Raw genomic sequence first — 56678 nt, forward strand, 5'->3', positions numbered from 1 at the left:
GGACACCGGCCACGGCCGTGCCGGGCATGCGCTGCGGGCGGCTCAAGCGCGGCTCGGCCACCACCTGGCGAACGTCGAGGACGCGAGCGGCCCGCCGGCCGGAGCAGGCGCGGCCTGGAGCGAGGACGCCGCCGATTCCCCGAGCCTCGAAATCGGGTTGCGGCTGGTCGAGCAGGTGGCGTGCCGGCCGTGGTCGCGGGCACGTGAACTCGCCCTCGCCGTGGGATGCAGCCCGGAGCGGGTGGCGCGGTTGCTCGCCTCGGCGGGCGCGGCCGGCCTGATCGAGGGCACACCGTCCGCGGGCTACCGCGCGTCCCTGCGTCTGGGCGGCTGGTACCCGGCGCGCCTGCCGGCCAGGCTGGCCGGCGCCGCCGGTGAGGTCCTGAGCCGCCTGGCCGACGAGCACGGAATCTGCGCGTACCTGACCACGCTGGTGGGAGCCAAGAGCATCACGGTGGCCGAGGCGATCGCGCCCGGCGAGCTGCGCACGGCCTCCTGGCTGAATCGTCCCTTCCCTCTCACCGGTTCGGACGGTGCCCCGGCTCTGGTCTCGGCGATGTCGGATCCCGACATCGTCGAGCTGTTCACGACGACGGCACGGCCGACCGGCCGCAGGTTTCCCCGGACCGCCGGCGACTTCCTCACGGTGGTGCACGACGTCCGCCGGGACGGGTCGGTGATGATCAGTGAGTACGGCGAGAACGGTCTGGCCTCGGTGACCTCACCGGTGCACGGGCTCGCCGGCGAGGTCGCCGCCGCGGTCTGCCTGGTCGGCCCTCCGCGGGAGGTCGAAGCCCACCGCGTGCGACTCCACCGCGAGGCGATCGGCGCCGCGGAGACGATCGGGCGCCGGCTTGCCGGTGACGCACTCGGCTGAGTTCGGTGTCCGCCCGGACCTCCCCGGTCATCGACGTCTGACTTCGTTCGAGCAGGCGCGCTGCATCGGCGTGTTCGAGTAGGCCGTCACCGGCCCACGTCGGCGACGAGCAATTCGGCGAGGTGGCGGGACGGGCGGCATGGCCGACAGTGGACAGGCCTGATCGCCCATAGTCACGTACTCCTGCGCAGAGTGACGGGTAGGGTGGCGCGGGCTCACCAGGAAGGTCGACGTGCCGAACCCATTCCCCTCTCTCAAGCCGCAGGAGTTGCTGCGTATCCTGCTCGCTCTCGGATACGAGGAGGTCGCCTGCAAAGGATCACATCGGAAGCTCGTCTGCGAGGGCAGGCAGAGGGTGACGTTCTCTTTTCATGGCGGGAGTATCGCCCCCGGGGTCGTCAGAGACATACTGGTCAAGCAGGTAGGGCTGGACATGGACGAGGCGTTGAGGGTGGTGCGAGGTGACCGGTGAGATCATTCACCTGATCGTCAGGGAAGATCGGGGTGGCCGCGATTTCTACGCCACGTCGCCTCAGGCGCCGGGTTTCCTGTACGGACGTCCCTCTTTGGGGGAATTGCGCGCCGAGCTTCAGGAGGCGCTCGAATTCCACTTCGAGGAGCCGGGGCCCTACGCGGTCCAGGAACATCACGAACGGCACTACGACATCGGAGACGGAGAGGTCGTCATCCGTACGGCCGTCGACGGCCACGCGGACGCGCGTCAGGCCACCCGTGAGGCTCTCGGCCGGGCGATCATTTCGGATCCCGCCCAAGCGGCGGGGCTCGTCTCCGCCCCCGCCACCGAACTGGGAGAGGTCGTCTACATCTGCGGTGTGATGTCCGACACCATCGGATGGGTCATGCAACAACTCGACCCGAGGGGCGACATCGCCAACGTCGCCGTCTCCGTGGCCGACGTCATGATCGTCACAGTGCCGTTCGCCCATGGCCGGATGGCGGTCGACGACGAGACGGCGACCATCGCCTCCAAGGCCTACACCCTGGAGACGAAGCTGTCCGAGGTGGTCCGAGACCTCAAGATCGTCACACCGACCGCCACGCTGCGTACCGGAATATGCGCGTAGGTCAGTGGGGCGCGGGTTCGCGGGTGGTGCGGGTTTGCATGGCGTGTTGGACGAGGGTGACCAGCACATTCTTGCTCGACTCCTTCTGCCGCGCGTCGCAGAGTACGACGGGGAAGTCCGGGCCGAGGTCCAGGGCCATGCGGATCTCCTCGATGTCGTACTGGCGGGCCCCCTCGAAGCAGTTGACCGCGACGATGAACGGCGTGCCGCGCCGCTCGAAGTAGTCGACGGACGGGAAGCAGTCGGCCAGGCGGCGCGTGTCGGCGATCACGACCGCGCCCATGGCGCCGAGGGCCAGTTCGTCCCACACGAACCAGAACCGCTCCTGGCCGGGCGTGCCGAACAGGTACAGGACGTGGTCCTCGCCGATCGAGATGCGGCCGAAGTCCATGGCGACCGTCGTGGTCTTCTTGGCCTCGATGCCCGACAGGTCGTCGACGCCGACGCCGCGGTCGGTGAGAATCTCCTCGGTGCGCAGGGGCCGGGTCTCCGACACCGATCCCACCATCGTGGTCTTCCCGACCCCGAAACCGCCCGCGATCAGGATCTTGATCGCGGTGGGCAGCTTCGCCCGGCCGACGTCGCGCCTAGAGACTCCGTAGTCCATTGAGCACCGCCTTGTAGGTTTCCAGGTCGAGAACGTCGGTCTCACGCACGGGTTCCTGGATGGCCACGAATCCTCTGTCGACGAGGTCGCCGAGGAGGACGCGCACGGTTCCGGCCGGGAGGTCGAGGTGAGCGGCGATCTCGGCGACGGACAACGGCCGGTCGCAGAGTTTGACGATCTTGTGATGCTCGGGGCCGAGACCGGGTTCCGCAGTGATCACGGGGTTGATGGTCACGACGAGGGTGATCAGGTCGATCTTGCCCCGGCTCGGCTGGGTGCGTCCGCGCGTCATGACGTACGGGCGGACGATGCGTCCGGCCTCGTCGTCGAGCCACTGCTCGTCCGCGCTGCCGTCGGAGAGGCTCGTCATGTGGCGCCCTCATTCCTTGGGGAAGGGTTCTCCGATCGTGCGGGGGAGGTGAGGTACTGCCCGACGCGGGCCACGAGCATGGCCATCTCGTAGGCGACGAGGCCGACGTCGGCGTCCTGCGCGCACAGGACCGCGAGGCAGGCGCCCTGGCCTGCCACGGTGACCACCAGATAGGCCGACTTCATGGCGACGATGGTCTGGCGTACTGCCCCGCCCTCGAAACGCTCGCCGACCCCCTGGGCGAGGCTCTGGATCCCTGCCGCCACGGCGGACAGGTGCTCGGCGTCGGCCTGGCCGAGCCCCCGCGACGACGCGAGGAGCAGCCCGTCCGTGGACAGGACGATCCCGTGCTCGGCCTCCCTCACCCGCTGGACCAGGTCGTCCAGCAGCCAGGTCAGATCGGCGGGGGAACTGGTCCTCTGCATCACTCGCTGTCCTCTTCTGCCTGTTCACGCTTGGCGCGGCGGCGCGGCAGCCCGGCCGCCTCCGAGCGCCCGCGTTCGGTGCCGCTCTGGAAGGAGCCCATCAGCCGCCGCAGCTCCTCGGGGGAGAAGCCGTCCTCCTCGTCCTCCCGGGCCTCGGCGGCGGGGGTGGCCGGCTCGTTGCGCAGTTCGGGCGCGAGGTGCGCCTGGGCGACGCGGCGGGGCAGGCCGGATGGGGTGAAGGTGGGGTCTTCCGCGGGTGTCGCCGCGGTGGGGCCGGGGTCGAAGGACGACGCCCGCGTGGGACCGCCGTCGCGTGTCCCGTTCACCGGGTGGCCGTTGCCGTTCGCGTGGCGGCCGTTCGTGGGGTGGAGGCCCGCGCCCTCCGGCGCCGGGGGAAGCCCGCCCGCGGGAGGGGAGGGGAGGGCGGCCGGGCGGGGGTCACCGGTGGTGATCGCGGGGAACTCGCCGGTGCGGTGCCGTCCCTGCGCGGGGACGACGGCACCGGGGCGCGGTGCGTCGTGTTCGTCGGTCATGGGCTCCGTGCCGGGTTCGAAGTCGGCGTCGCCGTCGATCAGCTCGCGGGGGATCAGGACCACCACCGTCGTGCCGCCGTACGGAGAGGCCTTCAGCGTGACCTTGATGTTGTGCCGGGACGCCAGGCGGCTGACCACGTACAGGCCGAGGCGCGGGGTGCCGGAGAGCTTGAACTCCGGCGGGTCGGTGATGCGCTCGTTGGCGTCGGCGAGGTCCTCCGGGGTCATGCCGAGGCCGCGGTCCTCGATCTCGACGACATACCCCTTGGCGACCTCCTGGCCGCTGACCTGGACCGACGCGTACGGCGGCGAGAACGAGACCGCGTTCTCGATCAGCTCGGCCAGCAGGTGGATGACGTCGCCGATCGCGCGGCCGGCCAGCTCGGCCTCGCCCATGGGCATCAGCGTGACCTGGGTGTAGTCCTCGACCTCGGCGAGTGCGCCGCGCACGACGTCGACCATCGGGACCGAGCGGCGCCAGGCGCGGCCGGGGGAGGCGCCGGACAGGACGATGAGGTTCTCGGCGTTGCGCCGCATGCGGGTGGCCAGGTGGTCGACGCGGAACAGGTCGGCCAGCTCGGCCGGCTCGGTCTCGCGCCGTTCCATGGCGTCCAGGATGGTGAGCTGCCGGTGGACCAGCGACTGCGTGCGCCGGGCCAGGCTGAGCAGGATGCCGCGGTAGCTGCGCCGCAGCTCGGCCTGCTCGACCGCGACGCGGATCGCCGTCTCCTGCACGGTGTTGAACGCCTGGCCCACCTGGCCGATCGCGTCGTTGCCCGTGGCGAGCGGCGGCGCCTCCTCGGCGACGTTGACGTCCTCTCCGTGGCCGAGCCGTTCGACCACGTTGGGCAGCTTGCGGCCCGCCAGCTCCAGGGCGGCGGCGCGCAGCTCCTCCAGGCGCTGTACGAGGGCGCGGGCCGTGGTGATGGCCAGGATGATCGAGGCGATGACGGCGATGAGCCCGAGCCCGCCGGCCAGCGCCAGCCGGACGACGACGCCGGTGGCGATCGGCCGGGCGCGTTCGACGAGCTTCGCGCCTCCGGTGGTGAGCACTTTCTCGACCTGCCCCTGGACCGCGCCGGTGGCCGACTTCCAGCGCGCGCCGTCCACGGGGGCGAGCTGGGGCCGGGGCGTGAGCATCAGCTGGTTCTCGAGGCGGCGCAGGCGGTTGTACGGCTCGCTCTTGGTCATCTGCTCGAAGGCCGCGCGGTCGGACGTGGGCAGCTCGGCGGCGACCTTGGAGAACAGGAACCGCTGGGTGCCGACGAGCTGGGCGAACTGTGCCCGCTCGCTCTCGCCGGGGCCGCCCGCGGCCAGGGATCCGGCGATCAGGGCGTCCTCCTGCGCGAGGAGTTCGCCGGCGCGGCTGAGCTCGATGAACGTGCGCGTGTCCTTGGCGAAGTCGGCGTCGTCCAGCGTGGCCATCGAGTCGTAGACGCGGAAGAGCGCGTCTACGACGCCGGTGATCGCGACGGAGGCGCGCCCGCGGTCGATCAGGCCCTCGTCCACCTGCTCGCGCATCGGGCCGAGGACCCGCAGCTCCTGGGTCGCCTCGTCGATGCGCCGCCTGAGGGTCTCACTGGCCGCGTCCTGGACGGACGTGCTCGTGACCTGCCTGCGGAAGTCGGCGCTCGCGTCGTCGGTCCTGGTCCGCTGCGCGTTCAGGGCGATGCGCTGCTGGCTGGAGCCGGGGGCGCCCAGCAGGACGAGCGTGAGCCTGCGCTCCTGCTGCAGTTCGACCCTCAGCCGTTCGCCGGGGTCGGCGATGCCGGAGTTCAGGGTGGCGACCCACAGGACGTTGAAGCCCTCACGCAGGGTGACCCAGGCTGCGAACCCCCACAGGGCGACCAGCGACAGCAGGAGCGCCGTGACCTTGGTCCGAATACGCGAATTACGGAAGCGCATAAGTCCATCCCTGGCGAGCGTCAGGAAGCTCATATCACGGTTCGCGGCGCATAAAGCTCAGGTCACGCTATCGTGCTCTATTGCGCCGCATCGCATGGCAATGAGGTATTCCACCGCATCGCACTGGGGAACCCTAGCACGATGGCAAATGGTTCTCCGACTGTTCTGTGTCACTTTTGTAAACATGTCGGGTTGGCTGTCGGGTTATGCGATTCGGTATCACGTTTGTCGGCTGATGTGCCCTCTAGTGCTCCGACGTCGTGACGCTCCGTGCCAGGTGGAGCGCCCCCGTGACCACGGCCCGGACGATCGCCACCGGCAGGTACAGGTCCTTGTCCACCCACATCGGCGGGTCCTCGACCCGCCCGGCGGACCGCAGAAGGTACTCCTGCCCCCGCTCGATCGCGGCCGACAGACGCCGGCTCCTGGCGCTCCCCGCGGTGCCGCCCCCGGCCAGCAGGAGCTGGTACAACGCGTACGCCGTCTCCTCGGGCGTGCCGTCCCACAGCCCCCAGGAACCGTCCGGGCGCTGGGACGAGAGCACCCAGTCCGCCGCCAGCCGCACCGGCCGGCGCGACGCCGTCCCGCCGAACTCGCCGAGCGCCAGTGCGCAGCACGCCGTGGCGTAGTACGGCGAGACGTGCCAGCGGTCCGTCCAGCTCCCGTCCGCCCGCTGCCGCGCGCACAGCCAGGCCGCCAGCCGCCGGACGGCCTCCGCGTAGCGCGGGCGCGCGTCGGGGCGGGCCGCCGTGAACTGGCCGAACGCGTCCAGCACGTGGGCGTTCACCGTCGTCGAGTGCCCGTCCTCGCCGAGCCACGTGCTGAAGTGCGTGCCGGTGTGGTACGCCCAGAGGCTGCCGGGCTCGCGCGGGGCGCCGAGCAGCGCCAGCGCGTACAGCGCCACCGACGTCGTGTCGGCGTCGGCGGGCAGCCCCGGCCCCGCCGCCACCCCGTCTGGGTCGATCCGCTCGCCGAGGCTCGCCACAAGCTCGTCCGGCACGTCCACAGGGATGCCGGCGCGCAGCAGCCAGCTCACCACCCACCCGCGCTCGAACACCGTGATCGGGACCGCGCACGGCACCGGGCCGCCCGACAGCCGCACGACGGCCTCCAGGTGCTCGTGCGCCAGCGGCGCCGACCGTCCGGGGCCGCCGGGCTCGCCCAGCCAGGCGGCCGTGGCGGCCGGGGACGCGCCCACCGTCCCCTCGGGGGTCACCACGACGGCGGGGGCCCGCACGGCGGCCTCGCCCGCGACCTCCAGGGCGTGCATCAGCTTCACCGGCAGGGGAGCGCCCTGCCGCAGACGCTCGCGGACGAGCCGCACCCGCGCGTCGTCCATGTCCTCGGGGAAGGGCAAGAGCGGGCAGGACTCCCACGCCCCGGGCACGGAGGAGCCGGCGAGGGCGCGGACGAGCCGGTTGACCGAGGTGACCAGCGCGGGGACGACGAGCTCGATCGCGGGCATGTCCGGCAGCGGCGCGCCGAAGCCCCGCCGCGCCCGGAGCCCGAGCGCGCGCAGGGCGCGTCCGGCGGCCTCCGCCACGGCAGGGGAGCAGGCGGGGGAGGTCCGGACGAGCTCGCCGAGCAGCGCGTCCGCCGCGCTCAACGTGGGGACGAGCGCGTAGTCCTCGTGCGGACCCCACAGGCCGTCCGGGCGCTGGGTGTCCACGAGGAACGCGATCCGCTCGGCGTGCCCGGTCAGCCACGGGGCCAGGGCCGCCAGCCGCCCCGTCTCGTACACCGAGGGCGAGGCGTCACCCCACGGGCGCGTCATGAGCCCGGACACCAGGGTTCGGGCCTCGGCGGCGACGTCGGCGGTCAGCGCGTCACCGTGAATGCTCATAAGTCGCCCCAGTAGTCGGCGAGCCGGTAGAAGCCCGCGCAGAAGTCCATCTGACGTTCGAGGTAGCCGGCGATCAGGGGGTCGCCGTCCCGCAGAGGCTCGATCAGCTCCCTGGCCCGGGCCGCCAGCGCGGCGAGGCGCCGGTCCACCTCCTCGCGGGGCGCGCCGAGCAGCAGGGCGTTCAGGTCGCCCCACTCCACGTCCCGCCGGTAGGTCCCGAGGTCGTTCAGCAGGCGGATCACCCGTTGCACGGCCGCAGCCGCCTCCCGCACCGCCGCGATGGCGCCGGACGGCGCGCCGGTGTGGATCAGATGGGAGACGAAGACGAAAGTGAAGCCCAGGTTGTCGGCGTTGCCGAGGTACTGCTCCAGTGAGGGGACCGTGCCCGCGTCGCGCCACTCCCGCTCCAGGCGCATCGCCGCCAGCATGACCCGCAGTTCCTCGCGCCAGACGTGCCCGAGCGCGGGGAAGGCGGGGGCGGCGGACAGGTCCCGCCGGAGGTCGGCCAGGAACCGCGCCAGGTCGTCGCCGGGGGCCGGGTCCGCGCCGTCGGCGGCGGCCAGGCACCGGCGGGCGATGTCGTCCACCTCGGGCGCCGAGGCCGCGACGTAGTCCACCTGCCAGTCGAGCCCGAACGCCCACAGGGTGGCCTTGTTGGCCACCGAGAGCCGTTCGGCGGTGAACCACGGGCCGCTGAACGCCATGGCCAGGGACAACGTGCTGGTCAGCGCGTCGTCGAACGGCTTGGCCGAGAACAGGCCCGGGTAGGCCTCGAGCCATTCGCGCATCTGCCGCTGGGAGCTTCCGGCGACCGCGCAGATCAGCCCGGACTCCGTGGCGCCCGGCCACTCGCGGGCGGGAGCCGTCATCGCGGGCCCTGCCCGGCGCAGTTCACGGGAAGCAGCCGGAGTCCCACCGTGCCGCGCGGGCGCAGCAGCGCCGTCGCCGCGGGCGCGGGGGTACGGCCGCCGAGCGCCGCCGGGCGGAACCGGCTCAGGATGGCGGCCATGATCAGCGGGGCGTCCATGTAGAACAGGTGCTTGCCGACGCACTGGTGCGCGCCGCCGCCGAAGGGGAAGTACGCGTACCGGTGCCGCCGCTCGCCGCGGTCGGGGGAGAACCGCTCGGGGTCGAACTCCAGCGGCCGGTCCCACACCTCGTCGAGCCGGTGGGTGACGTACGGGCTGATCAGCACCATCGAGCCGGCCTTCAGGCGCGTCCCGCCGAGGGTCTCGCTCCGCACGACCGTGCGGGGCAGCAGCCAGCCGGAGGGGTAGAGGCGCATGACCTCCTGCAGCACCATCTTGGTGTAGCGCAGCTCGGGCACGTGCGCGGGCAGGGCGGGGCCGGTGCCGACCACGCGGTCGATCTCGGCGTACACCTTCGCGGCCACCTCGGGGTGGGCCTCCAGGAGCGGCCAGGTCCAGGTGAGCGTCGACGCCGTCGTCACCGACGCCGCCGCGTAGATGCTGACGAGGTCGTCGCGGACGCGCCGGTCGTCGCGCGGCGTGCCGTCCGCCTCCTGGGCGCGGCACAGCGCCGAGACGACGTCGGAGCCGTCGGCCGCGTCCCGCCTGACCTCGCGGATCAACGGGAAGATGATCTCGTCGATGGTCGAGACCGCGGTCTTGAACGCCCGGTCTCCGGGCAGCGGCACCCGGTACGGCATGAACGGCAGGAGCAGCCGGGTGAAGACCGCCGCGTCGGCCGTGTGGTAGGCGGAGGTGAGGCGTTCGCCGTCCCGCAGGGAGATCCGGTCGCCGAACAGCACGCGCACGACGCTCTGGTTGACGATGGCGCCCATCGTGCGGGCGGCGTCCATCGGGTCCTTCGAGCGGGCGCGCGCTTCCAGTTCCTCGATCCGCGCGTCGACGGTGGCGGCGATCGTCCCGGCGAGCGCGGCGACGTACTTCGGCGTGAACAGCGGCTGGAGGATCCTCCTGCTGGCCTCCCAGCCGGGGCCGTCCCCGAGGATGCTGTCGCCGAGCAGGCGGCCGAGCGGCTGCCAGAACATGCCCTGGCGGCTGTAGTTGGTCCAGTTGTCGCGCATGACGTGCTGGACGTGGTCGGGGTGGGTCACCAGGTAGGGCCGCAGCACGCCGAGGTTCAGCCGGACGATCCGCCCGCCGGCCTGCCTGCCCAGCGCGGCCAGGCCGTTCGCGGGGTCGCGCACGATGGCCGGCGCCACCCGTGCCAGCATGTTCCGTTTCCTGGTACGGGCAGCGTTGATTTCGACCGGCATTCCGACGTTCTCCACCCTTTCAACGACCCAGAGGCGCACCGCTACGAGGGGTTCCTCGTCTCGCCGGGAGCTCTACGTCGAACACCGGGTGCCGCAGAAGCCGCAAACTTCCCAAGCGGCTACTCTTACGGCAAAGTGACACATGATCGAGTTGATATCACGATCTTCTGACCTGGAGCAAGATTTTCGGTCAATGGTCCGGCCGACTACGGCAGGTTGTACTGTCCGGATATCCGCCGTCATGAGGCTCGTGACCGGTACGCCCTGGGCTGGGCTAGTCCCGCCGCCAGTGTCGGCACACATCGGGGACCCGAGCGTGGAACCGGTGTCGGTGGGCCTGATCGGAGCCGGTCCCTGAAGGCCGCCCTGAACCGCCGAGCGGAGCGAGGCCATGGGCAGGTTCGGGGCGCGGCGGTGTTCTGGAGGAGGAGGGAGGAAGGGGTGAGGAACGAACCCCTTCCGAGTGACGACGGAAGAACGCCGCCTAAAGGAGCGCCCCGAACCGCCGAGCGGAGCGAGGCCATGGGCACAGCGCCCTGAACCCGCCGCGCTGGAGGCGGCAATGAACCCAGTTGATACGGTTCCGGTGACGCGCGGCGTGGAGCGAAGCCGGTGTGAGTCCGGCGCTGTCCCGCAACTGTGAGATCCCCCCGGATCGAGCCAGGTCGCCTCCTGCCGCGCCGACGTCGTCAACCCTCGTGGAAAAAGGGTGATCCGTCCCACATCACGGGTCCCTCGTTTCCCGGCAACAGGAGGAACCCACGTGAGGCCCGTACGCACGGCCTTGGCGGGCGCGTTGCTGGGTGCGCTGACGCTGGCCGGATGCGGCCAGCCGACCGGCACCGCAGAGACCACCCCCGCCCCCGCCACATCCCCCGGCGAAACCGCGCAGGCCGCGGGCTTCCCGGTGACCGTCCAGGCCGGCAACGGCCCGGTGACGATCGCCAAGAAGCCAACGAAGATCATCTCTCTGTCGGCCAGCCATACGGAGACCCTGTTCGCGATCGGCGCGGGCCCTCAGGTCCTCGCCGTCGACGACCAGTCGAACTACCCGCCGGAGGCGCCCAAGACCGACCTGTCGGGGTTCAAGCCCAACGCCGAGGCGATCATCGCCAAGCAGCCCGACCTGGTCATTGTGTCCAACGACATCGACGGCGTCGTCGCCGCGCTCACCAAGGTCGGCGTCCCGGTGCTGCTGGAGCCCGCAGCCACCAAGCTGGACGAGGCCTACGACGAGGTCACCGACCTCGGGGCGGCCACCGGCAACGCGGAGAAGGCCGGCCAGGTCGCCGCGGACATGAAGCGACGGATCGACGCGTTCGCCGCCGCCGCGCCCAAGGGCAAGAACCTGACCTACCTCCACGAGCTGGACAGCACGCCGTACTCCGTGACCTCCAGCACGTTCCTCGGCCAGATCTACGGCCTGTTCGGGCTGACCAACATCGCGGACAAGGCGCCCGACACGGCCGGCGGCTACCCCAAGCTGTCCAGCGAGTTCGTGGTCAAGGCCGACCCCGACCTGATCTTCCTGGCCGACATCAAGTGCTGCGGCCAGTCCAAGGAGACCCTCGCCAAGCGGCCGGGCTGGGCCGGGCTCTCGGCGATCAAGAACGACCGGGTGATCCCCCTGGACGACGACATCGCCTCCCGCTGGGGGCCGCGCGTCGTCGACCTCGTCGAAATGGTGGGCGAGGCCGTCGGGAAGGCCTCCGGCTGAAACCCGCGACGGTTTCCACCGAGCCCCCGCCCGAGTCCCCGGCGCCCATCGCGGCCCCGGGGGCTTCGGCGCGGTCGCGGACGGCCGCCCTCACGGTCGCGCTCGCCGTGCTGGCCGTCTGCGTGCTGCTCGGGCTGGTGATCGGCGCGGTCGGCATGCCACTGAAGGGCGTGGCGCTCGAACTGCTCGACCGGCTGCCCTTCGTCACGGTCGACTCCGGGCTGTCGCCGGTCGAGAAGGGGCTGCTCGTCCAGTTGCGCCTGCCCCGCGTGGTGCTGGCGGCGATCGTCGGAGGCCTGCTGGCGATGTCCGGCGCCGGCTACCAGGGCGTGTTCCGCAACCCGCTCGCCGACCCCTACCTGCTCGGCGCGGCCGCGGGCGCGGGCTTCACCGCCACCCTGATGATCGTGCTGATCCAGGTGGACGGCCTGGTGCCGCTCGCGGCGTTCGGCGGGGCGATCGGCGGGGTGCTGCTGGCGTACGCGCTCGGAAGTACGGCGGGACGCGGCGGCGGTACGGCCACGTTGGTCCTGGCCGGGGTCGCGGTGTCGTCGTTCCTCGCCGCGCTCCAGGCGTTCGTGCAGCAGATCCGCGTCGAGCAGTTGCAGAAGATCTACTCTTGGATCCTCGGCGGCATCGGCGGCGACTGGTCGCAGGTGTGGCTGGTCGCGCCGTACGCCGTGGTGTCGTCGGTGGTCCTGCTGGCCCACGGGCGGCTGCTGGACGTGCTGTCGGTGGGGGACGACGAGGCGGTCGGCCTCGGCGTCGACGCCCGGCGGGTCAGGCTCGTCGTCCTGTGCGCCGCCTCCCTGGCCACGGCGTCGGCGGTCGCGGTCAGCGGGCTCATCGGGTTCGTCGGCGTGGTCGTCCCGCACGTCGTGCGGCGCCTGGCGGGCGGCTCCTACCGGGTCGTGCTGCCCCTGTCGTTGGTGGGCGGGGCCGCGTTCATGGTGCTCGCCGACCTGCTCGCCCGAACGATGCTCGCCCCGGCCGAGCTGCCGATCGGCGTGGTCACGGCCTTCGTCGGGGCGCCGTTCTTCGTCGGCGTCCTGCGCGCCACCCGGGCGGTGAGCGTGTGACCGGGGACGGCGCGCCCCCGGTCGAGGTGCGGGACCTGGAGGTCTCGCTGGACGGGCGACCCGTCCTGTCCGGCGTCGGGCTGTCGGTGCGCGGCGGCGAATGGCTGGCGGTCATCGGCCCGAACGGCGCGGGCAAGTCCACGCTGCTGCGCGCCATGATGGGCATGGTGGAGTCCCGGGGCGAGGTGCTCGTCGACGGCGTGCCCGCGCGCGGCCTCCGGCCCCGGCAGCGCGCCCGGCTGATGGCGTACGCCCCGCAGGACCCGCTGTTCCCCCCGGCGATGACCGTGTTCGAGTACGCCATGCTGGGCCGCACGCCGTACATCTCCTATCTCGGCCACGAGTCCCGCCGAGACAGGGAGATCACCGGCTCGGTGCTCGAACGCCTCGCCCTGTCCCCGCTCGCCGGCCGCCCGCTCGGCCACCTGTCCGGCGGCGAGCGCCAGCGGGTCGTCCTCGCACGCGCGCTCGCCCAGCAGGCGCCCGTCCTGCTGCTGGACGAGCCCACCAGCGCCCTCGACCTCGGCCACCAGCAGCAGGTGCTGGAGCTCGTGGACGGGCTGCGCCTCGCCGACGGGCTCACGGTGGTCACCACCATCCACGACCTCGGCCTCGCCGGGCAGTACGCCGACACGATGCTGCTCATCGCCGGCGGCCGGCACGTCGCCTCCGGCCCGGCCGGGGACGTGCTCACCGAGCCGCTGCTCGCCCGCCACTTCGGCGCGCGCGTCCACGTCAGCGCCGGCCCGGGCGGACGCCCGCTGGTCAACCTCGTGCGACCATGAGCCCGCCCATGAGACCCGCCCGTGAGGAGCGCCCGTGCTGTCTTTGAGCCACCGGCACGAGGACGGCGCGCGCCTCGCCTCGCTTCTGTGGGAGTTCGGCCCCGGCTGGCGCATGATCTCCTCGGCCGTCCTCGGCGGCGGCATCGGCCCGCGCGAGTGGGTGCTCAACGCGCAGGTGGTGGCCGGGTACGCGCGCATGGACCCGACGGAACACCTGAGGGAGCTCGCCCCGCCGGGCCCCGGGGTCGGCATGATGACCGCGGCCTCGGTCGCCCGCTACACCCGCCGCGAGGACGGGGGAGCCGAGGCCGTCGCGACCGTCGGGCTGCGGGTCCCCACCTGGGCCGCGTCGCCGGAGGGGGCGCCCGACCCGGAGCTGCGGCCCGCGCGGCGCGAGCCCGTCCACCCCGGGACGATCAACATCATCGTGGCCGTCCCCGTGGCCATGAGCGACGCCGCCCTGGTCAACACCGTGATGACGGTGACGGAGGCCAAGACCCAGGCCCTGATCGAGGCCGGGTACGCCTGCACGGGCACCGCCTCGGACGCCGTCTGCGTGGCCGTGCCCGCCACCGGCCCGCAGGAGGCGTTCGGCGGCCCCCGCTCGACCTGGGGCGCCCGCGTCGCGCGCGCCGTCCACCACGCCGTACTGGAGGGCGCGCACGACTGGGCGGCCGTCCACGACATCGAGCCCGGGGACGCCCTCGGGGCTACGACGTGAAGCCGGCGGTGCCCAGCAGGCGGTCGATCCGCGCCTGGCCGGTGCGGCCGGACGAGAGGTGCTAGCAAATCGTCCGTGAGCACTTCGCTCGGTTGGAGAACGCGTCCGATTAATTAATGAAGGTGTTCCGTCAGTGCCTCGGTGGATTCGCGGGCGCTGACGGTGTCGATAGAGCTGAGCAGGTTGCGTAGAGCTACCACTAGGGCTCTTACCCGACCGGATGAGACTTCGTGGAGTTGGCCGAGGCCGGCGACGGCCATTGCCGAGCCTTCATCGACATCCCCAGCCCGTACCAGACTGTGTGCAAGAGTGATTTGGCTGGTGATGCGGTTCCGGCCATATGAGGCAGCGGTGTGTTCCAGAGAAGAGCGAAAGTACGAGACTGCGGCCTGGTGCTGTCCAGTCTCTGTATAGAGCAGTCCTTGAACGTGCTCAAGTTCGTCCCGGTCATAGAACGCCGTCCACGTGGGGGCAGGACGCCCTCGCTGGGGGTGCTCCATCAACCGCATCGCACGGGCCAACTCTGCACGAGCGGCGAGGTGATCCCCCAGGAGAGAAAGGGCATGTGCCTCTCGGCTGGCGATGATCGACAGCAGCACAGAGGACTTCATGGCTTCGGCGTACTTCTTTGCCGCTCCCAGTAGATCGCGTGCGTGCCGTGGCCTCCCCTCGTAGTTCGCCTGGAAACCGAGCATCGCCAGAGCTTGGGCCTTGAGCTCATCGTTCTGCATAGTGGTGCCGATGGTCAGCGCCTCGCCCCAGTAATGCCGAGCAGTCTCGTGATCACAGGCGTCGAAGTGGACGTAAGCGCAGCGGTTGGCGGTTTCCCCCGCCAGCAGGCGAAGCTGGCGCCCGATCGTGTCGGGATAGCGACTGGTCTCGATGATGCGGTGGATGCGTTGCAGGTGCCGGATGGCCAGTGGTCGCACGTCACTACCACCATGAGCATCGCCCAGGGTCTGGAGAGAGCGCAGTCCCGCGCGCAACTCCTGGACGTGGGGTGTGCCGACGGCCTCTGGGGGCGTAAGGGAGCCAATGGCGACACCGGCCGCAGCTCCGGCAGCGGTTGTAACGAATGTCCGCCGGTTCACGTCCGTTTCCTCTGTTTGGTCTGTTATTAGAAACGTACATGGGTTTATTTCACCGTATGGCGCGGGCGGGAAACCCAGGTCGGCGGGGCTGATGCCGAACATGGCGTGCAGGACCCGCCAGGCCTTCGGACGCGGCCGGGGTGGGTCAGGGCTGCACCAGCGGTGGAACTGGCGGTCGGTCAGTGTGACCGGCTCGCCGATCAGGTGCGCCGCCTGCGCGAACGCCGCGAGGAACGCCCCCGGTCGCTCCCAGCCCCGATCGGCGCACGCCCGCTCGAACAGGGTCCACTGCTTCGCCATGACCACCTCCGGTAATCGTATCAATGCGTACGGTAATGCAACGGTCAAGAAAAGGAAGGGCGGTCGGCGGAGAAAAGTCGGGCCGTATGTCACGGCGAACATCGTCGGCGGGGTGCGGGTGGCCGGTTTTCTGGGGGTGTCAAGATTCCCCCGCAGAAGGACACCAGGCCGAATGAGAATCTATTCCTACGACGGGCGCCAGGAAAGCGCCGTTTTCCCCGGTACGGAGGCATCCGTGGGGGAGGCCCGGCGGTGGTTGCGCAAGGTCCTCGCCGACCACGCGCGCCGCGACGACGCCACGCTGCTGCTCTCGGAACTCTTTGCTAACGCCGTGACGCACGCGGCCTCGCCGGAGATCGCTGTCGGCGTCCTCGTCGAATGGGACGGCACCGTCCAGGTCAAGGTCACCGACCAGGGTACGACGACGGTGCCGTGCGTGTGCCGCGTCCCGGCCGACGACCTGGCCGAGCGCGGACGCGGCATCCGCCTGGTCCGGAGCCTGTCCAGGCGCTGGGGCTTCATCAAGGAGGCGGCCGGCTGCACGGTCTGGTTCGCCCTCGACCCCCGCGAGCCCCCGCAGGACGACGAGCCGCCAGGCTCTCTCCTGGCTGGCAGCAGTCGCGCCACCTACCAAGAGGCGCGCGACGGGTAGGTCAAGAGGCGACACGGCGAGGAGACGGCACTGCCCTCCGCACAGGCGAAGGGAGGCACGTACGGGAGAATGGCCTTCCTGCCCGTGCGTACGCCAGGATCTGACCCATGCGACTTCTCATCCTCGGCGGTACGAAGTTCCTCGGGCGCGCGGTAGCGGAAGAGGCGCTGTGTCGTGGCCACGAGGTGGTGACGTTCAACCGTGGCGCGTCCGGTGCCGACGTGCCCGGTGTCACAGCGGTGCGCGGAGACCGCACCAGCGGTGAGGACTTGGAAGCACTCGCCGCGCAGGGTGACTGGGACGGCGTCATCGACACCAGCGGCATGACGGCCTCGCTCGTCCAGCGCTCCGCCAGCGCCCTGTCCGGTTCTGTCGCACGGTACGTTTTCGTGTCCACGGTCAATGTGTACAAGGGGTGGCCCGACCTCCCGCTCACGGATGATTCACTGGTCCGCGAGTACATCCCGGTCGGCCCGGCCGGAGAGAGCGGCGCGGAGGAGTACGGCCGTCTCAAGGCCGGATGTGAACAGGCGGTCTCCGACTGTTTCGGGGACCGGGCTACGTTGCTGCGCCCCGGCGTCATACTCGGCCCGCACGAGTACGTCGGCCGGATCCCCTGGTGGTTGAACCGGATCCGTGCCGGCGGCCGGGTGCTCGCCCCAGGTCGGCCGGACTGGCCGATCCAGCCGGTCGACGTGCGCGACGTTGCGACGTTCGCTCTCGACGTCGCCGAACGGGATCTGGCAGGGTCTTACAACGTGACCGCGCCGATCGGCCATTCCACGTTCGGGCGGTTCCTGAACACCTGCCTCCAGGTGACCGGTGCCGGCGCCGAGCTGGTCTGGGTGGAGGACGCGTTCCTACGCGAGCATGGTGTTCCCGAATGGGTCGGTCTGCCCCTGTGGCGCGACTACGAAGGCACCTGGCACGTGGATGCCGCCCGGGCTCGCGCCGCAGGCTTGAGATGCCGGCCGCTGGAGGAGACCGTCGCCGACACCTGGCAATGGCTGTGCGGCGGCACTGCGGTCTCCTCCGAACGGGCCGCGGAGCTGGGCATCTCGCGCGAGCGGGAAGCGGAACTCATCGCGACATGGGACACCCGCACAGAGGCCGCCGGCTAGGACGTCCCCGGGGGAAGCGCTCGCACCGTCGATCCGGCATTGAAGTCCCTGAGCGCTTCGGCCAGCTCCTGGACCGCGCGGGTCGTCTGAATCTGGGCGAGCGGGGCCCGGATGCCTCGCAACCGGTGAAGCACCGGGAAGGTCCTCATGTCTCCCGGGAGGCTGAATATGGGGCGCAGCGTGTCATGGGCGCCGGACACGTCGCCGAGCAGGAGCCGGGCCGTGGCCATGTCCAGCAGGATGGTCGCCTCTACGATGGGGGAGCGCTTTTCGGCGGGCTCGGCCTGTGACATGGTCCGCGCCCGGTCGGCATGATCGAGAATCAGGTTCGTGAGGCGCTGCAACGCGCGCTGGTCCAGTTCGGCGTGTCGCCGCCGGATCAGTTCGAGAACCGCGGTGGAGGCGCACCGCTCTTCCCGAACACGATCCCAGTCGAAGACGCCACCTACGTAGGCCAAGTCGTCGTGTTCATCGTCTGGGGCGGTGGCCCGAGCTTCTTGAGCGTCCCGCACGGCTTGTAGCGTCCGCTCGGTGTTTCCCAAGTGCGACCATGTGCGCGCTCTGATGCTGTTCAGCCGAGCTGCTGGTACCCCGGTGGGACGGTGCTCTTCGGCACGGGAGATCGCGACCAGCGCGTCATTCGGGGCGTTGTTCCAGTAGGCCGAGGTCGCCTGCATGCCGCGGGCCCACACCGCGAGCGGCACGTGCCCGATGTTGTTGGCGTGGACCCACGCGGCACGGGCATGGTCGTTGGCCATGTGGTGCATGCCCAGGTCGTTACTCGCCTCGGCCAGCAGTGCGCAGAGCACGCCGTTCATGAAGGACAGATCGCGAAGCTGGTCTGGTTGCCGAGACTGCCGTGTCTTGGCCTCCACTCGGGTCCGTAATTCGCTGATCTTGGGAAACATCACGACGGGCGACTGGGAAAGGTAGGTTCGGGCGAGCGTTATCACGTCGCCCTCAAGTAGTTCCAGGGTGGATCGGCCCAGCGCCGTTTCGGCGTTGGCAGCGGAATCGCGGGACTGCTCAGCAGCGGACATCATCAACTCGTGCAGGGTTGCGGGAACGGCCCGGGGATCAGGCCCGGCTGAGGGCTGGGGTGTCGACCACACGGCACCGCGACGCGGTGACAAGTCGATCACCTCAGGGTTGGGTTCAGATGCGGGAAAGTTCACCTGGACGGGCACCTTGGTGAACAACTTGTCGGCCGGTTGACCGAACATCGCCTGAAGGACCGCGCAGGCGTCCGGTAGCGGAAGCCCCTTCACCTCGCCGGCCAGCCAGCGCAGATACTGCCGCCGCTCCACGCTGAGCCCCCGTAGCTCAAGGTCACGGGCGGTCTTCTCGTAAACGCGGACGAACCTCTTGTACGGCAGCACATCCCGTGCCCGGACGAGCTGCTTGAGGTAGGTCTCCTCTACCTGCTTCATGGCAAGCCAGCCCTTCCCGGCGTGTCCTGTCGCTGGCAGCGTAGGCCGCCGAACTCGGCTGTGAAAGCAGCCCGCCCGACATGTCGCAGATGTCCCGTCCGTGTCGCATAGAAGTCACAGCGGCGTCGTGACAGGACGCGAGAAGTCGCTGGCGACGACCTCCCGAAGTCATCGCACCGCCCATCATGCTCGACCCACGCCCGAGTCCGACTCGTAGGCGTCCGGCTCCTGGCCGGCAGCGCGCCAGGGAGCCGCGAACCACGCCAGTGCGTGCTAGCGAAACGGAGTTCTCCCATGAAGAACGGCAGCAAGATCATCGACGGACTGACGATGGATCTGTTCGACCTTGACGCCAGGGCGGTAGACGGCAACCTGCTGGCCGTCGACGCGGTCACCGACAACGGTTGCGGCACGCTGCCCGCCTGCAGCTACCCCGACCCGCGAAGCTGACCCCCACCATTCGACGGGCCACGGCCCTCACCAAGGAGAGTGTGCTGTGGCCCGTCCGATCTTCACCGCCCGAACCGGCGCGCTGGCGCGCATTCCCCTTCGCCCGGCGCGTAGGTCTGGCCACGACACCGACCGCACGGACCCTCTGCTGGACGAGGCGGTCATGGTGGCCAGCGGATCGGCGCGGAACGCGTCCGACGATTCCGGTCCAGGAGCGTTGACCTGGCGTGCCTATGCGACGCGGTCACGGACCCGCACCACCCCACAGGGACTGTTCGCGGGTGTCGCCCCTGCCCGATTCTCGGGAGAGCCGCACCTGCGCCTGGGCGCGGACCATCGGACCGTCACGAACCCTGATCCGCATTGGCTGAGACTGTTGGCGTGCTCGGTCATCGGCGAAGCCGAGGGACTGTCGAAGGTGAGGCTGACGACCAGCAACCTCGCCGTCGTGCGAGGAGACCGTTGTGAGATCGAGCGTCCGATGGGCGGCTGCTCGTCCCGGCCGGTAACGATCAGCGTCCGTAACACCGAGGTGACCGCCTTCGTCCTGCGGGCCTGCCGAGACGGCTTGCCGGCGGCACATGCAGTCGCCGAGCTGGCGAGACGGTGGCCGCAGGCGGCTCCAGATCGAGGGCCGAGACTCCTGCGCGAGTTGATCGATGGCGGTTTCCTGCTGCACGACCTGCTCCCCGACGATCCGCGAGCTGATCCTCTGGGGCATCTGCTGGACCGGCTCCCGGCCACCTCACTTCATCGTCGGCCCCTGGAACGGCTTCGCGATCTTCTCACCGAGGCCGACGAGCACCGGGTGGGCAGCCCGAAGCGGCTGGCACTCCTCACCGACGCATCCGCCATCGCCCAGGAGATCCTCCCGACGGACCGGCTCCTGCGTGTTGACACCAAGGCGGACGCCACCGTGACGCTGCCCGTTCAGGTGGCGGAGAAGGCCGCTGAAGCCGCTGGCGTCCTGTGGCGGATCGGCTTGGGCATCGACCCGCTCACCGGCTACCATCAGCGGTTCCTCACCCGCTATGGAACCTTGCGGGCCGTGCCGCTCTTGGACGTCCTCGATCCCGTTATGGGCCTCGGCCCGGTCGACGACGTCACTCCCATCGGGGCCGGGGCTCCCGACACCAGCCGTGAAGCGGTGCTGGCGCGACTGCTGTCCGACGCCATCTCCAAGGGCGAAACCGAGATCGTCCTGGACGAGGCGACCGTGGACCGGCTGACGAACCGCAGCGGAGCCGCCGCCCCCCGCAGCGCCGAGATCTACGTTCGGGTCCTCGCCACCGACACCACAACGCGGGCGGACCGCGGCTTCCAGTTGGCGGTGTGCGGGGGTTCACAGGACGCGTTGTCGACCAGCGGCCGGTTCGTCGCCATGCTCGGTCGACCCTCGGAACTCCCCGATGGGGAAGATGGCACGTTGGTCGCCGAACTGGTGGTGCGTCCCCGCATCGACGCCGTCGCATCCGTCGCAGCGGAGACCGGGCTCGCCCCCCATCGCATCCCGGTGGGAGTCCCGGCCCGGCCCGGCGATGTGGACCTCACGGATCTGACGGTGTTCTCCGACGGTCGGCGTCTCCTTGTGTGGTCACAGGTCCACGACCAGCGTGTCCTGCCCGTCCTGTACTCGCGGATCGCGCTGTCGTTGCTCCCTCCGGTCGCCCGGTTCCTGGCATTGGCGGGCCATGCGGGGGAACGTCCCTGGCACTGCTGGTCATGGACGGGTATCACCACGCCGTTCACTCCCGCAGTCCGCTACCGGGACACCTGGCTCACGCACGCCCGGTGGGTCCTGCCAGAGCATCTGGCCTGGGCCGCCACGACGTTGGACGGGTGGGAGGCCGCCCTCACCTCATGGCGATCAACAACCTTCCCGCAGCCTCCCGACGTCGTGGTAACCGATGACATCGACCGACAGCTTTTGCTGGACCTGCGGCGGGCCGACGACCGCGAGCTGCTGCGCCGCTATGTCCGGCGGGGCCTGGCGGCCGTCGCAGCCCCGCCCGGAGGCGACCAGACCATCGCCGCCGTTCTCCCCGGCCCCGACGGCGGCCATTTCCTGGAGCTGGTCGTCTCCCTGGACCGCGCGGCCCCCGCGCCCACGTCCACGGTGGTGGCGGCGACGATGGCGGCGCCTACGGTTCGCCGTCCCGGAGCCGGACTGTACCTTCCCGGCGGGCCCTGGCTGTCGCTGGCCATCCAGGCCCCGGCCGGCTGCCACGACCAAATCCTCCGATCGCTGGCCCAGAGGATGGAGGAGATTCCCCGGCGCTGGGACCGATGGTTCTGGCTGCGCTACCACGACCGCCGGCACGGAGAGCAACTCCGCGTCCGATTCCACGCCGATCCCACGGACGTGAACGGCATCGTCCTGCCGTCCCTGTCGCAGTGGGCGGCCGATCTCATGCGTCAGCGCCTGATCTCGGGATTCTGCGTCGAACCCTACGACCAGGAGATCGGACGGTACGGCGGTACAGCCGCCATCATCGCCGCGGAGCGATTCTTCGACGCCGACAGCCGGCTCGCCCTCGACGTCCTGTCCACCACCCGGGAGGAGGACGCTCGGCTGACCATCGCCGCGATCGCCGCGGCCACGATCGCCGCCCGGATCGGCGGCGGTGCCGTCCCGGGCGGGCGGCTCGATCGGGAATCCCATCGCCGCGCGAACACCCTGAGAAAGCGGACACGAGCCGCTCAGGATCGCCCATTACCGCCCGGGTGGGAATCGGCGCTGGACACTTACGCCGCCGTCCTTGCCCCCGCGCAAGGCGCCCGTATCGCCTCCGACCTGATCCACCTGCACTGCAACCGGCTGGCGCCCACCCACGAGCAGCTCGTCCGGGCCCTGGCCACCGACCTGATCGCGCGCCACACCCACATCACCGAGAGATCTCGATGACCACCACCTCACCTGGAACCCGCACCACCGACTCCGCCGAGATGGCCGTCGCCATCGCCGATCGGCTCCTGGACCCCGAACCGATCATCGCCGCGACCGGTTCTGCCGCGACCTCCCTGTCGCGAGGGTTGGCGGGAACCGCGCTCCTGCACGCCCGCCTGTCGGCGCATCATCCGCGATTCGCGGCGGCGGCGGACCTCCACTGGGCCCGCGCAGCCCGCATGAGCATCTCCGAACCTCCACGGACCGGCGGAGTGTTCAACGGCGTCGGCGCGCTCGCAGCCTCCCTGATCCTGGGCACCCCCTACCTGCTCGACCCTGGGCCGTACCAGGCGTCGGTCCGCCGCTCCGTCGGTTGGCTCACCGCCCGCGCCACCGCGATAGCGGCCTGGCAGCAGGAACGGCGAGACGCTGGTCATGCAGGAACGCCTTGGCAAACCTACGACCTCATCAACGGCCTGTCGGGGATCGGCCGGATCCTCCTTGCCGCCGTCCACGCCGGGCACGTGGACGCCGAACCGGGACTCCTCGCCGCCGGCAGCTCGCTCACCGCGATGATCGAAACACCCGTCAGAGGCAGGCCCGGCTGGTGGAGACCGGACCCACACAACCCTGCCGCGCTCGCCGACCCCCACAACCGCGACGCCGCGAACACCGGACTCGCCCATGGGATCGCCGGACCGCTGGCGTTCCTGGCAGCGTGCCGGCTCACCGGATGGGGCTGCGCCGCGCAGGCCGATGCGATCCGTACCGCCGCCCAATGGCTGCTCCAGTGGCGGGCCGGCGATAGTTGGCCACCTCAGGTCACCGCCGACGACCTCGCCGGAACCAGTGCCGGCCCCAGTACCCGAGGCCGTCGCGACGCCTGGTGCTATGGAGCGCCGGGCATCGGGGCCGCCCTCCTCGCCGCCGGTCGTGCGCTGGCCGACCCGGACCTGGTCGAGGTGGCGCGCTCCGCGATCGACGCCCTCGCCGCCCGCACCGGCGAATGGGACACCGAAGGGCCTACCGTCTGCCACGGAAGCGCCGGAGTGCTGCTGTGCGCCGATGCAACAGGCAGCAACCGCACCGCGGACATCGCCGCCGACGCCCTGACCGCGCAGTACGACCCGCAGCTCCCTTTCTTCTTCCAGCACCACGACCACGGCCGGGTCAGCGACGAACCGGGACTTCTGGTCGGTGCGGCCGGAATCTCCCTCGCCCTGGTTGATCAGAGCGGATTGGCCGCCCCCAAGGCACCCATCGGATGGACCGCCGCCCTCCTGCTGCCCACGCCGTTTCAATCCCCGTCCGACGCCACGATCGAAGGTAGATTCCCGCGATGAATACCGACACCGACGTCCATCAAACCGCTGGCCGGCTCCACGCCGACCTGATCGACCTCCTGCTCGCACGCGGAACGATCAGGTCCGCCCGAGTCGAGGCGGCGTTGCGATCGGTCCCCCGGCATCCCTTCGTACCCGGCGTCTCGCTGGAGACGGCTTACGCTCCCGATGACGCCGTCGTCACTCAACGGGACATCGCCGGTGCGGCGCTCAGTTCGGCGTCCGCGCCCGGGGTCGTCGCCTCGATGCTGGAGCAACTCGACGTCCAGCCCGGAGACCGCGTCCTGGAGATCGGCGCCGGGACCGGCTACAACGCCGCCCTCCTCGCCGAGCTGACGGGCCCGGAAGGGCACGTCGTCACCGTCGACATCGACACCGATATCGTCGACGGGGCCCGGACGGCTCTCGCCCGCACCGGGTACGGGCACGTCGAGGTGCTGTGCGGTGACGGTGCTGAGGGCTACGCGCCCGCCGGCTCCTACGATCGGATCATCGTCACCGCCGGAGCCTGGGACCTGCCACCCGCGTGGTGGCAGCAGCTCGCCCCGGCCGGACGGCTCGTCGTGCCACTGCGGATCATCGGTGCGACGACTCGCTCCATCGCCTTCGACCGCCATGACGACCATCTGGTGAGCCGCTCCATGGTGACCTGCGGGTTCCTGGCCATGCGCGGCATAGGCGCCCGGCCAGAACCCTCCGTCACCCTCACTGAGGGTGTCACACTGCTCCTCGGCGATGGAAGCACCGCACCGCCCAACGCCCTCGCCCACGCACTCACCCAGGCCGCGACCCGCACCTGGTCGGGGATCTCGATCCGGTCAGGCCGGCCCTTCCAGGACCTCGACCTGTGGCTGGCGACCACCAGCCGTGGATTCTGCCGGATCGTCGCGCAACCGGAGGCCGTCGGCGCCGACCTGGCGACACCGGCATTCCGGTGGGGCGGCGCGGCCGTGACCAACGAAACCGACTCCTTCGCCTATCTCACCATCCGGCCCAGCGAACCCGCCGACGACGGCCCCGTCTTCGAGCTCGGTGTCCGCGCCCACGGACCTCGCCGCCACGACCTCACGACCACGCTCCTGGAGCAGCTCGGGCATTGGGATACAAAGCACCGCGACACCACCCCCCGCATCGAGGCGCGCCTCAAACCGTCCCAGGTCACCGCCACGACGGTCATCGACAAGCCCCACACGCTCCTGACCGTCACCTGGTGACCAGATGACCCCGGCATCGCGCGAAGACTTCGCACGCCGCTTCCCCCTCGTGCCCCGCGGCAGGCCTGCCTGCCACCGTCTGGACGTGCGCGTCCGCCAGGTCGCCGACCTGGCGGACGCCGCGCCCCACGACCCGGCAGAAGCCGCGAGGATCGCGGCCGAAGCCCACAACCTCGGCGCGCTGATCGCCAGCGACTGCGGCCTGCCCTCCCTTGCCCGCGACCTGTGCTGGAGACAGTTCCACGTCTTCCGCGACGCCCAGCCGTTCGACGCCACGACAGCGAAACTCGCGCTGCAACCCCTCGTCAACCTCGGCCGCCTCCTCGCACGAGACGGCAACGGCACCGCCGCTCATCGCCTGATCGAGACGCTGTTCACCGCTGTGTGCCACCAGTCGACCGTCACCCTCGACGACACGATCGCCGACCTCGGCAACCTCACCCGCACCCCCGACGACCACCGTGAAATCGTCCAATGGCTGTGGACCGTGCTCCTTGCCGACGGAACCCGAGCCCTGACCCAAGCGGGCAACTGGAGCCAAGCTCTCCAGCACGTCCAAGACCACCACGGCATCGGCCAGAGCCTCCTCGACGGCCGCCAAATCGCGATCATCGCCCACCACGCAGCCGGAGATCACCGGACCTCCGCACGTCTCCTGACGGAAACCATCACTCCCACTCCGTGGGAACAAACCGTGGCAGCCTGCCTGGCGGCCCTGACAGGCAACGACAACGGCAACACCGCCCGCATGGTGGACAACTATCTCGCGATCGGCGGCCCCCCTGCGCAGGTGGTCTTCCGCACCCGTCTGGGCCTGGCCGTCCTCGACCTCACCGACGACCGGTTCGCCCCACTCCTGGCCCACACAATCGAGACCGATGTACGGCAGTCGCGGGACGCCTATGCCGCCCGTGAGATCCTTGCCCACACCGGATGCGCATCCTTCATCCCCGCGTCGACGAGCAGGGCTCTGACCAGGCTCGTCGACTCCTCAGGTCTGGGAGCAGGAACCATACCCAGCGAGATCTTGGACCAGTTCACGTTGGCGATGACCACCGCCGAAGCATCACTCAGCGAGGCGCTCAGCGTCACGACTTGACCACCGAGGCGTCCGGCACGCCGCGTACCTGAGCTGCACGGCGCCAAGAGTAGCCTGGTACCGGACCGGGCGAATGAGTGTTCGAGAAATCCGCGACCGCCCGGGCCGCCGCATCGATATCGCCTGCTTCACCGGTGATGACCCGGCCATCGCCGAACGCCACTGCGAACCGCGCACCGTCCTCGTCCGCCACGCCTGGCGGATCGAACGGCACAACCATCTCGACTCCGCCGGGTAATGCCGATCCGCCTTGGCGGCGGATCGGCATTAACTGTCCCGCTACGCGGGACAGTCCGCTTCACCCCCGGCCTGAAGTGAAGGCCGGAGCACTACGGACTAACCCGGTAGCGGTCGGTCACTGGCCGCGTCATGCCGTCGAGTGCGGCATCGACCGGCAGCCTGGCCCTAGGCTCATCCTGTCTGAGTAGGCCGTCGCGACAGGTCAGTACTTTCCCGTGGCGCCGGTACCGCGGGTGGGCCCTGGCCGCGTAGTTGGTCCATCTCCCGCCATTCGGGCCGCAGCCCCGTCAGGCTCGTGGTGAGCGCGTATGCCGCCCCGCCTGCGAGCAGCACCGGCGCCAGCCCCGCGGCCGCCACCGCCACCCCGCCCACCAGCCCACCGAGCGGGACCCCGGCCCAACTGAGGGAGTCCGTCAGCGCGTTGACCCGGCCCAACAGGCGCCGCGGCACCCGCTCGTAGGAGATCGCCCCAAGGATCGGGTTCAGGAACCCGCCGGCGAACCCGCCCACCGCGAACACCGCCACCATGGCCCATACCGGCGCGTCCACCGCCAGGATGAGAAACCGCGACGGCCCGGCGAGCAGGAACGCCACGAAGAACACCGGCCTGCGCCGCATCCGGTGCGCCACGGCGGCCGCGACCAGGCTGCCGCCGACGGCCGTCAACCCCATCACGCTGCTGTTCAGACCGACCATGGCGGGGCCGTGGCCGGACTCCTTGGCCCACACGAGCACGAGCACCTGGCTGAATGCCGCGTCGAGCAGGTTCGTGATGCCGACCATGACCATCACGGAGAGCAGCAGCGGTTCGCCGCGCAGGTACGCGAAGCCCTGGCCGAACCGCCGCCAGTACCCCTCCTTCACCTCCTGCGCCGGGGCGCGGTACCCCATGCCCCGAGGCAACGCCCACGCCACGACCACGGAGCCGAGCGCGAAGCAGGTGACGCTGATACCCAGGCTGGCCAGCGGCCCGAGCAGCGCCACCACCGCACCCCCCGCCGCGGGCCCCACCGTCTGGGCCAGCCGCTCGGTCACGCCCGTCAGCCCAGTGGCGCGCTCCAGCGGCACCCGCCCTCGCTCGGCCGCCTCGGGAACCATGATCTCCTTGGCCAGGTCCCCTGGACCGCGGGCCGCGCCGACCACCGAGACCAGGGCGATCAGCGCGCCCAGCGGCAGTGAATCCAGCGCGTACAGAAGGACCACGGACCCGGCCGCCGCAGCGCTCACCACGTCCCCGACCCACGAGATCCGGCGCGGCCCGATCCGATCGACCAGCGGCCCGGTCAGCGCCTTGACCAGCACGTACGGGGCCATCTCCGCGAACGCCACCACCCCCGTCTGCGCCGCGCTCCCGGTCGTCGTCAGTACGAACCAGGGCAGCGCGATGGCCGACACCCGCGTGCCGGTCAGCGACACCGTCATGGCCGCGAGCAGGCCGGCCATCGGGCGTAAGGACCCGCGCGATCCCATCACTCGCCCTCCGGCAGCTCAGGCAGGAGCTGCGTGATCAGCGAGACCCGCGCCGCCCTCTCGGGCGCCGCCTCGCCGGGCATGTCGCGGCGGTAGCGGGAGATGACCTCTTCCAGTTCCTCGCGCAGCCGCTGCCCCTCCTCCGGGGTGAGGCGCAGCGCGAAGGAGCTGAGGTCGAGCACGCGCCGCCACTCTCCTGGCATGATCTGCAGCTCGTTCAGCGTCCGCAGGGTGCGCAGGTTGTACAGGGCGGCGATGGACTGCATGTAGGCCAGCACCGCCTCGGGCTCCCGCTCCGCCAGTTCGTCGTCGCTGAGACGGGTGATGCGGTGGACCGAGCGCCACCAGCGCTCGCGGGCGTTGCCGCGCTCGGTGTCCTCCTCCACGAATCCGGCGGCACCGAGCCTGCGCAGATGGTAGCTGGCCGTGCCTGAATTCACCCCCAGGCGCTCGGCCAGGCGGGTGGCGGTGGACGGGCCGTGTCTGCGCAGCAGGTCCACGAGTTGCACCCGCACCGGGTGGGCCAGTGCCCGCAGGCCTTTGGCATCGAGGACGACCACGCTCTCGCGGGGTTCGGTCATGCCTCGAAGCCTAGACCGCAAACACTCATTCGCAAACACTCATTCGCGAAGAACTGTTGGCAATCGTTCATCGATCGATCTTGTCGACGGCCATGAGGGGGCGTGTGCGTGCGCGCGCCACGCTGCATCCTCACTCAGAACGGATCATCCGACTGTTGAACCTCGGCACTCGGGCCCGGTCCGAGCTGGTCGTATTGGTTGGCGATCAGTTCCCAGTCGATGGCCTTGCCCGACAGGACGCCCTCCAGTTGCGGCCAGGCCTCGCCCTCACTCAGGCCCGGCCGTACAGGCGGGCTGAGCCGATGTTCTTCAGCCGAGGCAGCAGCTTGAAGTCCAGCAAGTGCGAGAAGGCAAAACCAACGACCGAAGCGCCATGGGTATCGGTGTACTGGCGATCGATCTCTGCGCTGATCAGGTGGCGGAGCAAGCCCTCGATCATGGAGGCGACCTCGGACAGTCAGAGCTACTTTGCGGCTGATGACACGGACCCGAGTGAGGGGCCGTCCAGAGGTCGCTTGAAGGGCGCTTGTGGGTCACTTGGGGACGTCTTGGCGGCGATGGTGGTGGCGCGGATCGGGCGTTAGGGTCCAGGTCATGGCCACATCGAGCGGCCATGAGACCCGAAGGAGCGCCCATATGACCGTTCGCGTCGTCGTGGCCGACGACCAGGCCATGGTGCGCGCCGGGCTGCGCATGGTCGTGGAGTCCGAGCCAGGCATGGAGGTCGTCGGCGAGGCCGCGGACGGTGCCGAGGCCGTCGCCCTGGCCCGCCGCCTGCGTCCCGACGTCGTCCTCATGGACATCTCGATGCCCGTAATGGACGGCCTGACCGCCGCGCGGCGCGTCCTCGGCGACCCGGACCCGCCCCGGATCATCATTCTGACCACGTTCGACACCGACGAGAATCTCTACGCCGCGCTGCGGGCGGGCGCGAGCGGGTTCCTGCTCAAGGTGTCGCCGCCCGAGCAACTCGTGGAGGCCGTCCGGGTGGTCGCCGCCGGGGACGCCCTGCTCGACCCGGCCGTGACCACCCGCGTCATCGCCTCCTTCGCGGGCAGGTACGAGCCGGTCAGGCCGTCCAGCCTGGACGAGCTCACCCGGCGGGAGCTGGAGGTGCTGCGCCATCTGGCCCGCGGCCTCACCAACGCCGAGATCGCGGGGGAGCTGTTCGTCGGGGAGGCCACGGTCAAGACCCACGTCGCCCGGGTGCTCATGAAGCTCGGCCTGCGCGACCGCGCTCAGGCGGTGGTGTTCGCGTACGAGTCCGGGGTGGTGCGGCCGGGGGCGGCGGGATAGTACGAGGCCCAGCCCTCGTTGCCCAGCCTCAGCACCTTCACGCCGAGGTACCCGAGCACGACCAGGTTGCCGCCGCTCCACAGCAGGCTGGCAGGGCCGTACTCGACGACGTAGATCGAGCCCCAGGCGACGAGGCCCACGACGGGCGCCCACCAGCGCGCGAACCCGCCGCGCCACAGCGCGACCAGCAGCAGCATCAGCCCGATCGGGCCGAGGAACACCCACGGAATCCGGAACGCGAAGAGGACGCCGGGCAGGTCGTAGACCGCCTCGAACATCTTCTCGGCCTGGTCGGGCGGGTAGTGCTGCCCGAAGTACCACTCCACGGGGTCGCCGAGGAGCAGGGCGGAGATGCTGACGAACCCGAGGACGGTCATCGTGCCCGCGATCTGGCCGAGCACGACCGCGCGCGTGCGCAGGACGTGCAGCAGGCCGATGGCGGCGAGCGCCAGCAGCACGTAGCTCCAGTGGTAGAGGGCGGACTGCAACTGCGCCATCGCCGGGTTGTCGCCGTAGCTCACGACCTCGCGGTCGTCGCCCCACGTGCCGGGGTCGACGAGGGTGGCGGTGAGCTGGAAGACGGCGGAGAGGATCAGCGCCGCGCCGGTGGCGTACCGGCGGAAGCCGATGGAGTCGGAGGGTCTCATCATGACGGTTCCATTCGGGTTCCCTGGTGGCTCAGGGGTCGGGTCGGTCCCGCGGCGGCGGGGACGGCGGCCCGGCTGCCGTCCCCGGGGCGGGGGGACACGGCGTCTGACCGTGCCGGACAGGACGGTACGGGGCCGGGGCCGGGCGGGGCGTCCGCCGGGCGGGTGATCCGCCGTCCCTCTCACGGCTGAACCGGACGGCGCCCGGGGCGGGAACCCCGGCGCGGCAGGGGTTTCCGGTGGCCGTCCTGATCGCGGCCGGCCGCCGGAGGTTCCGGGTTTCCCGCAAGACGGCTATCTGTGTGTATATTTTCCGTATATATCGGGCCGTGACTGGAGAAATTTCGCTACGGAGGGACGGAGCGGTATGAGGGCTTTCCCGCGAGTGCTGTTCGACGAGGCGCACAACGAGTCGTGGACGATCCGCCGCGAGGTCGCCGAGGCGATCAACCCGGCCCACCCCGACGACAACAGCTACGCCCGCGCCGCCGAGGTCCTCCGCCGCCTCGGGCACACCGTCACCGCCCACACCGAGGGCGCCATCACGCCCTCCGTGCTGGCCGCGCACGACGTGTTCGTCATCGCCCACCCCTCGGGCGAGCGCTGGGAGCGCACCGTCGGCCTCGGCAGCCCCGCGCTGCCCGCCGAGGAGATCGACGCCATCGAGCGGTACGTCGCGGACGGCGGCGGGCTGATCGTCCTCGCCGAGTGCGAGCAGGAGAAGTACGGCAACAACCTGGCCGACCTGCTCGCCCGGTTCGGCGTGGGCATCGAGCACACCACCGTCCAGGATCCCGGCAACTCCTACAACGGCGTCGCCACCTGGGTGCGCGGCGTGCCGGTGGCGGGGCAGGGCTCCGGCGACGACCTCACGGCAGGGGCCCGCGAGGCCTGCTTCTACCGGGCGGGCGTCCTGACCCCGCCCGCCGGGGCGACCGTCCTGTTCGAGACCTCGCAGGCCGCCGACCCGGCAGGGCGGGCGCTCGCCGTCGCCCTGCGCCACGGAGACGGCCGGGTGGTCGTGTTCGCCGACTCCGACCTGTTCGGCGACGACTCCATCGCCGACCTGCGGCATGCCCGCCTGTGGGGCAACGTCGTCACCTGGGCCGCCCGCGTCCCGGCCGCCGCCGGCGCGCGCGGCGGGGACGACGCCGGGACCGCGACGCTCAGGCGGGCGCTCAAGGACGCCGTCGAGGAACTGCGGCCCCTCACCGCCAAGGACGGGTCCGTCGAGGACGCCACCGCCGTCTCCCCGATCGTGGACCGCGTGGCCGAGGCCGTCGAGAAGCTCGCGCCCGCGTACCCGCACGACGAGGCCTACCTGACCGCAGTGCTCGCCGACCTGCGCAAATGGCAGGCGGGCGGGTTCGGCGTGCCGGACTTCCTCGACTCGCTCAACGCCTTCCACCCCGACGCCCAGCGGGTCGACGGCCTGGAGCACCTGGTCGTCTTCCCGATGTACACCCAGAACGGCAACCCGAACCGCAACCTGGAGGCGGTCTGGATCCGCACGGTGTGGCCGGAGTGGCTGGCCGCGCTGGAGCGCGAGCGGTACGACAACCCGATGTTCGTCCCGATCGAGTTCGTCGACTTCACCGCCGGATACGACACCAACTCCGCCGTGCTGTTCCCCGAGACCGTCGCCGTCCGCGAGGTCCCGCCGAGGTTCACCTGGGGCGCCATCTTCTGCGACCGCGAGGCCGCGCGGTTCCGCAGCGTCGGCCGCGCCGCCGCCGACACCCTCAAGCTGGCCCTCCCGCCGGACGCGGCCCGGCTGCTGGACAGCCAGGAGCTCGCCCAGGACACCTTCGTCCTGTGGGACCTCGTCCACGACCGCACCCACAGCCACGGCGACCTGCCGTTCGACCCGTTCATGATCAAGCAGCGCATGCCGTACTGGCTGTACTCGCTGGAGGAGCTGCGCTGCGACCTGACGGCCTTCGGCGAGGCGGTCAAGCTGGAGAAGGAAGGCGTGCCGCACGCCCGGTACGTCCAGTACGCGATCCTCTTCGACCGGCTCTTCCGCTTCCCGATCACCGGTGAGCGGGTGCGCAACTACGACGGCCTCGGCGGGCAGCTCCTGTTCGCCTACCTGCACCGCAACGACATCGTCCGCTGGACCGACAACCGGCTCAGCGTGGACTGGGAGCGCGTCGCGGACGGCGTCGCCGACCTGCGCGGCGAGGTCGAGAAGCTCTACCGCGACGGTATCGACCGTTCCAAGCTGGCGCACTGGCTCGCCGCGCACCGGCTCGTCGCCGCCTACGTCGCCCCGCACCCGGCCTCGGTCTGGAACCGCGGCGTGGACGCGCTGCCCGTCGAGGGCTTCCCGAAGGCCGTGGTCGACGCGGTCCTGCCCGACGAGTTCCCCCTGAGCATGTTCTACGAGGCGCTGCGTCGTAAGCTTTCCGGCGTCATCGAGGCCACGAAGGGAATCCGCGGGTGAGCACCACCACCGAGCAGGCAGGCAGGGTAGTCGTCGTCACGGGCGCCGGCGGCCCCACGGGTCAGGCCGTCACCGCGCGCCTGACCGCGCGCGGCGACACCGTCATCGGCGTCGACAGGCACGAGGCTACGGGCGTGCTCGCCGTCGACCTCGCCGACGCCGAGGCCGTGCGCGCCCTGGCGCGCCGCGTCGAGGACGAGCACGGGCGGGTGGATGGTGTCGTCCACCTCGTCGGCGGCTGGCGGGGCTCCAAGACCTTCGCCGAGACCGACCTCGCCGACTGGGACGTCCTGCACACGCAGCTGATCCGCACCCTGCAGAACGTCTCGCTCGCCTTCGAGCCGCTGCTGCGGGTCAGCGACGACGCCCGGTTCGCCATCATCTCCGCCACGGCGGCCCAGCGGCCCACGCAGGGCAACGCGGCCTACGCGACGGCCAAGGCGGCGGCCGAGGCATGGACGCTCGCTCTCGCCGACGCGCTGCGCGGCACGCACGCCGCCGCCGCCATCCTGGTCATCAAGGCCCTGGTCAACGACGCGATGCGGGCCGCCGCCCCCGAGCGCGCCTTCCCGGGGTTCACCGACGTGAAGGACCTCGCCGAGGCCGTCGCCCGCCTGTGGGACCGGCCCGCCGAGGACGTCAACGGCACCCGGACGGACCTCACTTCGTGACCCAGGCACGACGTCACCACGACCCCGAGGTCAAGGGGTTCGCCAGCGACAACTACGCCGGCGTCCACCCGGAGGTCCTCGAGGCGCTGGCCCTCGCCAACGGCGGCCACCAGGTCGCCTACGGCGAGGACGACTACACCAAGGCCCTGCAGGACGTGTTCAAGCGGCACTTCGGGCCCGGCGCCGAGGCGTGGCCGGTGTTCAACGGCACCGGCGCCAACGTGGTCGGCCTGCGCGCCATGACCGACCTGTGGGAGGCGGTCGTCTGCGCCGAGACCGCCCACATCAACACCGACGAGGGCGGGGCGCCCGAGCGCACCGCCGGGCTCAAGCTGATGAGCGTCCCCACCCCCGACGGCAAGCTGACGCCCGCGCTGATCGACCGGCAGGCGTGGGGCTTCGGCGACGAGCACCGCGCCCAGCCCCGCGTCGTGTCGATCTCGCAGAGCACCGAGCTCGGCACTCTGTACACACCGGAGGAGATCGCCGCGATCGCCGCGCACTGCCGCGAGCTCGGCATGCTCCTGCACATGGACGGCTCCCGCCTGATCAACGCCGCCGCCGCCCTCGACGTGCCGCTGCGCGCGCTCACCACCGACGCCGGCGTGGACGTGCTGTCCTTCGGCGGCACCAAGAGCGGCCTGATGTTCGGCGAGGTCGTGGTCGTGCTCAACCCCTCGGCCGTCCGGGGCATGGTGTACCTGCGCAAGACCGCGATGCAGCTCGCCTCCAAGATGCGGTTCGTGTCGGTGCAGTTCGAGGCGCTGCTGGCCGGCGACCTGTGGCTGCGCAACGCCAGGAACGCCAACGCCATGGCGGCGCGCCTCGCGGCGGCCGTGCGCGAGATCCCCGGCGTCACGCTGACCCGGCCGGTCCAGGCCAACGCGGTCTTCGCCGTCATCCCGCCCGAGGTCGCCGACCGGGTCCGTAAGCGGTTCCGCTTCTACACCTGGGACCCCGCCACGGGCGAGGTCCGCTGGATGACATCCTTCGACACCACTGAGCACGACGTCGACGCCTTCGCCGCAGCTCTCGCTGTGCACATGGCCGCGCCTTCGGCACGGCGTGTTCAGGGCGCACTTTAGGCGGCGTTCTTCCGTCGTCACTCGGAAGGGGCTCGTTCCTCACCCCTTCCTCCCTCCTCCTCCAAGACACCGCCGCGCCCCGAACAGGCATATGGCCGAGCCTCCGGTACGGAGTGTTCGGGGTGGACGGGTCATTTGAGGATCGAGGGGTAGGGCTTGGCGTCGCGGGCTTGGAGTAGTTCGGTCATGTAGGCGATCTCGCTGTCCTGGGTGTCGACGATGTGCTGGGCCATCGTCCGCACCTCGGGGCGGTTCGTCAGGGACAGCACGGCCCGCGCCATCTGCACGCCGCCCTCGTGGTGGCGGATCATGAGCTGCAGGAAGAGGATCTCGGCGTCCTTGCCCTTGGCGGCCTGGAGCCGTTTCATCTCCTCGTCCGAGGCTATGCCTGGCATCGTGGTGGGTACCTTGGCGGGGGTTCCGGCCGCCGCGGAGGCGCCGTGCCCGTGCCCGGCCATCCACGCCATCGACGGCCGGGTGGTCGCCTGGTTCAGGCCCCACTGCTGGAGCCAGCCCATGAAGACCCCTCGCTGCGCCGTCTGCGTGGTGATGATGTCGTACGAGAGGCCGCGGATGGCGGGGTCGGTGCTCGCGTCGCGGACGGCGAAGCTCATCTCGGCCGCCTGGGCGTGGTGGATGCCCATGTCACGGGAGAAGCCCGCCTCGGGGGAGGCGTCCCCGGGCGGTCCCGACCTGCCGTTGACGAGAAGCGTCACCGCGGCCGTGGCCAGGCAGGAGATCAGGGCGACGAGGATCAAGCGCGTTCGTGTGGTTGCCATTTCCAGCCAGATGAGTGAATGTCCCGGTCGTTAGACGCAAACGTTATTACCTACCCACTATCCTCCACATAAGTATCGGGGCTTGAGCAGTCAGGGTCTTGACCAGCAGTTGGAGGACTGATGACCAAGGAGAAGACGCAGGCGCGGCGGGAGCAACTCGCCAAGCTGCGTGCCGCGCAGAAGAGCAAAGAGCGGCGCACGGCGATGCTCATGTGGGGAGCGGGGGCCTTCGTCATCATCCTGCTGGTCGGCATCGTCGGGTTCTATGTGATCCAGGAACGCGCGGCCAGTTCGCTGGACGGGGTGAAGTCGTTCGCCTACAAGGGCTCCCAGCACACGCTGATCAAGGTCGACTACAAGGAGAAGCCGCCGGTCGGCGGGGAGCACAACCCCGTCTGGCAGCAGTGTGGCGTCTATGACGAGCCGATCAACAACGAGAACGGCGTCCACTCCATGGAGCACGGCTCGGTGTGGATCACCTACCGGCCGGACCTTCCCAAGGCCGACGTCGACAAGCTCAAGGCCCTCGTCACCACCGACTACCTCCTGCTCAGCCCGTACCCGGGCCTGAAGGTGCCCGTGGTCGCCAGTTCCTGGAACCACCAGCTCGAGCTCACGGGCGTCGACGACCCCCGCCTGGCGAGGTACATCGCCAAGTACAAGCAGAACCCGACCGAGACGCCCGAGTACGGCGCGACCTGCACGGGCAACGGCAGCACCGACCAGACGGCCGCGCAGAGCCCGATCCCGGCCACCTCGCCGAGCGCGGCTCCGAGCGGCGCGCCCAGCGCCACCGAGATGCCCAAGGCGTCGCCGAGCTCCTGAGACCCCGCCCGGCCCGGCGCGTTGAAGGCCGGGCCGGGCGGAGGTCAGCGCAGTACCGTGCCGGGCTCCACGGCCTCCAAGCCGTGGGCCTCGCCGACGGGTGGGCTGGTCAGGACGCCCGCGTGCGTGTTCAGCCCGAGCCCGAGCGCCGTGTCTCCGCGCAGGGCGTCCCGCCAGCCCTCGTCGGCGATCGCCAGGGCGTAGGGCAGGGTGACGTTGGTCAGCGCGTACGTCGAGGTCGCCGGGACCGCGCCCGGCATGTTCGCCACGCAGTAGAAGACCGTGTTGTGCACCCGGTAGGTCGGATCGGCGTGGGTGGTGGGACGGGAGTCCTCGAAGCAGCCGCCCTGGTCGATCGAGATGTCCACCAGCACGGCGCCTTCCTTCATCCGCGAGACCAGCTCGTTGGTGACGAGCTTCGGCGCACGGGCGCCGGGGACCAGCACCGCCCCGATGACGAGGTCGGCGTCCAGGACGGCCCGCTCGATCTCGTAGGCGTTGGACGCGACGGTCCGCAGGTGCCCCCGGTAGATCGTGTCCACCTGGCGCAGCCGCTCGATGTTCCTGTCCAGCAGCAGAACCTCGGCCTGCATGCCGAGCGCGATGGTCGCGGCGTTCAGCCCGGTCACGCCCGCGCCGAGCACGACCACCTTGGCCGGGTAGACGCCCGGCACCCCGCCCATGAGCACCCCCCTGCCGCCGCCCTGCCGCATCAGGTGGTAGGCGCCCACCTGCGGGGCGAGGCGCCCGGCGACCTCGGACATGGGGGCCAGCAGCGGCAGCGCGCCGTTGCCGAGCTGCACGGTCTCGTACGCGATGCCGGTCACCCCGGACTCCATCAGGGCGAGGGTCAGCTTCCGTGACGCGGCGAGGTGCAGGTAGGTGAACAGCACCTGCCCTTCGCGCAGCAGGCCGTACTCCGAGGCGATGGGCTCCTTCACCTTCAGGATGAGATCGCCTTCGCGCCAGACGTCCTCGGCGGTGTCCAGGATCGTCGCGCCGGCGGTGCGGTAGTCCTCGTCGTGGATGGCCGAGCCCTCGCCCGCGCCACGCTCGACGAACACCCGGTGGCCGTGCCGGGCGAACTCGTTCACCCCCGCGGGGGTGATCGCCACCCGGTGCTCCTGCTCCTTGACCTCTCGGGGAATGCCGACTTTCATGAGTCCTCCTTGACCCTGCTCGCCGGTGGTGTGCTTCCTCGTGGCTTCGTGCGCGTCGCCGGCTTCGCCGGGGGCCGTGGCGGAGCGCCCGCGGGTACGGGTTCCGGTTCCGGTGGTGATCCGTCCGAGGGGTTGTGATCCGTGCCGGGGGCCGGCCCTCTTTTACTTTGTGTGCCGCGCTGGGCGCCGGCCATGGGGCAGGGTGAAACCAATCAGCCCAGGTACGTGGCAAATTGTCAGGTTATCTTCAGCCTAGGACCAGCCTGTGAAAGCGCTGTGGGGCGGTTAGCCGGAACTCGGGAGCCTCGATAGGCTCGGCCCTGCGATGTCAGGCACAGGGGTGAGGATGCGTAACCATCCGGCGGACGATCACGATGGTCGCCCGGGGGAGCCGCCGGAGTCCTCCGGCATGCCCTTCGGCGAGCCTCCGCCGGCCTCCGGCGAGGTCCCGGGCGGTTCCGGCGAGGGGCCACCGGGCGGGGACGTCCCGCCCGAGGGCCCGGGCGGTCCCGCCGCGCCGGGCGATCCCGCGGCCGCGGGAGGTCCTCCGGCCGGTCCGCCGGGTCCGCCGCGCGCCTCGCGGTCGACCACCATCGCCCTGCTGGCCGGGCTGGTCGTGGTGATCATCGTCACCGGGGTCGTGGGCACGATCGCCGTGCTCATGACCCGCACGCCCGACCGTCCCCTGGGCGCCCCGCCGCCCCGCCGCCTGGCCACCACGATCCACTTCGCCCCGGTGACCGGCACCCGCCCCGCGCCGTGCCCGGGCGCCGAGGCCGTGCTCGACGACACGGGCACGACCTGCTACCAGGTCGCCCCCGGCGTCACGATCACCTCCGTGGCGAAGGTCGAGGCGGTCGCCGACGCGGACGGCGGCTATTCGGTCCGCGTCGTCCCCTCGCCCGAGAGCCGCAGCAGGCTCGCCTCCCTCACCGAGGACTCGCTCAACCAGTTGCTCGCCGTCGTGGTGGGCGACCGCGTCGTGACGGCGCCGAGGGTCGCCCAGGCGCTCACCGCCGACAGTTTCAGCATCTCCGGCCTCACCAAGGAGGCCGCCGACGCGATGGTGGCCCGCCTGCTCGGCGCCCCCGCGTCGGCCGCTCCGTCCGGGGCGCCCTCGACCTGCCCGCCCGGCACGGGCACCGGCCAGCCGGGCACCCTCCCGTCCGACGGCACGGGCCAGACCCCGCCTCCGGGGGGCATCGGCCAGGGGCCGCTGACCGGGGACGCCGGCACGCCGCCCGGCTCCACTGCCGAGCCTGGCGGCACCGCGACCTGCCACCCGGCCACCGGCGTCCAGACGGGCCAGCCGACGACGGACCTGCCCGCGACCGGCCAGCCGCCGGGCGCGCCGACCGGCCAGCCGACGACGGGCACCCCCACCGGGCCCGCCACCGGCGCGGCCACGCCGCCCGCCACCGGCAACGGGTCCACCGGCAACGGCCCGCTCGTCCCGCCGGGGAGCACCGGCGCCCCGGTCGCGCAGGGCGGCCCCTCCGCGCAGGGCTCGCCGTCGTCCACACCGGCCCCCCGCCCGACCGGGGTGTCCGCCCACCGCACGCCCGACCCGCGCTTCCCCGACTGCAAGCAGGCCAACGCCGCCGGGTACGGCCCCTACACCAAGGGCGTCCACGTCGAGTACGACTGGTACGTCGACGGCGACCACGACGGCTACGCCTGCGAGCGCGGCGACATCACCTGATCCTGTTCGGGGCGCCCCGAACCCGCCGTGCCGAAGGCGCGGCCATAGGCACCGCGTCCCGCGCTCGCGGGCATGTCACGTGAGTCCGGGCATGTCACGTGAGCGCCGGCGAGGTCACGTGAGCGCGATGTCCTGCGGGCGCAGCGGGATCCTGGCCAGGGGCAGGCCGGTGGCGGCGCGCACGGCGGCGACGATCGCGGGGGTCGAGGACAGCGTCGGCGGCTCGCCCGCACCGCGCAGCCCGTACGGCGCGGCGGGGTCGGGGTTCTCCAGGATCGACAGCCTCATGGGCGGCATGTCGAGGATCGTCGGGATCAGATAGTCGGTGAACGACGGGTTGAGCACCCGCCCGTCGCGCACCTGGATCTCCTCCATGAGCGCGAGCCCGAGCCCCTGGGCCGAGCCGCCGTGGATCTGCCCCTCCAGCGCCACCGGGTTGAGGATCTTCCCGACGTCCTGGACGGCGGCCAGTTCGACCACCTTGACCAGCCCGAGCTCGACGTCGACGTCCACCACGGCCCGGTGCACGCACAGCGCGAGCTGGGTGTGGGAGTCGCCCTGCCCGGTGACCGGGTGCATGGGGTAGGTCGGCCGGTGGCGGTACTCGCGGGTCTCCTCGATGGGCCCGAACCGCTCGACCAGATCTTCGAGCGTCCGTCCGGCGTGCTCGGCGCGCAGCTTGTCCAGGCGCTCGCGCACCGCCTCGCAGGTGGTCTTGACCGCGCCGCCGGTCACGTACGACTGCCGGGACGCCGAGGAGGAGCCCGCCGAGCCGACGGAGGTGTCGGCCGGGGCCACGGTCACCCGCTCGACCCCGAGTTCCGTGCGGGCGATCTGCGCCTGGAGCGTGACCAGCCCCTGACCGACTTCTGCGGCCGCGGTGTGCACCTGCACGTGCAGCGCGCCGCCGAGCAGTTCGAGCCTCACCCGGGCCGTCGAGTAGTCGTCGAAGCCCTCGGAGAAGCAGATGTTCTTGATGCCCACCCCGTACCCGACGCCCCGGCGCACCCCCTCGCCGTGCGTCGTCTGCGCCACCCCGCCCGGCAGCGACCGCAGGTCGGACGAGGGCTCCGCGGCGGGCAGCGGCATCGCGGCCAGTTCGCGCAGCATGTCCGCCAGCGGCGCGGGGGAGTCGATGACCTGGCCGGTCGCCAGCCGAGACCCCTGGGAGACGGCGTTGCGCACGCGGATCTCCACCGGGTCGATCCCGCACGCCTCGGCCAGCCGGTCCATCTGCGACTCGTACGCGTAGCAGGCCTGCACCGCGCCGAACCCGCGCATCGCCCCGCACGGCGGGTTGTTGGTGTACGCGCCGTAGGCGTCGATCTCGATGTTGGGGACCTCGTACGGGCCGACGCCCAGCGAGGCGGCGTTGCCGACGACGGCGGGGGAGGAGGAGCAGTACGCCCCTCCGTCCAGGATGATCTCGGCCCTGACGTGGACCAGCCTGCCGTCGCGGGTGGCGCCGTGCTCGTAGCGCATCCGCGCGGGGTGCCGGTGGACGTGGCCGAAGAACGACTCCTCACGGCCGTACACCATCTTCACCGGGCGGCCCGTGCGCAGGGCCAGCAGCGCGGCGTGGACCTGCATCGACAGGTCCTCGCGGGCGCCGAACGCGCCGCCGACCCCGGCGAGGTACAGGCGCACCCGGTCCTTGGGGATGTCCAGGCACGGGGCGATCTGGTCCTGGTCCACGTGCAGCCACTGTGTCGCTATATATAGGTCGACGCCGCCGTCCTCGGCGGGCACGGCGAGGCCGGACTCCGGGCCGAGGAACGCCTGGTCCTGCATGCCGACCTCGTACTCCCCGGTCACCAGGACCTCGGCGGCCCCGGGCGTCCCCGCCTCGGGGATCCGGCCCACCCGGACGGGCTGGTGGCGCACGAGGTTGCCGCCGGGCTGCACGTTCGGGCTCGCCGGGTCGAACAGCGCGCGCCGCGCGTCGGTGACCGCCTCGCGCGTCTCGTACTCCACCCGGATGGCCGCCGCCGCGCGCCGCGCCGTCTCCGGATGGTCGGCGGCGACGATCGCCACGGGTTCGCCCTGGTAGCGGACCTGGTCGATGGCCAGCACGGGCGTGTCCTTGTGCTCCAGGCCGTAGAACTTCCGGCCCGGCACGTCCTCGTGGGTGAGCACGGCGTGGACGCCCGGCATCGCGAGCGCCGCGCCGATGTCGACGGCGCGGATCCACGCCGAGGGGTGCGGGCTGCGCAGCGTGGCGCCCCACAGCATGTCCGCCAGGTACAGGTCGGACGAGTAGGCGAATTCCCCGGTCACCTTCAGCGTGCCGTCGGGCCGGGGCGTGCTCGCCCCCACCCCCTGCTCCTGGCTGCGGCTGCTCGCGGTGTGGGTCACAAAAGCAGTACATCAGCCGCCTCGTGGTGGGCCTATGGACACCGGCGCGAAACGCCCGGGCCGGCCGGCCGGGCCGCTTGTAGGTTCGTCTAAATCGGCCCGGTTAGCCTGGAACTGTGCTGATACGTGAGCTGGTGGCGATGGAGGAGCTCCGCCTGACCTTGCTGTCGGATGCCGGGCACCTGGACCGGGGGTTCGCCGGGGTGCACATCACCGACCTGCCCGACCCCGGGCGCTACCTGTCCGGCGGGGAGCTGGTGCTGACCGGGCTCATCTGGCGGCGCGATCCGGCCGACTCCCGCCGTTTCGTCAAGGCACTCGCCGACGCGGGCGTCGCCGCGCTCGCCGCCGGGCGGGCGCTGCTCGGCACGGTGCCCGGCGATCTGGTGGAGGCGTGCCGCGAGCACGACCTTCCCCTGCTGGACGTCCCCGAGGAGACGTCGTTCCACACGCTCGCCGAGAAGGCGCAGGCCGGTGCCGGTGTGGCCGCCGACCCGCGCGGCGCGCTCGGTCGTCACCGGCGCATCGTCGCCGCCGTCGCCGAGGGCACCGGCCTGGACGAGCTGTTCGCGCTGACCGCGCAGGAGCTCGGCGTCAGCGGCGCGGTCGTCTCGGCGGCGGGCGCGGTCGTCGCGGGCCGGCTCGGCGCCGGTCTCGCGGCGCGCCTGGCCCGCGAGTACCTCACCGCGCCCCGGCTGCCGCACGTCGCGCGCACGCCGGAGGGGACGTTCACGGTGTTCGCGGTGGACCGCGCGCACCGGGCGGCCGGCTGGGCGCTGGTCTTCGAGTCCGACCTGACCGGCCAGGCGGACATGGGGTTCGAGCTGGCGGCGTGCGTGGCGCTCGCGCGCGGCCGGACGGAGGAGGGCCGCCGGGTGGAGCGGCGGCTCGCCGAGCAGCTCATCGGCCTCGCCTCGTCGGCCGCCCCGGACCCCGCGGAGCTGGCCGCGCGCCTGCGCACCTGCGGAGTCGACGCCGTGGAGCCGTACGTCATGGTCACGGCGACGGCGGTCCGGCCCGGCGCCACGGACGGGCCCGACCCGGCGGCGCTCGGCGGGCAGGTGGTCGAGGAGCTTCTGGAGCGCAGAGTGGTGGCCGCCGTGGGCGCGGACGGCGCGGTCGCGCTCGTCCCCCTGCGCGCGTTCCCGGCGCCGGACGGCGAGGGGCGATACGGGAGAGCGGAGGAGGCGGAGAAAAGATCCAAAGAGGAGGGCCCCGGACCCGGGACAGAAGCGCGAGTGCGTAGTACCGTGCAAGTGCAAGGCCGACCGCATGTGCACCGTAGTGTGCACGCGATTCTGGGCCTGCTGAGGAACGGGGTGGCGGCGCTCCAGGCCGTCCCGCGGATGCGGGTCTCGATCGGCGTGAGCGCCGTTCTGAACGGTCCCGGAGCCGTCCGCGGTGGCGCCGAAGAGGCGGGCCACGCGAGACGCCTTGCTGAGGCGCGGGGTGGAGGGGTGGTGACCAGCGATGAGATCTACACTCACGCTCTCTTGCTGGCCACCGTCCCCGACGATGTGCGGCGATCGTTCGCGGATCGGATCTTGGAACCGCTCTTCGAGTACGACCGGCGGCACCAGTCGGAGTTGGTCCGTACCTTGGGTGTGTTCCTCGACTGCGCGGGATCGTGGAACGGATGCGCCACACGACTGCACGTGCATGTCAACACGGTGCGGTACCGCATCCACCGGGTCGAGGAACTTACGGGACGGGACCTGTCATCGATGGCGGACAGAGTGGATCTTTTTCTCGCGCTACGTGCCCGTTGAGTTACAAATCAGCAGCAACCGATGTCGCTCGCCCTGGAGGCTGACGTGGAAGCTTCTGAAGTCGTAGCATTAGCGGCAAGGCCAAGCATCGCTAAGAAACATACGGTGGCGGCTGATACGGCGAAGCGGCGGCGGCGACGCATGAAGAACTCCCGTTCGTGGCGGTTGTCGGGGCTTACATCTTCAAGGAGTGCCAGTGACCAGTCAAGATCTCATAGGCCAGCGAATCAAGACGGTTCGCCGCCAACGCGGTCTTTCGCAGGCGCAACTGGCACACCCCGAACTCTCTGACAGCTATGTATCACTGATCGAGAGCGGGAAGCGAACGCCGACGTCCGCCGTGCTGGAACTCCTGGCGGCCAAACTCGACTGTTCTCTGACCTACCTGGTCAACGGTGTCACCGCGGAGCAGATGCACGATCTCGAGCTCAGCCTGAGGTACGCCGAGATGGCCCTGGTCAACGGCGAGGTCGCCGAGGCCCGCCGACGGTACGCCGAGCTGCTGGAGGACGGTAGCCTCGCCGGGCTGCCGGCGATGCGGCAGCAGGCCGAGTACGGTTACGCCCTCGCCGTGGAGGCGTGCGGCGACCTGGACGAGGCGATCGACGTCCTGTCGAGGCTGCGCGATTCCGGCGACGACGCGGTCGCCGACGAGCGCTCGGTCGCCGTCGTGCTGGCCCTGTCCCGGTGCCACCGCGAGCGCGGGAGGCTCGGGGACGCCGTGCGTGTCGGCGAGGAGGCCCTGCTCGGGCCGAGGCGGCCCGCGTGGAACGACGGCCTGGTGGAGCTCGGGGCGACCCTGCTGCTGGCCTACATCGTCCGAGGCGACCTGATGCGCGCCCGCCAGTTCGCCGCCGAGCTGGTCGCGGCGGCCGAGATGCTCGGCAGCCCCCGGGCCACCGTCGCAGCCTGCTGGAACGCCGCCATCGTGGCCGAGCACACCGGGCACGGCGAGGAGGCGCTGCAACTGATCGAGCGCGCCCTGGCGGTCCAGTCCGAGAACGGCGAGCCCCGCAATCTCGCCCGCGTGCGGACCGAGTCGGCGATCCTGCGGCTGCGGGTCCGCCCCGGTGAGGCCGAGGCGAGTCGCGACGTGCTGCTGCGGGCGCACCGCGAGCTGGCCGAGACCTCCGCCAGCACCGTCGACGTCGCCCGCTGTGACCTCGACCTGGCCAAGGCCGAGATCATGCTCGGCCACCCGGAGAAGGCCGTCGAGTACGCCCGCCGGGCCGTGGACCGGCTCGACGACCGCACCGCCGCGCTGCGCGCCGAGACCAGGCTCATGCTGGCCAACGCCCTCCTCCTGGCCTCCAAGCAGGACGAGGCCGCCGCCGAGCTCGCGGCGGCCGAGGAACTGCTTCAGCGCGTGCCCGCCTCGCGCAAGACCGCGGCGGGCTGGGCCACCGTCGCCCGGGTGCTGGGCGACCTCCACGAGGACGAGGCCAGCGTCACCGCCTACCACCGGGCCCTGGCCGGCGCCGGCCTCTGACCCTCGCCCGGCGTTGATCTTCCCGTCGCGGGCGGGCGGCATCCCGTCGCCCGCCCGCGACCCGAGGCACCGCGGCCCTGGATAAGGGTGAGTTGCGGTAGGGACCGCGCCGGTGCCTGAGTAGCCTTGAGGGCATTATGAGGACTTCTCCGCTCGCGGCCCTGCTCGCGTTCGTCGCCGCCGTCGTGCTGGGCACCGCCGTGGCGTCCCCGGCGCTGGCCCACACGGCCCTGAAGAGCAGCGACCCCAAGAAGGGCGCCACCGTCGAGACCCTCGACAAGGTGACGCTGACCTTCACCGAGAGCGTGAAGTTCCCCGTCGTGCTCGTGCGCGACGCGGCCGGTCACGCCTATCAGGACGGCAAGCCGGAGCTCGACGGCCCGAAGGTCACGCAGAAGGTGACAGGCACGCCGCCCTCGGGCGAGTACACGATCGCCTGGCGCGTGGTCTCCGAGGACGGTCACCCGATCGAGGGCGAGATCCCCTTCACCGTCAAGGCGCCCGCCGCGAGCACGCCCTCGCCCACTCCCACGCCGTCGGCGACCTCGCCGTCCCCCTCCGACAGCTCCGCCGCCCCGGACCCCACGCCGCCGCCGTTCACCCCGACCCCGGTGGCCGAACAGGGGGACACGGGCTCGGGCGGCATCCCCGCCTGGGTGTGGATCGCCGTCTTCGGCGTCGCGGGCATCGGCATCGGCACGATGATCAGCCTGCGGAAGAAGCCGTGAGCGGGCGCCTCCGCCTCGCCCTGGCCGGAGCCGGCGCCGCGCTCGCCGGCCTGGTCGTCGCCATGGTCGCGGGCGGCGCGGCCACCCCCCGCATCATCCCCGGCCTCCCCGACGAGGGGACGCTCACCCGCTGGGCGCTGCCCCTGTCCAAGCTGACCATGGACGTCGCCGGCGTGCTGACCGTCGGCCTGCTGCTCATGGCGACCGTCTTCCTGCCGAACGACAAGGGCCTGCTCGGCAAACCCGCCCAGGCCTACGTCAGGGCCGCGGCGTGGACGGCGCTGGGCTGGGCGCTGGCCGCCGCGTCGTCCCTGGTCTTCAGCCTGTCGGAGACGCTCGGCAGCCCCGTCACCGAGGTGCTCGGCGGCAACGAGCTGACCAGCTACGCCAGCCAGGTGCCGCAGGGCATCTCGCTCACGCTGGTGGTGCTGTTCGGCACCGCCATCGCGCTGTTCTCACGCGGGGCGATCACCGCGGGCGCGTCGGGAGGGCTGCTGGTCCTGGCGCTGGCCACGCTGACGCCCCCCGCGCTGACCGGCCACTCCTCCTCCGCGCCCAACCACAGCCTGGCCACGACCGGCGTCGCGCTGCACCTGGTGGTGCTGTCGCTGTGGGTGGGCGGGCTCCTGCTGCTGTGCGTCCACGCCGTGCGCGGGCAGCCCCACCTCGACCTCGCCGCCCGGCGCTTCTCGCGCATGGCGCTGTGGTGCTTCGCCGGGACCGGCCTGTCGGGCGTGTTCAGCGCCCTGGCGCGCATGACCTCCGTCGGCGAGCTGTTCACCACCTCCTACGGCCTGATCATCCTGGCCAAGGCCGCCGCCTTCGCCGGTCTCGGGGTGATCGGCTGGTGGCACCGCCGCCGCACGCTGCCCGAGTTGACGGCGGGCCGGTCCGGCGCGTTCACCCGGATGGCCGGGGTCGAGGGCCTGATCATGCTGGTGGCGGTCGGCCTCGCCGTGGCCCTGTCGCGCACCGCCCCGCCGCCGCTGGACCTGCCCGTCGACCGCGCCTTCGAGCTGCTCGGCTATCTGATCCCGCCGCCGGTCTCGCTCGCCAACCTCGTGACGCTGTGGTGGTTCGACCTGTTCTTCGCGGTGGTCGCCGCCGTCCTGGCCGGACTGTACGCCGGGGGCGTCGTGCGGCTGGCCCGCCGCGGGGACCGCTGGCCGGTCGGACGCACGATCAGCTGGGGCGCGGGCGTGCTGCTGCTGGTGCTGGCCACGCAGAGCGGCGTCGCCCGCTACGCGCCGGTGCTGTTCAGCGTGCACATGGGCGAGCACATGGTCCTGTCGATGCTCGTGCCGATCTTCCTGGTGCTGGGCGCGCCGGTCACGCTGGCCCTGCGCGCGCTGAAGCCCGCCGCGCGGCGCGGCGACCGCGGCCCGCGCGAGTGGATCACCGTCATCCTGCACAGCCGCGTCACGAAGGTCGTCACGCACCCGGCCGTCGCCACCGCGCTGTTCGTGGTCTCGACCTACGCGCTGTACTTCACGCCGCTGTTCGCCTCCGCGATGGAGGAGCATCTCGGCCACATCGCGATGACCCTGCACTTCCTGATCAGCGGGTGCCTGTTCTTCTGGGTGATCATCGGGGTGGACCCGGCTCCGACCCGGCTGCCGCACATCGGGCGGCTGCTGCTGCTGTTCGTCACCATGCCGTTCCACGCGTTCTTCGGCATCGCGCTGATGAACATGGGCACGGTGATCGCCGCCGAATGGTACGACCAGCTCGGCCGCACATGGGGGGCGAGCGGGCTGTCCGACCAGAGCACGGGCGGCGGCATCGCCTGGGCCTTCGGCGAGATCCCCACGCTGATCGTGCTGATCGCGATCGCCTTCCAGTGGTACCGCGCCGACGACCGCTCGGCCAGGCGCGCCGACCGCCGCGCCGACGCGCGCGCGCGGAAGGTCGGCGGCAGCGGCGACGTCGCGCTGGACGCCTACAACGACTACCTGGCCAGGCTCAGCAAGATGGACGAGAGCAGCCGGGATTAACGCCTCTCCGCGCTACGTTTCCGGCCGTATCACCGTGAATGCGGTCATCCCCGCGGTTGCCCGGCGCGTTACGGCCTACCTGCGGGTAGCGTGGCAGCGAGGGTTTCGGGCATAGAGACAGTGGGTGGGCTTCGGCCGGACGCCTCGCCCGGGGACGTCCCGTCTCGATCTCACTCAGGTACATCCGCTCTTCAAGTACGCGTCGGTAGCGTCGCCCGCCGCAGGCGGACAGGGCAGCGCGGTGGGGACCGTGATCACGTTCGCCGGAGCGGTGCGCCAGAAGGGTGGGGCATTGTACGAAGAGTTGCGCATGCGCGGAAAGCGAAGTCTCGCGCGGGCGATCGAGGACTACTTGACGGAGTGGTCGGAACGCACCGGCATCACCGTCGAGGTCTGGGCGATGCCCAAGGGCCGCGTCACGGGCCCGGTGGCCGACGCCGTCTACGCCGTCGTGACCGAGGCCCTGACCAACGTCGAGCGGCACAGCGGCGCGCACACCGTCTCCATCGCCCTGACCATCGGCCGGAACGGGCTCAGGCTCACTGTCAGCGACAACGGCATCGGCTTCCTCCCGGGGCGCACGGGCCGCGGCATGGACATGATGAAGCTGCGCTTCAGCCAGGTGGGGGGCGTGCTGACGATCAACAGCGTCGTCGGCGAGGGCACGACCGTCAGCGGCCGGATCTGATCCCGGACGCGGGGCCGCGCCCAGGGCGAGCCTCCGTTCACGGCTCCAGACAGCCGGGGTTGGACACCTGCTTCGCGTACAGCTTGCCGCACTGGCGCACCACGACCTGGCGGCCGTCCGGGTCGATGGCGACCAGCAGGATCGGGCGGTCCTTGGCGTGCCGGCGGTCGGGGGCGCCGTGCAGCTTGACCAGCCCGCTGTCCCCGTCGATCTCCTCGAGGTTCTCCAGCGCGAGCAGCACCCCGCCCCGGTCGACCCTCCCCGGCCCGCCGTCCTCGGCGGAGGGGGCGCCCTGCCCGGAGTACGCCTCCTGGGCGGCCCGCATGAGCGCCACCGCCGCGTCCTGCGCCTGCACGGCGTACTCGGGCGAGGGCAGCCGCGTCCTGTCCAGCTTCGGCATACCGAGATCCTGGATCAGGCCGTCGAGCCGCTTGTAGAAATCCGTCCCGTAGTTCGGAGGGAAGACGGCCCGCTCGTCCTTCTTCGTGCTCGGCGGCGCCAGCGCGACGTACATGACCCGCACGCGGTCGTTGCCGCCCAGTTCGGGCGCGTGGTCGTTGACGTACTGCGTGACGTCGTCGTTGGCCAGGATCGTGAGCTGGTGGCACTGCGACTTGGCGATGGCGTCGACGAAGGCCCCGAACTGCGCCGTCCGGCCCGCGTAGTAGACGAGGTCCGGCTGCGCCACGCCCTGGCACACCTCGGTGATCCCCTTCTCCAGGTCGGCGGCCCTGGCGTACCGGACCGGCGTGGCGCCCTTCCCGAACGCGGCGATGAACTTGTCGCCGAGGTCCTTGCCGAGCAGGTCGCTGGGCGTCGCGTCGATGAAGACCTTCGCCGTCCTCGCCGGGGGCGCCTTCCGCTCGGGCACCCCCGCGCGGGCCCACCCGGCGGCCACGGAGGCCAGCCGAATGTTGGGCGGCGCCAGCGGAAAGAACGACGGGACGTACCTGCCCTCCGCCTGACGCATGCCGAGATCGTCGAAGGTGGCGGTGGTGCTGATCACGGGCAGCGCCTGCCTGCCCAGCTCCTGGATCGCCGCGTGGACCTGCTTCCTGCTCTCGCCGAGCCCGATCACGCCGATGACCGTGGGGTCGTCGCGGACGCGGCGCAGGATCTCCCGGGCGACGTCCTCGGCGTACCGGAAGTCGGCGCCCGCGTTCGCCGGCAGCACCCGCATCTGCAGCAGGCTGCCGTCGGCGTTGTTCTCGATCAGCCGCCCCTGCGCCAGCGCGATGCCGGCCAGCTCGCCGTTGATGTCGGTCAGCGGGTCGTAGGCCCCGGCCTGCGACTGCCCCGAGGTGGTGAGCTTGCCGAGGTAGACCACGGTGGCGTACGGGTGGCCGGAGGCCAGGATCGCGTGGTTCTGCCGGTCGATGAGCCCGAGCACGGGCGCGAGGTGGGGCGCGAAGACGAAGCCGCCGTCGTCCACCCCCACGCACTCGCCCGAGGACGCGCGCCAGATGCCCGGGCCGCAGGTGGCCGTCGCGGTCGCGAGGACGCGCACCAGCGACACGGTGACCAGTGCCGCCACCACCAGCCACGGGATCGCCGGATGCGCGAGCAGGGGCCTCGGCCGCCCCTCCGGCGGGACCGAGTTGGCCTTGGCCACGGCCTGCTCGTCCTCCGCCTCCAGGTCGATCCGCAGGACGCGGTGCGATCCGAGGGCGCGGTCGCGGGCCAGCTCGGCCTCCCACTGCGCCCACAGCTCCTCGGCGCGGTCGGGCCGCCCGGCCAGGACGCTCACGCGGCGGGCGGGGACCGAGGGGGGCGCGCCCGCCGCGTCGCCGGGGCCGGTGACGACGACCAGCAGCGGGTCCGCCAGGCGCGTGGCCGCGCGGACCTCCTCGACGCGCGCCACCAGGCGGCCGTCGCCGCCGATCACCAGCATCACCGGGTAGGACGTGCGCGCCCAGGCGACCCGCCGCCAGACCTTCCACAGCCGCCGCTCGTAGCCCTGGCGCAGGTCCTCGAGGAACGCGTTGACCAGCAGGCGCTCGATCTCGTCGTTCGCCTGCGCGGACTCCCTCGGCCGGCGCGGATCGGCCGGCGCGGCGTCGTCGCGGGCGGACAGCAGGCGCACGGCGAAGCCGGTCAGGTCGCGCGGCTGGTTGCGCCGGTTGTCGGGCATGAGGTACGGCTGCCGCAGGAACCACATGTACCGCCGGCGACCGGCCCAGTTGCGCGACAGCAGCAGGACGTGGAAGGAGCCGATGACCGGGCCGGCGAGGATCGCGCACAGCCCGAACAGGGTGGTGAGCTGGTCGGCCCACCCGGCGCTGAGGATCGCCGTGGCGGCGGCCCACGCGGGCAGCGGCCCCTCGGCGTAGGCCCGGACGTTCTTCCAGAAACCCCTGCGCTCCTGCTCGGTGCCCGCGCCGATCTGCCGGCGCCGCTGGTTCATCGCCCGCCTGACGCCGTCGCGCAGCTCGTGGCCCTCTTCGGTGACGTGCAGGCCGAGCAGCCACTGGACCTGCGCGAACAACGGGAAGCGCAGGTGCGCCTCCCCGCGCGAGGCGTGCTCGGCGAGGTTCTTCGCGGCCTCGGAGAGCGCCGCCGCCAGCGCCGAGTACGGGGGCGCGGGCGCGGGCGGGCCCTCGGCGGGTTCCTGGGGCGGGGTGAGGACGGCGCAGGGCGTGCCGGCGCACCGCTCTTCGAGGGTGTCGGCGATCGCCGAGGTCGCCTCCCACGGACCGGTCACCCGGAGAACGGGCAGGGGGATGTCGCCGCTGCGCCGGGTGGGACGCACGCGGATCCGGTCGAAGACGCGCAGGAGTTCCTGGAGGCCCTCGCGCCGTGACTGGGACGTGTGGGCGGGGTCCGCCTGCGCGGGGCGGGCGGTCACGGGGGAGCGCGGTCCTTCCGGGACGGAGAGGGGGGCTGAGGTCACGGATCTCCTCGATGGTCCCCTGAAAGGATCGGGATTCTCGGGGTGTCGGAAAATGGGCCGTGAACGGCTTCTTACGCTTCCCAGCATAAGTCGCGCGGGCGTCCGGCGCGTGGCCGATCGGCGGATCATCCGGGTTCGAAGCGGCCGGGAATCGGACTTCTCTGAAGAAGGGAGTGGCCGGATAGGCGTCGCGGCTTATCCGGCCCGGGTGTGCGTCGTGTTAAATCAGCGCAAATCCTGAAATCACCAAAAGTACGGGTTGTGGCTGAAAAGTGTGTACGCCGTCAAAGGTCCCGGCGCATGCACACCCGCGGCCACCGGTCGAGCCCCAGCGCGGCCTCACCGCGGCGCAGCGCCCGCAGGCCCGGGGTGAGCTCGGCGTCGTCCAGGGACCAGAAGCCGCAGCGCTCGTAGTAGGGGGCGTTCCACGGGACCCGGGTGAAGGTGATCAGCGTGAGCGCGGGCAGGCCCGCGTCCTTGGCGTGGGCGCCGGCGTGGTCGATGAGCGCCCGCCCGAGGCCGCGGCGCGCCGCGTCCGGGTGCACCGAGACCTGTGCCAGGTGGAGGTTGCCGTCGACCTGCTCCGCGATGAGGTAGGCGACCGGACGGCCGGCGTCGTCGGCCGTCACCCACGCCCGCCCGGCCCGCTGGTACCCGGCGAGCACGTCCAGGGACAGCGGCTCGTCGTCGGCCACCGACGGCATGCCGATCTCGCGGAAGAGTCGCCCGGCGGCGCGTTCGACGTCCTGCAGGAGGGGAAGCTCGTCCGCGGTGGCCATGCGAATGCTCATCGGATCATTGTGGCGGGCGCGGCGGCGTCTGAACAGCCGTCCGCGTGCGGGCCCGATGCCCGCCGGCCGCCCGGTGCGGGGGTCGCGCGCCCGTGCGGGGAGCGTTCACCTCCAGGCCACCCGTGCCGTGGGGCGTCCTTCGGGCGCCGAAGTCATAAACGCGCGCGGTCTTGACTCCTCCTATGATTTCGCGAGTAAGCGCGTGCGGAGCGTAGCGTTTCGAGCCCGGAGCGAAATGGTGCGTTCTAATCGATGCCGGAACCGCATCCTTCGAGGTCGGAGGCTCGCTATGGCATAGGCGCGCCGGCCTGTCCGGCCATGCCGAACTTGTTAGATCTCTTAATGGCAACCAAATTCAGTGAAATGCTGACATGGCAGGTGCCAGTCAGGAAAGCTCATCCCGGCGCCGGATCTTCGCCGGGCGCCGGGCTTTGCCGTCGCCGAGGTCAGTCATGGGAGGACGAGTGTCCGTGCCTCGTTCGCGTTCCGGGTTCTCGCCGGAGGTCGCCGCGGCCCTCAGCCAGGCGGACCGCGGACTCCGCGCGCGCATGGGCGACCACTACGCCCTGTTCGACTACTGGCGCTTCGCCATGAACACGATCTGTGCCGTGGACGCCTTCTACGTCGGCTTCTACCGCGAGGACCGGAAGATCGTCTACCCGTACACCTTCGACGACGCGCTGCAGCGCAAGCGCTACGTCCCGCCGGAGGTCTACGGCTACGGGCCGAACGGGCAGGCCGCGTGGATCCTGCGGCACCGGCGCGCGTACACCTTCGCCAGTGACGACGGCCGGCTGCTACACCACGGCATCGCGTTCGGCGACGAGCGGCGGGCCTCGGCGGACGCGATCACGGTGCCCATCTTCGAGCGGCGCGACGCCGGGCAGACGATCATCGGGCTGGCGTCGGTGCAGTCGTACAGGCGCGAGAGCTACACCGCCGAGCACGTGCGCGCGTTCGAGTGGACGGCCAGGTCGGTGGCGACCGTGCTGGCGCGCGAGCGGGAGGACGCCCGTGCCCGCGAGGAGCTCGCCGCCCCCGGGTCGGGCTCGGAGACCGATCCGCCCACGCTCATGGAGGTCGTCCAGGACGTCTCGGCCATCCTCGCCGCCCTGCACGCCGGCATCTGCGAGCTGGAGGAGGCGGTGGCGATGGCGGACTCTCCGCTGCTCCCGCAGGTCAGGCGGCTCAGGCGGCAGTGCGAGCAGTCTCAGACAGAGACGATGGACATCATCGCCCGGCCCTCGCTGCACGCGGAGGACCTCCTCAACTCGCTGTCTTCCAAGGAGCGCGAGGTCGCGTTCCTGATCGCCAGGGGCGGCATGACGAACAAGGAGATCGCCGCCCGGGTTTTCGTCACGGAATCGACGATCAAAGGGCATGTCTCGCGCATATTGCGGAAGCTCGGCGTCGAACAGCGGTCGGGCATCGCGGCGAAGCTCGGCCATTTCGTGGACGAGCTCCACCGATAAAGCTGGACGCGGCCCTGGGCCGCCCGGCCCGGTGTTCCGTACGCGGGTTTCCTCACTCGGCGTTCACGGCCGTTCACGCGGCGGGCATCGGCAGTACTAAGTACTGAGGGCCGCCCGGAGAAAACCCGCCGCGGACGGTGACATCGATGATGATCGGTGGGGATATGGTCTTTATGTCTAATGGGAGGATTTGTCCGAGCCTGGCGGTTTTCTCGGCGCCCCGTCACGCGGTGTGCGGCGAGCCGGACGGCCCGGACACGGGCAAGGAGCCGGCATGGAGTGGTTGACCATCGCCATCCTCCTGATCACGCTCATCTTCGGAGTTCTCGTCTCCTGGCTGAACCGCCAGGGGATCGCGGCGCGCCAGAGCGTCGCCGGCGTGTTCCCGCTGACTCCGGACCGGGCGATGAGGATCACGATGGAGGCGGGTCTCACGCCACGGGAACGGCTGCTGGGGGCGGCCGTGCCCGTGCTCTGCACAGGAAAGGGGGTGAAACTCGCGTTCACCTGCCGGGAGGGGGTGATGAGCTTCGAGATCAGCGGGCTGGGGGAGTTCGCCGGCACGCGGGTGCTCGCGTACGCGGAGCACCTCGCGGTGATCCGGCTCCCGGAGCTCGGGAGCCCCGGCGCGCCCGCGACGAACGCGGTGTACCTGAGGGGGACCCTGGCCAGGAACCCGGCCAAGCTGCTCCGCCGGCGCGAGCGCGTCTTCCGCGCGCTCGACCGGGCGGCGCGGCGGCAGGACCGGCCCGCGGACGGCGAGCGCGTCCGGAGATGCGCCCGCGCGGTCCGCACGGGACGCGCCTAGTCCCGCCCAGGGACCGGCGGCCCGGCGGCGCAGCGCCCGAAGACCCACCCCGGCCCGCCGGCGGGGACACGCCGGCGGCGCGCGGGTCAGGGCAGGGTGAGGATCTCGCTGCCGGAGTCGGTCACGAGGATGGTGTGCTCGAACTGGGCGGTCCGCCTGCGGTCCTTGGTGACGGCCGTCCAGCCGTCGGGCCACACGTCGTACTCGATCGCGCCGAGCGTCAGCATCGGCTCGATCGTGAACGTCATGCCCGGCACCAGCGTCACCGACAGGGACGGGTCGTCGTAGTGCGGCACGATCAGGCCGGAGTGGAACGAGGTCGAGATGCCGTGCCCGGTGAAGTCGCGCACGACGCCGTAGCCGAACCGCTTGGCGTAGGCGGAGATGACCCGGCCGACGATGTTGAGCCGGCGGCCGGGCGCCACGGCCTTGATCGCGCGCATCATGGCCTCGCGGGTGCGCTCGACCAGCAGCCGCGACTCCTCGTCCACCTCGCCGACGAGGTAGGTGGCGTCGGTGTCGCCGTGCACGCCGCCGATGTAGGCGGTGATGTCGATGTTGACGATGTCGCCGTCCCGCAGGACGGTGTCGTCGGGGATGCCGTGGCAGATGACCTCGTTGATCGAGGTGCACAGCGACTTAGGGTACCCGCGGTAGCCCAGCGTGGAGGGGTAGGCGTCGTGGTCGCAGAGGAACTCGTGCCCGATGCGGTCGAGCTCGTCGGTGGTCACGCCGGGGGCGACGTGCCGGCCGACCTCCTCCAGGGCCTGGGCGGCGATGCGCCCGGCGACTCGCATGCGCTCGATCGTCTCGGGCGTCTGGACGTCGGTCTCGCCCCTGCGGGGCTCCTTGCGGCCGACATACTCCGGGCGTTCGATGTGGGCGGGAACCTTGCGGGTGGGCGAGAGCCGCCCGGGCCGGAGCAATGTCGTCATGGGGCAAGTCTAGTTCGGTGCCGATAGGGCAGGATCTGACTGGACGGCGAGCGCCGCGGGCGTCCGGGACCCTGCCCGAACCCGCGGGTGAGGAGGGCACATGAGCGGTGAGCAGTGGTGGTTCTGTCTCAAGCACATGCAGGTCGAGCCGGACAAGGGCTGCCCGGACAAGCACCGCCTGGGGCCGTACGCCGGCCGCGAGGAGGCGGCCGGGGCGCTGGAGACGGCCGCCGCCCGCAACCGGGACTGGCACGAGGGCGACAAGGACTGGGACGACAACTGACACGTCCTCCGGCTCTCCCCTCAGCCCGGTGGGCCGCCGGAGGTCTGCCGCCGTTTCCAGGGCCGGGCCACGGCGATCCGCGTGAGGGCCAGGACGCCGACCCCGCACCAGATCAGGTTCAGCACGGCCGACGGCCAGGCGAAGTGGTAGGCGGAGTTGACCATGAGGGCGGCGGCGCCTCCGAGGTTGATGAGCTGGTAGGCCAGGCCGGTGCCGGACATCTTCGCCATGGACAGCATGGCGTAGGAGTACAGCAGCGAGGCGGCGCCGAGGATGCCGAAACCGTCGATGAGGATGGGCAGCAGGGACACCGTGTCAGTCCCCGGTGAGACGTGCGGCCGCCCGCGGCGCGCGATGGACGCCGCCACGACCGCGGTTCGGGACTCTGGAGTACAACGAACTCACCCCAATCAATGCGATCAATGCGGAACGCGGGTCCACGCGAGGGGTCGGACGGGCGGCACCGCGACGGCGCGGGGCATGGGCGGTGACGGGAAGTACGGTGGCCGGCGGAAGCGGGACGCGGGGCTTTCCAGGCGGGTCGGCGGGACGACAGGCCGTCCGGGCGTCTTCGGCCCTTACCGGTGGTGCCGCGACGCCGTGACCGGCTCGTTTCCCAAGGCTACGCCTCGCGGGGACCGGCGGCGGGGGGCCGGCGGGGCAGGGATGCGACGCGGGCGGTCAGGGATCCGACGCGAGCGGAACGCCTTGCCATCGCGATGAAAGGATTTGCCTCCGATTTCCCCTTAGTCGGGGACGCGGGGGCCCGTGACGCGCTCGGCCAGCCTGGCGAGCCGGTCCATGAGCCGGCCGCGCTGCCGGGGCGTCTCGCCGGCCGCCATGCTCACCATGTGCTGGGCCGCGTCGAACGTGAACAGCCCGTCCTGTGCGGGCACGGCCAGGGCGTCGTGGGCCAGTCCTTCCAACTCGGGGTCGCCGCCGTCGAGGGCGAGGATGGTCGCGCCCGTGCGCCGGGCGTCGTTCACGCGTTCGAGCAGCGGCACGGGCGCCTTCCGCTCGGCGACCACGAACAGCGTCTCGCCGCGTCTCGCCGCCTCGATGCGCTCGATGCCCACGGCCAGGTGGGGAGGGGCGCCCGGGGGCGGCGACCAGCGGACGAGCGTGGGGGCGAGCTGGGCGAGCCCGGAGACGCGCGCCTCGTCGTCGAGGTGCGCCGCCAGGTGCCACGGCTCGTCGTCCGGGGTGCCGACGACGAGCAGCCCGCCGGGCGAGCGCGTGGCGCGCAGCGGGAGCGCGAACTCGCGGGTGCGTTCCACCCAGCCGGTCGTGGCGAGCACCTCGCGCAGGAAGGTCACCGACGCAGCGTCCATGGCCTCCATGGTGCATCACGGCCCCCGGCGCCGTCCCGGTAAGAAACACCTGGCATGATCGGGAGAATTGCGACCGCTGTCGAGGGGACGATCTGGATCATGAGCGATGAGCTGCGGGACGTGGGCGGGCTGTCGATCGGCATTCTCGGCGGCACGGGGGACCAGGGCAAGGGCCTCGCGCACCGGTTCGCGGCGGCGGGCCACCAGGTTCTGATCGGGTCGCGCAGCGCCTCCCGGGCGCAGGAGGCGGCCGCGAGCCTCGGCGAGGGTCTCCCCGCGCGCGGGGACGAGAACGCCGCGGTGGCCGCCGAGGCCGATGTCGTGATCGTCGCGGTGCCCTGGGACGGACACAAGGCCCTGCTGGAGTCGCTGCGCTCCGAGCTGGCAGGCAAGATCGTCGTCGACTGCGTGAACCCCCTGGGCTTCGACAAGCAGGGCGCGTTCGCGCTGGACGTCGAGGAGGGCAG

51 protein-coding genes and 1 riboswitch (1 of these 52 running past the window's edge) are annotated in these 56678 nt (G+C 71.2%); of the genes, 30 read left to right on the top strand and 21 right to left on the bottom strand.

Features of this window, described 5'->3' with window-relative positions:
- From AB0H21_RS07325 to AB0H21_RS07335, 3 genes are all read left to right on the top strand, one after another.
- On the top strand, positions 1-877 hold an 877-nt coding region (locus AB0H21_RS07325; protein ID WP_358513056.1), incomplete at its 5' end, for an IclR family transcriptional regulator C-terminal domain-containing protein.
- A 232-nt stretch (positions 878-1109) separates the two neighbouring features.
- On the top strand, positions 1110-1349 hold the full coding sequence (locus AB0H21_RS07330; RefSeq protein WP_358513058.1) for a type II toxin-antitoxin system HicA family toxin: 240 nt from the start codon (positions 1110-1112) through the stop codon (positions 1347-1349).
- The gene (locus tag AB0H21_RS07335; RefSeq protein WP_358513060.1) at positions 1339-1962 is read left to right on the top strand and encodes a hypothetical protein; all 624 of its coding nucleotides are present in this window, start codon (positions 1339-1341) and stop codon (positions 1960-1962) included. The genes AB0H21_RS07330 and AB0H21_RS07335 overlap by 11 nt, the downstream gene beginning before the upstream one ends.
- A gap of 1 nt (position 1963) precedes the next feature.
- On the opposite strand, the gene AB0H21_RS07340 is transcribed toward AB0H21_RS07335, so the two are convergent.
- The 7 genes from AB0H21_RS07340 to AB0H21_RS07370 all read right to left on the bottom strand — a co-directional run bounded on the left by AB0H21_RS07340 (position 1964) and on the right by AB0H21_RS07370 (position 9845).
- Positions 1964-2569, bottom strand: a complete 606-nt coding sequence (locus AB0H21_RS07340) for an ATP/GTP-binding protein (protein ID WP_358513062.1) — start codon at positions 2567-2569, stop codon at positions 1964-1966.
- Positions 2550-2939 (bottom strand): DUF742 domain-containing protein, encoded by a 390-nt coding sequence (locus AB0H21_RS07345; protein WP_358513064.1) that lies wholly within the window; start codon positions 2937-2939, stop codon positions 2550-2552. Before AB0H21_RS07345 ends, AB0H21_RS07340 begins: the two co-directional genes overlap by 20 nt.
- Positions 2936-3364, bottom strand: coding sequence for a roadblock/LC7 domain-containing protein (locus AB0H21_RS07350; RefSeq protein ID WP_358513066.1), 429 nt, complete (start codon positions 3362-3364; stop codon positions 2936-2938). Before AB0H21_RS07350 ends, AB0H21_RS07345 begins: the two co-directional genes overlap by 4 nt.
- Positions 3364-5802 carry a nitrate- and nitrite sensing domain-containing protein gene (locus AB0H21_RS07355; protein ID WP_358513068.1) on the bottom strand — a complete coding sequence of 813 codons (2439 nt, stop codon included), beginning with the start codon at positions 5800-5802 and terminating at the stop codon, positions 3364-3366. Before AB0H21_RS07355 ends, AB0H21_RS07350 begins: the two co-directional genes overlap by 1 nt.
- Positions 5803-6046: 244 nt before the next feature.
- A complete protein-coding gene (locus AB0H21_RS07360) occupies positions 6047-7645 on the bottom strand; it encodes a prenyltransferase/squalene oxidase repeat-containing protein (RefSeq protein ID WP_358513070.1) in 1599 nt (532 codons plus the stop codon).
- Positions 7642-8514: a terpene synthase family protein gene (locus AB0H21_RS07365; RefSeq protein WP_358513072.1), complete on the bottom strand. Its 873-nt coding sequence runs from the start codon at positions 8512-8514 to the stop codon at positions 7642-7644. Before AB0H21_RS07365 ends, AB0H21_RS07360 begins: the two co-directional genes overlap by 4 nt.
- Positions 8511-9845 carry a cytochrome P450 gene (locus AB0H21_RS07370; protein WP_358513074.1) on the bottom strand — a complete coding sequence of 445 codons (1335 nt, stop codon included), beginning with the start codon at positions 9843-9845 and terminating at the stop codon, positions 8511-8513. The genes AB0H21_RS07365 and AB0H21_RS07370 overlap by 4 nt, the downstream gene beginning before the upstream one ends.
- Before the next feature lie 603 nt (positions 9846-10448).
- Positions 10449-10582, top strand: a riboswitch (cobalamin riboswitch).
- A 68-nt stretch (positions 10583-10650) separates the two neighbouring features.
- Here AB0H21_RS07370 and AB0H21_RS07375 point away from each other — a divergent pair.
- The 4 genes from AB0H21_RS07375 to AB0H21_RS07390 all read left to right on the top strand — a co-directional run bounded on the left by AB0H21_RS07375 (position 10651) and on the right by AB0H21_RS07390 (position 14189).
- Positions 10651-11604 (top strand): ABC transporter substrate-binding protein, encoded by a 954-nt coding sequence (locus tag AB0H21_RS07375; RefSeq protein ID WP_358513076.1) that lies wholly within the window; start codon positions 10651-10653, stop codon positions 11602-11604.
- 155 nt (positions 11605-11759) lie between these two features.
- Positions 11760-12683 (top strand): iron ABC transporter permease, encoded by a 924-nt coding sequence (locus tag AB0H21_RS07380; protein WP_358514186.1) that lies wholly within the window; start codon positions 11760-11762, stop codon positions 12681-12683.
- Positions 12680-13468: an ABC transporter ATP-binding protein gene (locus AB0H21_RS07385; protein ID WP_358513078.1), complete on the top strand. Its 789-nt coding sequence runs from the start codon at positions 12680-12682 to the stop codon at positions 13466-13468. Before AB0H21_RS07380 ends, AB0H21_RS07385 begins: the two co-directional genes overlap by 4 nt.
- A 37-nt stretch (positions 13469-13505) precedes the next feature.
- The gene (locus tag AB0H21_RS07390) at positions 13506-14189 is read left to right on the top strand and encodes an adenosylcobinamide amidohydrolase (protein WP_358514188.1); all 684 of its coding nucleotides are present in this window, start codon (positions 13506-13508) and stop codon (positions 14187-14189) included.
- A gap of 113 nt (positions 14190-14302) precedes the next feature.
- On the opposite strand, the gene AB0H21_RS07395 is transcribed toward AB0H21_RS07390, so the two are convergent.
- The gene (locus AB0H21_RS07395) at positions 14303-15580 is read right to left on the bottom strand and encodes a hypothetical protein (RefSeq protein ID WP_358513080.1); all 1278 of its coding nucleotides are present in this window, start codon (positions 15578-15580) and stop codon (positions 14303-14305) included.
- 172 nt (positions 15581-15752) lie between these two features.
- Here AB0H21_RS07395 and AB0H21_RS07400 point away from each other — a divergent pair, with 172 nt between their 5' ends.
- A complete protein-coding gene (locus AB0H21_RS07400) occupies positions 15753-16232 on the top strand; it encodes an ATP-binding protein (RefSeq protein WP_358513082.1) in 480 nt (159 codons plus the stop codon).
- Between the two features lie 107 nt (positions 16233-16339).
- A complete protein-coding gene (locus AB0H21_RS07405; protein WP_358513084.1) occupies positions 16340-17353 on the top strand; it encodes an NAD-dependent epimerase/dehydratase family protein in 1014 nt (337 codons plus the stop codon).
- Here AB0H21_RS07405 and AB0H21_RS07410 read toward each other — a convergent pair.
- Positions 17350-18783 carry a hypothetical protein gene (locus AB0H21_RS07410; protein ID WP_358513087.1) on the bottom strand — a complete coding sequence of 478 codons (1434 nt, stop codon included), beginning with the start codon at positions 18781-18783 and terminating at the stop codon, positions 17350-17352. The two genes, AB0H21_RS07405 and AB0H21_RS07410, sit on opposite strands and share 4 nt — an antisense overlap.
- A gap of 294 nt (positions 18784-19077) precedes the next feature.
- On the opposite strand from AB0H21_RS07410, the gene AB0H21_RS07415 reads away from it, so the two are divergent.
- The 6 genes from AB0H21_RS07415 (at position 19078) to AB0H21_RS07440 (ending at position 26014) form a co-directional block, all read left to right on the top strand.
- Positions 19078-19233: a hypothetical protein gene (locus AB0H21_RS07415; RefSeq protein WP_358513089.1), complete on the top strand. Its 156-nt coding sequence runs from the start codon at positions 19078-19080 to the stop codon at positions 19231-19233.
- Between the two features lie 46 nt (positions 19234-19279).
- On the top strand, positions 19280-22138 hold the full coding sequence (locus AB0H21_RS07420) for a lantibiotic dehydratase (RefSeq protein ID WP_358513091.1): 2859 nt from the start codon (positions 19280-19282) through the stop codon (positions 22136-22138).
- The gene (locus AB0H21_RS07425) at positions 22135-23463 is read left to right on the top strand and encodes a lanthionine synthetase C family protein (RefSeq protein ID WP_358513094.1); all 1329 of its coding nucleotides are present in this window, start codon (positions 22135-22137) and stop codon (positions 23461-23463) included. Before AB0H21_RS07420 ends, AB0H21_RS07425 begins: the two co-directional genes overlap by 4 nt.
- Complete coding sequence (gene fxlM, locus AB0H21_RS07430; RefSeq protein ID WP_358513096.1) at positions 23460-24677, top strand: methyltransferase, FxLD system; 1218 nt, start codon at positions 23460-23462, stop codon at positions 24675-24677. The genes AB0H21_RS07425 and fxlM overlap by 4 nt, the downstream gene beginning before the upstream one ends.
- Before the next feature lie 4 nt (positions 24678-24681).
- Positions 24682-25776 carry a hypothetical protein gene (locus tag AB0H21_RS07435; protein ID WP_358513098.1) on the top strand — a complete coding sequence of 365 codons (1095 nt, stop codon included), beginning with the start codon at positions 24682-24684 and terminating at the stop codon, positions 25774-25776.
- Positions 25777-25849: 73 nt separating this feature from the next.
- Entirely contained in the window at positions 25850-26014 is a 165-nt protein-coding gene (locus AB0H21_RS07440) for a hypothetical protein (protein ID WP_358513100.1), read from the top strand.
- Between the two features lie 173 nt (positions 26015-26187).
- Here the strand turns inward: AB0H21_RS07440 and AB0H21_RS07445 are convergent, their stop codons facing one another.
- The 3 genes from AB0H21_RS07445 to AB0H21_RS07455 form a co-directional block, all read right to left on the bottom strand.
- Positions 26188-27486: an MFS transporter gene (locus tag AB0H21_RS07445; RefSeq protein ID WP_358514190.1), complete on the bottom strand. Its 1299-nt coding sequence runs from the start codon at positions 27484-27486 to the stop codon at positions 26188-26190.
- Positions 27486-28067 (bottom strand): helix-turn-helix domain-containing protein, encoded by a 582-nt coding sequence (locus tag AB0H21_RS07450; protein WP_358513102.1) that lies wholly within the window; start codon positions 28065-28067, stop codon positions 27486-27488. Before AB0H21_RS07450 ends, AB0H21_RS07445 begins: the two co-directional genes overlap by 1 nt.
- 271 nt (positions 28068-28338) lie before the next feature.
- Positions 28339-28506, bottom strand: coding sequence for a Tn3 family transposase (locus AB0H21_RS07455; protein WP_358513104.1), 168 nt, complete (start codon positions 28504-28506; stop codon positions 28339-28341).
- A gap of 197 nt (positions 28507-28703) precedes the next feature.
- Here AB0H21_RS07455 and AB0H21_RS07460 point away from each other — a divergent pair, with 197 nt between their 5' ends.
- On the top strand, positions 28704-29363 hold the full coding sequence (locus AB0H21_RS07460) for a response regulator transcription factor (protein ID WP_358513106.1): 660 nt from the start codon (positions 28704-28706) through the stop codon (positions 29361-29363).
- On the opposite strand, the gene AB0H21_RS07465 is transcribed toward AB0H21_RS07460, so the two are convergent.
- Positions 29306-30013, bottom strand: coding sequence for a hypothetical protein (locus tag AB0H21_RS07465; RefSeq protein ID WP_358513108.1), 708 nt, complete (start codon positions 30011-30013; stop codon positions 29306-29308). The genes AB0H21_RS07460 and AB0H21_RS07465 overlap by 58 nt on opposite strands.
- 364 nt (positions 30014-30377) lie before the next feature.
- On the opposite strand from AB0H21_RS07465, the gene AB0H21_RS07470 reads away from it, so the two are divergent.
- From AB0H21_RS07470 to AB0H21_RS07480, 3 genes are read left to right on the top strand one after another with little or no spacing between them, the layout of a single operon-like run.
- Entirely contained in the window at positions 30378-32456 is a 2079-nt protein-coding gene (locus tag AB0H21_RS07470) for a DUF6421 family protein (RefSeq protein WP_358513110.1), read from the top strand.
- On the top strand, positions 32453-33127 hold the full coding sequence (locus AB0H21_RS07475) for an SDR family NAD(P)-dependent oxidoreductase (RefSeq protein ID WP_358513112.1): 675 nt from the start codon (positions 32453-32455) through the stop codon (positions 33125-33127). The genes AB0H21_RS07470 and AB0H21_RS07475 overlap by 4 nt, the downstream gene beginning before the upstream one ends.
- Entirely contained in the window at positions 33124-34212 is a 1089-nt protein-coding gene (locus AB0H21_RS07480) for a low specificity L-threonine aldolase (protein WP_358513114.1), read from the top strand. Before AB0H21_RS07475 ends, AB0H21_RS07480 begins: the two co-directional genes overlap by 4 nt.
- A gap of 131 nt (positions 34213-34343) precedes the next feature.
- On the opposite strand, the gene AB0H21_RS07485 is transcribed toward AB0H21_RS07480, so the two are convergent.
- Positions 34344-34991, bottom strand: a complete 648-nt coding sequence (locus AB0H21_RS07485; RefSeq protein ID WP_358513116.1) for a DUF305 domain-containing protein — start codon at positions 34989-34991, stop codon at positions 34344-34346.
- Positions 34992-35111: 120 nt separating this feature from the next.
- Between AB0H21_RS07485 and AB0H21_RS07490 the strand changes: the two genes are divergently transcribed.
- A complete protein-coding gene (locus AB0H21_RS07490) occupies positions 35112-35816 on the top strand; it encodes a DUF3105 domain-containing protein (RefSeq protein WP_358513118.1) in 705 nt (234 codons plus the stop codon).
- Between the two features lie 44 nt (positions 35817-35860).
- On the opposite strand, the gene ald is transcribed toward AB0H21_RS07490, so the two are convergent.
- Positions 35861-36976: an alanine dehydrogenase gene (gene ald, locus AB0H21_RS07495; RefSeq protein WP_358513120.1), complete on the bottom strand. Its 1116-nt coding sequence runs from the start codon at positions 36974-36976 to the stop codon at positions 35861-35863.
- Positions 36977-37322: 346 nt separating this feature from the next.
- Here ald and AB0H21_RS07500 point away from each other — a divergent pair, with 346 nt between their 5' ends.
- The gene (locus AB0H21_RS07500) at positions 37323-38678 is read left to right on the top strand and encodes an excalibur calcium-binding domain-containing protein (RefSeq protein ID WP_358513122.1); all 1356 of its coding nucleotides are present in this window, start codon (positions 37323-37325) and stop codon (positions 38676-38678) included.
- A 114-nt stretch (positions 38679-38792) separates the two neighbouring features.
- Here the strand turns inward: AB0H21_RS07500 and AB0H21_RS07505 are convergent, their stop codons facing one another.
- A complete protein-coding gene (locus AB0H21_RS07505) occupies positions 38793-41033 on the bottom strand; it encodes a molybdopterin cofactor-binding domain-containing protein (RefSeq protein WP_358513124.1) in 2241 nt (746 codons plus the stop codon).
- Positions 41034-41149: 116 nt separating this feature from the next.
- Here AB0H21_RS07505 and AB0H21_RS07510 point away from each other — a divergent pair, with 116 nt between their 5' ends.
- From AB0H21_RS07510 to AB0H21_RS07530, 5 genes are all read left to right on the top strand, one after another.
- Positions 41150-42802, top strand: coding sequence for a PucR family transcriptional regulator ligand-binding domain-containing protein (locus AB0H21_RS07510; RefSeq protein ID WP_358513126.1), 1653 nt, complete (start codon positions 41150-41152; stop codon positions 42800-42802).
- Between the two features lie 196 nt (positions 42803-42998).
- Entirely contained in the window at positions 42999-44291 is a 1293-nt protein-coding gene (locus AB0H21_RS07515) for a helix-turn-helix transcriptional regulator (RefSeq protein WP_358513128.1), read from the top strand.
- Positions 44292-44428: 137 nt separating this feature from the next.
- Entirely contained in the window at positions 44429-45019 is a 591-nt protein-coding gene (locus tag AB0H21_RS07520; protein WP_358513130.1) for a copper resistance CopC family protein, read from the top strand.
- Positions 45016-47013: a bifunctional copper resistance protein CopD/cytochrome c oxidase assembly protein gene (locus AB0H21_RS07525; protein WP_358513132.1), complete on the top strand. Its 1998-nt coding sequence runs from the start codon at positions 45016-45018 to the stop codon at positions 47011-47013. Before AB0H21_RS07520 ends, AB0H21_RS07525 begins: the two co-directional genes overlap by 4 nt.
- A gap of 310 nt (positions 47014-47323) precedes the next feature.
- Positions 47324-47701: an ATP-binding protein gene (locus AB0H21_RS07530; RefSeq protein ID WP_358513134.1), complete on the top strand. Its 378-nt coding sequence runs from the start codon at positions 47324-47326 to the stop codon at positions 47699-47701.
- A 37-nt stretch (positions 47702-47738) separates the two neighbouring features.
- On the opposite strand, the gene AB0H21_RS07535 is transcribed toward AB0H21_RS07530, so the two are convergent.
- Together AB0H21_RS07535 and AB0H21_RS07540 are read right to left on the bottom strand one after the other, a co-directional pair.
- The gene (locus AB0H21_RS07535; RefSeq protein WP_358513136.1) at positions 47739-50591 is read right to left on the bottom strand and encodes a hypothetical protein; all 2853 of its coding nucleotides are present in this window, start codon (positions 50589-50591) and stop codon (positions 47739-47741) included.
- A gap of 284 nt (positions 50592-50875) precedes the next feature.
- Entirely contained in the window at positions 50876-51439 is a 564-nt protein-coding gene (locus tag AB0H21_RS07540; RefSeq protein WP_358514192.1) for a GNAT family N-acetyltransferase, read from the bottom strand.
- Positions 51440-51852: 413 nt separating this feature from the next.
- Here AB0H21_RS07540 and AB0H21_RS07545 point away from each other — a divergent pair, with 413 nt between their 5' ends.
- Both AB0H21_RS07545 and AB0H21_RS07550 read left to right on the top strand, forming a co-directional pair.
- Positions 51853-52854 carry a LuxR C-terminal-related transcriptional regulator gene (locus tag AB0H21_RS07545; RefSeq protein WP_358513138.1) on the top strand — a complete coding sequence of 334 codons (1002 nt, stop codon included), beginning with the start codon at positions 51853-51855 and terminating at the stop codon, positions 52852-52854.
- 274 nt (positions 52855-53128) lie between these two features.
- Positions 53129-53662 carry a hypothetical protein gene (locus AB0H21_RS07550; protein WP_358513140.1) on the top strand — a complete coding sequence of 178 codons (534 nt, stop codon included), beginning with the start codon at positions 53129-53131 and terminating at the stop codon, positions 53660-53662.
- Between the two features lie 86 nt (positions 53663-53748).
- Here AB0H21_RS07550 and map read toward each other — a convergent pair whose 3' ends face one another.
- Positions 53749-54597 (bottom strand): type I methionyl aminopeptidase, encoded by an 849-nt coding sequence (map, locus tag AB0H21_RS07555; protein WP_358513142.1) that lies wholly within the window; start codon positions 54595-54597, stop codon positions 53749-53751.
- A 100-nt stretch (positions 54598-54697) separates the two neighbouring features.
- Between map and AB0H21_RS07560 the strand changes: the two genes are divergently transcribed.
- Complete coding sequence (locus tag AB0H21_RS07560) at positions 54698-54880, top strand: hypothetical protein (protein ID WP_358513144.1); 183 nt, start codon at positions 54698-54700, stop codon at positions 54878-54880.
- Positions 54881-54900: 20 nt separating this feature from the next.
- Here the strand turns inward: AB0H21_RS07560 and AB0H21_RS07565 are convergent, their stop codons facing one another.
- Both AB0H21_RS07565 and AB0H21_RS07570 read right to left on the bottom strand, forming a co-directional pair.
- Entirely contained in the window at positions 54901-55191 is a 291-nt protein-coding gene (locus tag AB0H21_RS07565; protein WP_358513146.1) for a hypothetical protein, read from the bottom strand.
- Positions 55192-55626: 435 nt separating this feature from the next.
- Complete coding sequence (locus AB0H21_RS07570; protein WP_358513148.1) at positions 55627-56211, bottom strand: hypothetical protein; 585 nt, start codon at positions 56209-56211, stop codon at positions 55627-55629.
- 99 nt (positions 56212-56310) lie between these two features.
- Here AB0H21_RS07570 and npdG point away from each other — a divergent pair, with 99 nt between their 5' ends.
- A protein-coding gene (npdG, locus tag AB0H21_RS07575; protein ID WP_358513150.1) for an NADPH-dependent F420 reductase crosses the window boundary here: on the top strand, positions 56311-56678 show its 5' portion. The gene runs 304 nt beyond the window's last position; only the first 368 of its 672 coding nucleotides appear in the window; its start codon is at positions 56311-56313; its stop codon lies beyond the right edge, outside the window.

Source organism: Sphaerisporangium sp. NPDC051011 (assembly GCF_040653595.1).
In the GTDB taxonomy this organism is placed as follows: Bacteria; Actinomycetota; Actinomycetes; order Streptosporangiales; family Streptosporangiaceae; genus Sphaerisporangium.

Bases quoted from the DNA above. Each gene is read 5' to 3' on its own strand.
- AB0H21_RS07340 (WP_358513062.1), bottom strand. From the start codon at position 2,569: ATGGACTACGGAGTCTCTAGGCGCGACGTCGGCCGGGCGAAGCTGCCC.
- AB0H21_RS07345 (WP_358513064.1), bottom strand. From the start codon at position 2,939: ATGACGAGCCTCTCCGACGGCAGCGCGGACGAGCAGTGGCTCGACGAC.
- AB0H21_RS07350 (WP_358513066.1), bottom strand. From the start codon at position 3,364: ATGCAGAGGACCAGTTCCCCCGCCGATCTGACCTGGCTGCTGGACGAC.
- AB0H21_RS07355 (WP_358513068.1), bottom strand. From the start codon at position 5,802: ATGCGCTTCCGTAATTCGCGTATTCGGACCAAGGTCACGGCGCTCCTG.
- AB0H21_RS07360 (WP_358513070.1), bottom strand. From the start codon at position 7,645: ATGAGCATTCACGGTGACGCGCTGACCGCCGACGTCGCCGCCGAGGCC.
- AB0H21_RS07365 (WP_358513072.1), bottom strand. From the start codon at position 8,514: ATGACGGCTCCCGCCCGCGAGTGGCCGGGCGCCACGGAGTCCGGGCTG.
- AB0H21_RS07370 (WP_358513074.1), bottom strand. From the start codon at position 9,845: ATGCTGGCACGGGTGGCGCCGGCCATCGTGCGCGACCCCGCGAACGGC.
- AB0H21_RS07380 (WP_358514186.1), top strand. From the start codon at position 11,760: ATGCCACTGAAGGGCGTGGCGCTCGAACTGCTCGACCGGCTGCCCTTC.
- AB0H21_RS07395 (WP_358513080.1), bottom strand. From the start codon at position 15,580: ATGGCGAAGCAGTGGACCCTGTTCGAGCGGGCGTGCGCCGATCGGGGC.
- AB0H21_RS07400 (WP_358513082.1), top strand. From the start codon at position 15,753: ATGAGAATCTATTCCTACGACGGGCGCCAGGAAAGCGCCGTTTTCCCC.
- AB0H21_RS07405 (WP_358513084.1), top strand. From the start codon at position 16,340: ATGCGACTTCTCATCCTCGGCGGTACGAAGTTCCTCGGGCGCGCGGTA.
- AB0H21_RS07410 (WP_358513087.1), bottom strand. From the start codon at position 18,783: ATGAAGCAGGTAGAGGAGACCTACCTCAAGCAGCTCGTCCGGGCACGG.
- AB0H21_RS07415 (WP_358513089.1), top strand. From the start codon at position 19,078: ATGAAGAACGGCAGCAAGATCATCGACGGACTGACGATGGATCTGTTC.
- AB0H21_RS07425 (WP_358513094.1), top strand. From the start codon at position 22,135: ATGACCACCACCTCACCTGGAACCCGCACCACCGACTCCGCCGAGATG.
- fxlM (WP_358513096.1), top strand. From the start codon at position 23,460: ATGAATACCGACACCGACGTCCATCAAACCGCTGGCCGGCTCCACGCC.
- AB0H21_RS07435 (WP_358513098.1), top strand. From the start codon at position 24,682: ATGACCCCGGCATCGCGCGAAGACTTCGCACGCCGCTTCCCCCTCGTG.
- AB0H21_RS07440 (WP_358513100.1), top strand. From the start codon at position 25,850: ATGAGTGTTCGAGAAATCCGCGACCGCCCGGGCCGCCGCATCGATATC.
- AB0H21_RS07445 (WP_358514190.1), bottom strand. From the start codon at position 27,486: ATGGGATCGCGCGGGTCCTTACGCCCGATGGCCGGCCTGCTCGCGGCC.
- AB0H21_RS07450 (WP_358513102.1), bottom strand. From the start codon at position 28,067: ATGACCGAACCCCGCGAGAGCGTGGTCGTCCTCGATGCCAAAGGCCTG.
- AB0H21_RS07455 (WP_358513104.1), bottom strand. From the start codon at position 28,506: ATGATCGAGGGCTTGCTCCGCCACCTGATCAGCGCAGAGATCGATCGC.
- AB0H21_RS07460 (WP_358513106.1), top strand. From the start codon at position 28,704: ATGACCGTTCGCGTCGTCGTGGCCGACGACCAGGCCATGGTGCGCGCC.
- AB0H21_RS07465 (WP_358513108.1), bottom strand. From the start codon at position 30,013: ATGATGAGACCCTCCGACTCCATCGGCTTCCGCCGGTACGCCACCGGC.
- AB0H21_RS07470 (WP_358513110.1), top strand. From the start codon at position 30,378: ATGAGGGCTTTCCCGCGAGTGCTGTTCGACGAGGCGCACAACGAGTCG.
- AB0H21_RS07485 (WP_358513116.1), bottom strand. From the start codon at position 34,991: ATGGCAACCACACGAACGCGCTTGATCCTCGTCGCCCTGATCTCCTGC.
- AB0H21_RS07490 (WP_358513118.1), top strand. From the start codon at position 35,112: ATGACCAAGGAGAAGACGCAGGCGCGGCGGGAGCAACTCGCCAAGCTG.
- ald (WP_358513120.1), bottom strand. From the start codon at position 36,976: ATGAAAGTCGGCATTCCCCGAGAGGTCAAGGAGCAGGAGCACCGGGTG.
- AB0H21_RS07500 (WP_358513122.1), top strand. From the start codon at position 37,323: ATGCGTAACCATCCGGCGGACGATCACGATGGTCGCCCGGGGGAGCCG.
- AB0H21_RS07520 (WP_358513130.1), top strand. From the start codon at position 44,429: ATGAGGACTTCTCCGCTCGCGGCCCTGCTCGCGTTCGTCGCCGCCGTC.
- AB0H21_RS07530 (WP_358513134.1), top strand. From the start codon at position 47,324: ATGCGCGGAAAGCGAAGTCTCGCGCGGGCGATCGAGGACTACTTGACG.
- AB0H21_RS07550 (WP_358513140.1), top strand. From the start codon at position 53,129: ATGGAGTGGTTGACCATCGCCATCCTCCTGATCACGCTCATCTTCGGA.
- map (WP_358513142.1), bottom strand. From the start codon at position 54,597: ATGACGACATTGCTCCGGCCCGGGCGGCTCTCGCCCACCCGCAAGGTT.
- AB0H21_RS07560 (WP_358513144.1), top strand. From the start codon at position 54,698: ATGAGCGGTGAGCAGTGGTGGTTCTGTCTCAAGCACATGCAGGTCGAG.
- AB0H21_RS07570 (WP_358513148.1), bottom strand. From the start codon at position 56,211: ATGGACGCTGCGTCGGTGACCTTCCTGCGCGAGGTGCTCGCCACGACC.